Origin of the sequence: Nocardia implantans, assembly GCF_035544775.1 — a bacterium.
GTDB classification, from domain to species: Bacteria; Actinomycetota; Actinomycetes; order Mycobacteriales; family Mycobacteriaceae; genus Nocardia; species Nocardia implantans.
The window spans coordinates 169,608-226,379 of the sequence record NZ_JAYKYQ010000009.1 but is presented as its reverse complement, the minus strand read 5'-3'; the positions used below and the strand labels follow the sequence as shown (position 1 = coordinate 226,379).

53 protein-coding genes (1 of these 53 cut by a window edge) are annotated in these 56,772 nt (G+C 68.8%); 33 read left to right on the top strand and 20 right to left on the bottom strand.

All coding sequences use genetic code 11. From position 1 onward, the window contains the following. Positions 1–217: 217 nt before the first annotated feature. Positions 218–1,129, top strand: a complete 912-nt coding sequence (locus U3653_RS22105; protein ID WP_195081586.1) for a class I SAM-dependent methyltransferase — start codon at positions 218–220, stop codon at positions 1,127–1,129. A 21-nt stretch (positions 1,130–1,150) separates the two neighbouring features. On the opposite strand, the gene U3653_RS22100 is transcribed toward U3653_RS22105, so the two are convergent. Next, entirely contained in the window at positions 1,151–2,389 is a 1,239-nt protein-coding gene (locus tag U3653_RS22100; RefSeq protein WP_195081587.1) for an alkane 1-monooxygenase, read from the bottom strand. Between the two features lie 552 nt (positions 2,390–2,941). Then, on the bottom strand, positions 2,942–4,153 hold the full coding sequence (locus U3653_RS22095) for a lipase family protein (RefSeq protein ID WP_323124305.1): 1,212 nt from the start codon (positions 4,151–4,153) through the stop codon (positions 2,942–2,944). Between the two features lie 280 nt (positions 4,154–4,433). Between U3653_RS22095 and U3653_RS22090 the strand changes: the two genes are divergently transcribed. The 3 genes from U3653_RS22090 (at position 4,434) to U3653_RS22080 (ending at position 6,108) form a co-directional block, all read left to right on the top strand. After that, positions 4,434–4,973, top strand: a complete 540-nt coding sequence (locus U3653_RS22090) for a TetR/AcrR family transcriptional regulator (RefSeq protein WP_323124306.1) — start codon at positions 4,434–4,436, stop codon at positions 4,971–4,973. A 77-nt stretch (positions 4,974–5,050) separates the two neighbouring features. After that, on the top strand, positions 5,051–5,707 hold the full coding sequence (locus tag U3653_RS22085; protein ID WP_195081590.1) for an SRPBCC family protein: 657 nt from the start codon (positions 5,051–5,053) through the stop codon (positions 5,705–5,707). Continuing rightward, on the top strand, positions 5,707–6,108 hold the full coding sequence (locus U3653_RS22080; RefSeq protein WP_195081591.1) for an ArsR/SmtB family transcription factor: 402 nt from the start codon (positions 5,707–5,709) through the stop codon (positions 6,106–6,108). The genes U3653_RS22085 and U3653_RS22080 overlap by 1 nt, the downstream gene beginning before the upstream one ends. A gap of 22 nt (positions 6,109–6,130) precedes the next feature. Here the strand turns inward: U3653_RS22080 and U3653_RS22075 are convergent, their stop codons facing one another. After that, positions 6,131–7,390, bottom strand: a complete 1,260-nt coding sequence (locus U3653_RS22075; protein ID WP_195081592.1) for a KasA/KasB family beta-ketoacyl-ACP synthase — start codon at positions 7,388–7,390, stop codon at positions 6,131–6,133. On the opposite strand from U3653_RS22075, the gene U3653_RS22070 reads away from it, so the two are divergent. From U3653_RS22070 to U3653_RS22055, 4 genes are all read left to right on the top strand, one after another. Next, positions 7,365–7,571 carry a hypothetical protein gene (locus tag U3653_RS22070; protein ID WP_195081593.1) on the top strand — a complete coding sequence of 69 codons (207 nt, stop codon included), beginning with the start codon at positions 7,365–7,367 and terminating at the stop codon, positions 7,569–7,571. The genes U3653_RS22075 and U3653_RS22070 overlap by 26 nt on opposite strands. Before the next feature lie 459 nt (positions 7,572–8,030). After that, complete coding sequence (locus U3653_RS22065) at positions 8,031–9,815, top strand: S8 family peptidase (protein WP_323124307.1); 1,785 nt, start codon at positions 8,031–8,033, stop codon at positions 9,813–9,815. 4 nt (positions 9,816–9,819) lie between these two features. Next, a complete protein-coding gene (locus tag U3653_RS22060) occupies positions 9,820–10,224 on the top strand; it encodes an NYN domain-containing protein (RefSeq protein ID WP_195081594.1) in 405 nt (134 codons plus the stop codon). A 71-nt stretch (positions 10,225–10,295) separates the two neighbouring features. After that, positions 10,296–10,646, top strand: a complete 351-nt coding sequence (locus tag U3653_RS22055; protein WP_195081595.1) for a hypothetical protein — start codon at positions 10,296–10,298, stop codon at positions 10,644–10,646. 62 nt (positions 10,647–10,708) lie between these two features. Here the strand turns inward: U3653_RS22055 and U3653_RS22050 are convergent, their stop codons facing one another. Further along, a complete protein-coding gene (locus U3653_RS22050; RefSeq protein WP_397070996.1) occupies positions 10,709–12,340 on the bottom strand; it encodes an MDR family MFS transporter in 1,632 nt (543 codons plus the stop codon). Then, positions 12,333–12,830, bottom strand: coding sequence for a MarR family winged helix-turn-helix transcriptional regulator (locus U3653_RS22045; protein ID WP_195081596.1), 498 nt, complete (start codon positions 12,828–12,830; stop codon positions 12,333–12,335). The genes U3653_RS22050 and U3653_RS22045 overlap by 8 nt, the downstream gene beginning before the upstream one ends. Before the next feature lie 315 nt (positions 12,831–13,145). Here U3653_RS22045 and U3653_RS22040 point away from each other — a divergent pair, with 315 nt between their 5' ends. The 6 genes from U3653_RS22040 (at position 13,146) to U3653_RS22015 (ending at position 23,004) form a co-directional block, all read left to right on the top strand. Further along, entirely contained in the window at positions 13,146–14,789 is a 1,644-nt protein-coding gene (locus U3653_RS22040; protein WP_323124308.1) for a fatty acyl-AMP ligase, read from the top strand. A 30-nt stretch (positions 14,790–14,819) separates the two neighbouring features. Then, on the top strand, positions 14,820–15,086 hold the full coding sequence (locus U3653_RS22035) for an acyl carrier protein (RefSeq protein ID WP_195081598.1): 267 nt from the start codon (positions 14,820–14,822) through the stop codon (positions 15,084–15,086). Next, entirely contained in the window at positions 15,083–19,378 is a 4,296-nt protein-coding gene (locus U3653_RS22030) for a type I polyketide synthase (RefSeq protein ID WP_195081599.1), read from the top strand. The genes U3653_RS22035 and U3653_RS22030 overlap by 4 nt, the downstream gene beginning before the upstream one ends. Positions 19,379–19,796: 418 nt before the next feature. Next, positions 19,797–21,404, top strand: a complete 1,608-nt coding sequence (locus U3653_RS22025) for a carboxylesterase/lipase family protein (RefSeq protein ID WP_195081600.1) — start codon at positions 19,797–19,799, stop codon at positions 21,402–21,404. A 339-nt stretch (positions 21,405–21,743) separates the two neighbouring features. Continuing rightward, a complete protein-coding gene (locus U3653_RS22020; protein ID WP_195081601.1) occupies positions 21,744–21,995 on the top strand; it encodes a S1 RNA-binding domain-containing protein in 252 nt (83 codons plus the stop codon). 322 nt (positions 21,996–22,317) lie between these two features. Then, a complete protein-coding gene (locus U3653_RS22015) occupies positions 22,318–23,004 on the top strand; it encodes a PAS and ANTAR domain-containing protein (RefSeq protein ID WP_195081602.1) in 687 nt (228 codons plus the stop codon). A 22-nt stretch (positions 23,005–23,026) separates the two neighbouring features. Here the strand turns inward: U3653_RS22015 and U3653_RS22010 are convergent, their stop codons facing one another. Beyond that, entirely contained in the window at positions 23,027–24,103 is a 1,077-nt protein-coding gene (locus U3653_RS22010) for an Rv2629 family ribosome hibernation factor (RefSeq protein ID WP_195081603.1), read from the bottom strand. 732 nt (positions 24,104–24,835) lie between these two features. Here U3653_RS22010 and U3653_RS22005 point away from each other — a divergent pair. Continuing rightward, a complete protein-coding gene (locus U3653_RS22005; RefSeq protein ID WP_157114807.1) occupies positions 24,836–24,994 on the top strand; it encodes a hypothetical protein in 159 nt (52 codons plus the stop codon). 520 nt (positions 24,995–25,514) lie between these two features. Then, positions 25,515–28,235, top strand: a complete 2,721-nt coding sequence (locus U3653_RS22000; RefSeq protein WP_195081604.1) for a hypothetical protein — start codon at positions 25,515–25,517, stop codon at positions 28,233–28,235. Here the strand turns inward: U3653_RS22000 and U3653_RS21995 are convergent. Next, positions 28,214–29,689 carry an MFS transporter gene (locus tag U3653_RS21995; RefSeq protein WP_323124309.1) on the bottom strand — a complete coding sequence of 492 codons (1,476 nt, stop codon included), beginning with the start codon at positions 29,687–29,689 and terminating at the stop codon, positions 28,214–28,216. The two genes, U3653_RS22000 and U3653_RS21995, sit on opposite strands and share 22 nt — an antisense overlap. Positions 29,690–29,804: 115 nt before the next feature. On the opposite strand from U3653_RS21995, the gene U3653_RS21990 reads away from it, so the two are divergent. After that, on the top strand, positions 29,805–30,461 hold the full coding sequence (locus U3653_RS21990; protein ID WP_195081605.1) for an EthD domain-containing protein: 657 nt from the start codon (positions 29,805–29,807) through the stop codon (positions 30,459–30,461). Positions 30,462–30,465: 4 nt separating this feature from the next. Here U3653_RS21990 and U3653_RS21985 read toward each other — a convergent pair whose 3' ends face one another. Then, the gene (locus tag U3653_RS21985) at positions 30,466–31,341 is read right to left on the bottom strand and encodes a LysR family transcriptional regulator (protein WP_195081606.1); all 876 of its coding nucleotides are present in this window, start codon (positions 31,339–31,341) and stop codon (positions 30,466–30,468) included. Between the two features lie 71 nt (positions 31,342–31,412). Here U3653_RS21985 and dapA point away from each other — a divergent pair, with 71 nt between their 5' ends. Both dapA and U3653_RS21975 read left to right on the top strand, forming a co-directional pair. Continuing rightward, entirely contained in the window at positions 31,413–32,348 is a 936-nt protein-coding gene (gene dapA, locus U3653_RS21980; RefSeq protein WP_195081607.1) for a 4-hydroxy-tetrahydrodipicolinate synthase, read from the top strand. Then, a complete protein-coding gene (locus U3653_RS21975; RefSeq protein ID WP_195081608.1) occupies positions 32,345–33,883 on the top strand; it encodes a DHA2 family efflux MFS transporter permease subunit in 1,539 nt (512 codons plus the stop codon). The genes dapA and U3653_RS21975 overlap by 4 nt, the downstream gene beginning before the upstream one ends. A gap of 195 nt (positions 33,884–34,078) precedes the next feature. On the opposite strand, the gene U3653_RS21970 is transcribed toward U3653_RS21975, so the two are convergent. After that, positions 34,079–34,633 carry a TetR/AcrR family transcriptional regulator gene (locus U3653_RS21970; protein WP_195081609.1) on the bottom strand — a complete coding sequence of 185 codons (555 nt, stop codon included), beginning with the start codon at positions 34,631–34,633 and terminating at the stop codon, positions 34,079–34,081. An 84-nt stretch (positions 34,634–34,717) separates the two neighbouring features. Between U3653_RS21970 and U3653_RS21965 the strand changes: the two genes are divergently transcribed. Further along, entirely contained in the window at positions 34,718–35,434 is a 717-nt protein-coding gene (locus U3653_RS21965; RefSeq protein WP_195081610.1) for an SDR family NAD(P)-dependent oxidoreductase, read from the top strand. A 5-nt stretch (positions 35,435–35,439) separates the two neighbouring features. On the opposite strand, the gene U3653_RS21960 is transcribed toward U3653_RS21965, so the two are convergent. Then, complete coding sequence (locus tag U3653_RS21960; RefSeq protein ID WP_195081611.1) at positions 35,440–35,871, bottom strand: type II toxin-antitoxin system Rv0910 family toxin; 432 nt, start codon at positions 35,869–35,871, stop codon at positions 35,440–35,442. 646 nt (positions 35,872–36,517) lie between these two features. Between U3653_RS21960 and U3653_RS21955 the strand changes: the two genes are divergently transcribed. The 10 genes from U3653_RS21955 (at position 36,518) to U3653_RS21910 (ending at position 46,929) form a co-directional block, all read left to right on the top strand. Continuing rightward, the gene (locus tag U3653_RS21955; RefSeq protein ID WP_323124310.1) at positions 36,518–37,870 is read left to right on the top strand and encodes an ATP-binding protein; all 1,353 of its coding nucleotides are present in this window, start codon (positions 36,518–36,520) and stop codon (positions 37,868–37,870) included. Beyond that, positions 37,870–38,295 carry a roadblock/LC7 domain-containing protein gene (locus U3653_RS21950; RefSeq protein WP_039805396.1) on the top strand — a complete coding sequence of 142 codons (426 nt, stop codon included), beginning with the start codon at positions 37,870–37,872 and terminating at the stop codon, positions 38,293–38,295. The genes U3653_RS21955 and U3653_RS21950 overlap by 1 nt, the downstream gene beginning before the upstream one ends. A 73-nt stretch (positions 38,296–38,368) precedes the next feature. Then, the gene (locus tag U3653_RS21945) at positions 38,369–38,719 is read left to right on the top strand and encodes a DUF742 domain-containing protein (RefSeq protein ID WP_039805398.1); all 351 of its coding nucleotides are present in this window, start codon (positions 38,369–38,371) and stop codon (positions 38,717–38,719) included. Beyond that, the gene (locus U3653_RS21940; RefSeq protein ID WP_195081613.1) at positions 38,694–39,299 is read left to right on the top strand and encodes a GTP-binding protein; all 606 of its coding nucleotides are present in this window, start codon (positions 38,694–38,696) and stop codon (positions 39,297–39,299) included. The genes U3653_RS21945 and U3653_RS21940 overlap by 26 nt, the downstream gene beginning before the upstream one ends. After that, positions 39,296–40,567: a cytochrome P450 gene (locus tag U3653_RS21935; protein WP_195081614.1), complete on the top strand. Its 1,272-nt coding sequence runs from the start codon at positions 39,296–39,298 to the stop codon at positions 40,565–40,567. Before U3653_RS21940 ends, U3653_RS21935 begins: the two co-directional genes overlap by 4 nt. Before the next feature lie 13 nt (positions 40,568–40,580). Beyond that, positions 40,581–41,810, top strand: coding sequence for a cytochrome P450 family protein (locus U3653_RS21930; protein ID WP_195081615.1), 1,230 nt, complete (start codon positions 40,581–40,583; stop codon positions 41,808–41,810). Between the two features lie 298 nt (positions 41,811–42,108). Continuing rightward, a complete protein-coding gene (locus U3653_RS21925; RefSeq protein ID WP_397070985.1) occupies positions 42,109–43,401 on the top strand; it encodes a cytochrome P450 in 1,293 nt (430 codons plus the stop codon). Positions 43,402–43,578: 177 nt separating this feature from the next. After that, positions 43,579–44,868 carry a cytochrome P450 gene (locus U3653_RS21920; protein WP_324722438.1) on the top strand — a complete coding sequence of 430 codons (1,290 nt, stop codon included), beginning with the start codon at positions 43,579–43,581 and terminating at the stop codon, positions 44,866–44,868. Positions 44,869–44,878: 10 nt separating this feature from the next. Then, positions 44,879–46,102, top strand: a complete 1,224-nt coding sequence (locus tag U3653_RS21915; RefSeq protein ID WP_195081617.1) for a cytochrome P450 family protein — start codon at positions 44,879–44,881, stop codon at positions 46,100–46,102. Positions 46,103–46,428: 326 nt separating this feature from the next. Next, positions 46,429–46,929, top strand: coding sequence for a flavin reductase family protein (locus U3653_RS21910; RefSeq protein ID WP_195081618.1), 501 nt, complete (start codon positions 46,429–46,431; stop codon positions 46,927–46,929). Positions 46,930–46,961: 32 nt separating this feature from the next. On the opposite strand, the gene U3653_RS21905 is transcribed toward U3653_RS21910, so the two are convergent. The 3 genes from U3653_RS21905 to U3653_RS21895 all read right to left on the bottom strand — a co-directional run bounded on the left by U3653_RS21905 (position 46,962) and on the right by U3653_RS21895 (position 49,188). Beyond that, complete coding sequence (locus U3653_RS21905; RefSeq protein ID WP_195081619.1) at positions 46,962–47,828, bottom strand: TIGR03619 family F420-dependent LLM class oxidoreductase; 867 nt, start codon at positions 47,826–47,828, stop codon at positions 46,962–46,964. Further along, complete coding sequence (locus tag U3653_RS21900; protein ID WP_195081620.1) at positions 47,825–48,199, bottom strand: MerR family transcriptional regulator; 375 nt, start codon at positions 48,197–48,199, stop codon at positions 47,825–47,827. The genes U3653_RS21905 and U3653_RS21900 overlap by 4 nt, the downstream gene beginning before the upstream one ends. Positions 48,200–48,321: 122 nt before the next feature. Then, positions 48,322–49,188, bottom strand: a complete 867-nt coding sequence (locus U3653_RS21895; protein WP_195081621.1) for an alpha/beta fold hydrolase — start codon at positions 49,186–49,188, stop codon at positions 48,322–48,324. 64 nt (positions 49,189–49,252) lie between these two features. On the opposite strand from U3653_RS21895, the gene U3653_RS21890 reads away from it, so the two are divergent. Together U3653_RS21890 and U3653_RS21885 are read left to right on the top strand one after the other, a co-directional pair. Then, complete coding sequence (locus U3653_RS21890; protein WP_323124311.1) at positions 49,253–49,837, top strand: TetR/AcrR family transcriptional regulator; 585 nt, start codon at positions 49,253–49,255, stop codon at positions 49,835–49,837. 186 nt (positions 49,838–50,023) lie between these two features. After that, complete coding sequence (locus U3653_RS21885; protein ID WP_195081622.1) at positions 50,024–50,764, top strand: IPT/TIG domain-containing protein; 741 nt, start codon at positions 50,024–50,026, stop codon at positions 50,762–50,764. Between the two features lie 140 nt (positions 50,765–50,904). On the opposite strand, the gene U3653_RS21880 is transcribed toward U3653_RS21885, so the two are convergent. From U3653_RS21880 to U3653_RS21865, 4 genes are all read right to left on the bottom strand, one after another. Next, the gene (locus tag U3653_RS21880; RefSeq protein ID WP_195081623.1) at positions 50,905–51,966 is read right to left on the bottom strand and encodes an NAD-dependent epimerase/dehydratase family protein; all 1,062 of its coding nucleotides are present in this window, start codon (positions 51,964–51,966) and stop codon (positions 50,905–50,907) included. Between the two features lie 162 nt (positions 51,967–52,128). Next, positions 52,129–52,374: a hypothetical protein gene (locus U3653_RS21875; RefSeq protein ID WP_067809689.1), complete on the bottom strand. Its 246-nt coding sequence runs from the start codon at positions 52,372–52,374 to the stop codon at positions 52,129–52,131. A 43-nt stretch (positions 52,375–52,417) separates the two neighbouring features. Further along, the gene (locus tag U3653_RS21870; protein ID WP_067809656.1) at positions 52,418–52,744 is read right to left on the bottom strand and encodes a plasmid stabilization protein; all 327 of its coding nucleotides are present in this window, start codon (positions 52,742–52,744) and stop codon (positions 52,418–52,420) included. A 129-nt stretch (positions 52,745–52,873) separates the two neighbouring features. Beyond that, entirely contained in the window at positions 52,874–54,037 is a 1,164-nt protein-coding gene (locus tag U3653_RS21865; protein ID WP_195081624.1) for a lipase family protein, read from the bottom strand. Between the two features lie 428 nt (positions 54,038–54,465). Here U3653_RS21865 and U3653_RS21860 point away from each other — a divergent pair, with 428 nt between their 5' ends. Next, the gene (locus U3653_RS21860) at positions 54,466–54,870 is read left to right on the top strand and encodes a hypothetical protein (RefSeq protein ID WP_195081625.1); all 405 of its coding nucleotides are present in this window, start codon (positions 54,466–54,468) and stop codon (positions 54,868–54,870) included. A 5-nt stretch (positions 54,871–54,875) separates the two neighbouring features. Here the strand turns inward: U3653_RS21860 and U3653_RS21855 are convergent, their stop codons facing one another. The 3 genes from U3653_RS21855 to U3653_RS21845 all read right to left on the bottom strand — a co-directional run. Further along, positions 54,876–55,946: a DUF2293 domain-containing protein gene (locus U3653_RS21855; RefSeq protein ID WP_195081626.1), complete on the bottom strand. Its 1,071-nt coding sequence runs from the start codon at positions 55,944–55,946 to the stop codon at positions 54,876–54,878. Between the two features lie 129 nt (positions 55,947–56,075). Continuing rightward, positions 56,076–56,474, bottom strand: a complete 399-nt coding sequence (locus U3653_RS21850) for an NUDIX hydrolase (RefSeq protein ID WP_195081627.1) — start codon at positions 56,472–56,474, stop codon at positions 56,076–56,078. Between the two features lie 52 nt (positions 56,475–56,526). Then, positions 56,527–56,772: the final stretch of a TetR/AcrR family transcriptional regulator gene (locus tag U3653_RS21845; protein WP_195081628.1), read on the bottom strand. 351 nt of this gene lie beyond the right edge of the window; 246 of the gene's 597 nt are visible here — the last part of the coding sequence; its start codon lies beyond the right edge, outside the window; its stop codon occupies positions 56,527–56,529.

Here is a 56,772-nt window from a genome sequence, read left to right as displayed (position 1 = left end):
GTCTTCGGACTCGCTGAGATGCCTGGTTCCCGGGTGCGGCCGGAGGGGGCGAGGTAGCGTGAAGGTGTCGGCCTGGGTCGACCATGTCATCGACGGTGTGGTCGTCTTCGCCGGCAGCGCGTGGTCGGGGCGTCCGCATCGTGGTCGCGTCCGGCCGGGAGCCGCCCGGCGGCTTCCGCTGAACAGCACTGCTGGTTCGTGCGAAAGATCCGCCATCATGAGTGTTCACGCCCCCCTCTATCGCGAGGTGCTCTCCCGGGAAGAGTTGCCGGACGAGTTCTTCGGGCTCTTCCTCGACCCGACTCGTACCTACAGTTGCGCCTTCTGGACCCATCCCGACGACACCCTGGAGAAAGCCCAGACGGCGAAGATCGATCTGGCCTTGGCCAAATGCGATCTGCAACCGGGGATGGCCCTGCTGGACGTGGGTTGCGGCTGGGGCTCCACCATGCTGCGCGCCATGGACACCTACGGAGTGCACACGATCGGGTTGACCCGCAGTCGCAACCAGTACCGGTACGTGCGCGACATGCTCGTCGACCGATTGATCCGCGGCCGCCCCTACGGCGGGGTGCGGGTGCAGGGGTGGGAGGATTTCGACCGGCGAGCCGACCGGATCGTGTGCATCGGAGCGCTGGAGCACCTGCCGGTGGACCGCTACGGGGAGTTCTTCGAGTTCGCCTATCGGATCATGCCCTCCGACGGGGTGCTGCTGTTGCAGACCGTGGTCAGCCACAGCCGCGAACATCTGCGGGCGCACGGTACCCCGATCACCAGCGAGGATTTCGCGTTCCTGCGCTTTCTGCGGGAGACCATCTTCCCCGGCGGGGAGCTTCCGCTGCCGACCGGTCACCACCCCAAAGGGGTCACCGAATACGCCGAGGACGCCGGATTCACCGTCGCCGACGTCCAGGCGCTGGGGCCGCACTACACCACGACGCTGGACTGCTGGGCCGACGCGCTCCACGAGAACCGGGATCGGGCGATCGAAATCGCCGGGCGCGACACCTACAACGCCTACATCCGGTATCTGACCGGTTCCGCCGACTACTTCCGCCGCGGGCATACCGACGTCATGCAGTTCACCTGTCTCAAGCCCGACGCCCGGTACCCGTCCCCGCCGCGCTGAACGGGTACTCGGGCGGCCGGGTCAACGATTGGCCTCGGTGGGGAACAGGTCGTCGTCGCCGGCCGGCGGGCTCATGCCGGAGTCGGCTGTCCATCGCACGTCCGCACGCGGATGCCGGATGGGCAGCGCCAGCTTGCGCCTGCGCGGCTTGAGGTTGATCAGCGTCATGTCGCCGTTGTAGTGGGCCAGGACGCGGGGGTCCATGACCGCGCGCCACAGCGGGGGGATCGCCGCGAGCACGACCATGGTCGCGTAGCCCGCGGGCAGCTGGGGCGCCACTTCGCAGCTGCGCAGGGTCTGGTAGCGACGGCCCGGGTTGGCGTGGTGATCGCTGTGGCGCTGGAGGTGGAACAGGAAGATATTGGTGACCAGGCGGTCGCTGTTCCAGCTGTCGCGGGGTGAGCAGCGGGCGTAACGGCCGTCGGGGCGGCGGTCGCGCAGCAGTCCGTAGTGCTCGACGTAGTTGACGGTTTCCAGCAGGCCCGCGCCGATGAGTGCTTGCAGGGCGAGGTACGGCGTGATGACGGGTCCGAAGACCACGATCAACCCGCCGAACAGCGCCGCGCTCATCGCCCATGCCTGCAGCAGATGGTTGCCCGGGCTGAACCAGCGTTTGCCGTTGCGGGCCAGCCGCGTGCGTTCCAGTGCCAGCGCCGACCGGAATCCGCCCAGCATGGTGCGCGGCAGGAATTGCCACAACGATTCGCCGAACCGGGCGCTGGCCGGGTCGTCGGGCGTGGCCACGCGAACGTGGTGGCCGCGATTGTGCTCGACGAAGAAGTGCCCGTATCCGGACTGCGCGAGCGCGATCTTGGCCAGCCACCGTTCCAGATGTTCGGCGCGGTGGCCGAGCTCGTGCGCGGCGTTGATGCCGATGCCGGAGACGAACCCGAGGGTGACCGCGAGGCCGAGCTTGTCGGCCAGGCTCAGCTCGTGGCTGGCCCACAGGTAGCCGGCGATGAGCAGGCCGATGAATTGCATCGGCAGGAACAGAAAGGTGCACCACCGGTAGTAACGATCGTTGGACAGCGCCTCGTAATCTTCCTCGCGAGGATTGCTGCCGTCGTCGCCGATGACCCAATCCAGCAGGGGGATGACCACCAGCACGATGATGGGGCCGATCCACCAGAACACTTCCAGTCCGGTGTGCGCCACCAGCGTCGAGGGCAGTAGTGCGCAACCGGGGGCGATCAGGCCCAGAATCCAGAGGTAGCGCTTGGGGTCGCGGGCTCGCGTGTGCTCGAAGATCGTCATAGTCATTTCGCCGATCCGTGAGGACGACACTCAACTGACAGTTCCGACTGCGGACAACACCTGAACCATGCGCGCCAATCCAGGATAACTGGAAGTTCGCTGGGTGTTGTAGAACCGCGGAAACCGTTGCCTGAGCGGGCAATCTGCCGCGAGTGAAGGCGGGCCGGGGACGGGGTGGTTCGTGCCGGGTGTCGGAGTATCACCGCTGTGCGCACCTGAATGGCTCAGGTCGGCGGGGGTGAGCCAACTCCGACATTCGAACCTTTCTGTACCGAATTCGACCGAGACCAGGAACGGTGGAGCAGCGCATCTCCCGCGAACACGAATCGGCGTCAGGAGCCGAGGCGGCGGGAGATCGTGGGGGCGGAACTCGCCTGCCGCGTGGCCGCCGGGCCTTCCCTGGCAGGCAGGTCGGCCGCGGCTCGGTCGTGAAACCCAGCCGCGGCCGACCATCGTGCATGGAGTTCACGGCACTGCGAGCGGAACCGCCGCGTGAGGCGCTGTGCCGGGCCTCCGAGTCGGATACCGACGGTATCCGAACGATCGTGCTCGCGCAAATCAGGGCAGCGCCCCGCAGTTGGACGGTGCGGGCTGGTCGGCGAGCCGGTCGGTCATCCACTGCTGCGAGGCGCCCAGTGACGGGAAGAACGTCAGTACGTGGGTGACCCGCAACCCGGTGATGACGCTGGGCAGCTCGGCATTCGCGTTCAGCATCACCGGCGCGCCCCCGCCGCACCATCCGGCGGCCAGTTCGTGGACGGGCACGTACGGCGCGCCCTCGTCGAACTGGTTCGAGGCGATGAGGACGGGCACCGCGGGGGTGAGCGTGCCGACCCGCTGGTCGTTGAACGCCGCCTTCAACACCGGGGATCGATCGATCACCACGTTGAGCGGTTCCCCGCTGGTGGTCCACTGCGAGGTGTTCGGGAATTGCTGGGCAAGTCCGAGCGGCACGGCGCACTTGTCCAGCGATTCGCGCAGGATCGCCTTGCCGGTGTCGTTGAGTTCGGCGTCGAGCACCGGCTGGGTCTCGGGATAATTGGCGGCGATGCCGTTGAGAATCCACGCGAAGGCCGGTCCGAGTGCGGCCCGCCCGTCGTTGAAGGCGATGAAGTATTCGTCGTCCACGACCGGCCCGCCGACGTAGGCGCCCCGCACGTTGAGATCGGGGGCGTAGCTCGGCTGCAGTTCGGCCGCGCCCGCGGAGGCCATACCGCCCTGGGAGTATCCGTACAGGATGACGGGCGAGCCGGGATTGAGGCTGGTGCCCGGCAATTGCAGCGCCGCGCGCGCGGAGTCGAGCAGCGCGTAGGCCTGGGATTTACGGTTGAGATAGTCGTGCACATCCGGTGTGCCCAGACCGTGGTAATCGGTCACCATCACGGCCATGCCGCGGGCCAGCAGTGTGTACAGCGCCAGCACGTCGTATTCGACGATCACGTCGAATGGCGGCTGGTATTGAATGAATTGCGCCAGCAGTTTCGACGGCGCGCACTGATCGCCTTGCCCCTTCGTGCCGACCGCGTAGGCGACCAGCGGCCGGGGGCCGGGGCCGGTCCACGGCTGGGACGGTTCCAGATATGTCCCGGTCACCGCCGTGCGCGCACCGTGGGTATCGCTGCTGGTGTACATGATGCGCGTCGACGTCGCGGGAATCTGCCCGGGCTGCCCGGGGACCGAGATCGCCAGCCGCGACCCTTCGGTGCGGATGATGGAGCCCGGCGCCCCCGCCGGTGCCGGGGGCGGAATGTAGAAAGCGTCGTCGGCCACGGTTTCCGCAGCCGGTTCCGTCCATGCGTGTGGGGCTGCGACCGCCCCACCCCCGGCCACGAGGAGGGTTCCCGTCAAAGCTGTGGCCAGTCTGAGTATTCGGCTCCTCACGATGCGATCCTTCCTGCGATTGGGATACCCCTGGCATCTAGAATCGGATACTGAGAGTATCTGTAAGGGGTGGAGATTGTCCGGGAATAGCGGTGAGTGTCGGCCGCAGGCGGGGGCAGGGCGTTCGCGGCCGACGCGAGCGCAGAGCCAGGCGCGGACCCGAGCCGTTTTGATCGCGACCGCCAAGCGGCTTTTTCTCGAGGACGGTTATCAGGCCACGACCTTGGACAAGGTCGCGAAAGTCGCCGGTTTCACCAAAGGCGCGGTGTATTCGAACTTCCGCACCAAAGACGACTTGTGTCTGGCGGTGCTCGACGAAATTCGCGGTGAGCGAGCCGCGGAGGTCGCCGCGATCGTCGCCGCGCCGACGGCCGCGCAGCGGCTGAAACGGATGACGGAATGGGCCGAGCGGGTGATCGGCGAGCCCAACTGGACGCAGTTGGAATTGGAGTTCGGCGTGCACGCGCGGCGCGACGAGCACCTGCGTGCCGAGTTGGCGAAGCGGCTCGACGGCATCGTGGGCATGGTCGCAGCCGCCCTGCGTGCCACGGACGATGTGGACACCCCGATGCCACAGGCCGAAGCCGCTGTCGCCGTGCTGGCCCTCGGTGTGGGGCTGGGCCTGTTCCGGTCGATCGATCCCGGCATCCCGGTCACGGGAATGATCTCCGCGCTGCGCGCTATCGCGGGGTTGTCCCCGGACGCCTGACCCGGGCGGCGGCGCGTCGGTCTTGCGGTCCCGCCGCGGCGCGCTAATATAACCTGAAACTTATAAAGGAGGATGTCATGGTGCTGCTCACCGATCCCGCCGCCATCGCCGGTCTCGTGACTCGCGAAGTCCGCACCGGATCGCGCGACGGGGTGCCCACCCGGATCGCCGTCGCGCGCCGGGGCTACCCGACCGATCGCGCGGACCTGTGGCACGCGCTCACCGATGCCGAGCGGATTCCGCGCTGGTTCCTGCCGATCAGCGGCGATCTGCGGGTCGGCGGCCGCTATCAGCTGGAAGGCAACGCCAACGGTGTCGTCGAACAGTGCGACGCGCCGGAGCGGTTCGCGGTGACCTGGGAGATGGGACCGCAGATCTCCTGGGTGACAGTGCTGCTCACACCCACCGCGGACGGCACCGAGCTGGAGTTGCGGCACGAGGCGCCGGTCGATCCCGAGTTCTGGACGCAGTACGGTCCGGGGGCGGTGGGCGTCGGTTGGGATCTGGCCCTGATGGGTCTCGGGCTGCACGTGTCCAGCGGAGACGCGGTGGACACGGCCGAGGGGCTCGCCTTCCCGACCACGCCGGAGGGGCTGACGTTCGTCCGGACGGCGGCTCTGGGCTGGGCGGAGGCAGCCGCCGGTGACGGCGACGACCCCGCCGAGGCGAACGCGGCGGCGCAGCGGACCATCGACTTCTATACGGTCACCCCCGAGGACGGCTCTCCCGCCTGATGGATCCGTCCCCGGCGAAGATCTTCGAGGCGCTCGGCGACCCGGTCCGCCGGTTCATCCTCGAACTGGTGGCCGCCGACGAGCAGCAGGCCGGCGCGCTGGTCGCCGCCGTACAACAGCGCACGCCGATCTCGCAGCCCGGCGTCTCCCAGCACCTCAAGGTGCTGCGAGACGCCGGGCTGGTGCGGGTTCGCGCCGAGGGCACGCGACGGATCTATGCCCTCGATCCGGCAGGTGTCGATGCCGCGAGGGCCTGGCTGACCGCGTTGGCGGACCCGCTGCACCAGTTCGCGCAACCGCTCGACGCCCTCGCGACGGAGGTCGCCCGAGGCCAACGAGCGCGCCGCGGGTCCGGCCGAACCGGCGACGCGGATTCCGGCAGGCGAGCACGCCACGCGTGAGTGGCGGGCGCACCCGGGATGCTCAGCAGCGGCCGAAGACGACGGCTGCGTTGTGGCCGCCGAATCCGTAGGAGTTGTTCAGCGCGTACTCGATGTTCTGGGTGCGTGCGCTGCCGTGGACGATGTCGAGGTCGATCTCGGGATCCTGGTTGTCGAGGTTGAGGGTGGGCGGCACCACCCCGTCGCGCACGCTGAGCACGGTCAAAGCTGCTTCGACCGCGCCGACCGCGCCGACGGAATGCCCCAGCGCGGATTTGGGTGCGTAGACCGAGGGATGGTCGCCCACCGCCGCGCGGATCCCTCTTGCTTCGGCCAGGTCGCCGAACGAGGTGGATGTCGCGTGGGCGTTGACGTGGTCGATGTCCTTACCGCTCACGCCCGCCGTTTCCAGCGCACGGCGCATCGCCCGGATGTTGCCCGCACCATCCGGATGCGGCAGAACCATGTGATGACCGTCAGCGGTCAGGCCCGCGCCCATCAGCCGTGCCAGTGGTGTCGCGCCGCGGGCTCGGGCGTGGTCTTCGGATTCGAGTACGAACAGCGCGGCGGCTTCGCCGAAGACGAACCCGTCGCGATCCCGGTCGAACGGACGCGACGCGCGCTCCGGCTCATCGATGCGTGTGCTCAATGCCCGCATCATCGCGAATCCGGCCACCGCCAGCGGGTTGATGCGGCCTTCCACCCCGCCCGCCACCACCATGTCGGCCTCGCCCAAGATGATCGAGCGCCACGCGTGCACCAGCGCCTCGCATCCCGACGCGCACGCCGAGACCGGCGTGACCACGCTGGCACGCGCGCCGAGTTCCAACCCGACCACCGCGGCGGGACCGTTCGGCATGACCATCGGCACCGCGAAGGGCGACACCTTGCGGTAACCCGCTTCCCGTAGTTGATCGTTCGACTCGATCAGCGTGTCGGCGCCGCCGAGGCCGGTGCCGATGCAGACGCCGAGCCGGTCGGGATCGACCTCAGGACGGCCTGCGGTGTCCCAGATCCGGTTACCCATGACGTAGGCGACCTGCTGGATGTAGGACATGCGCCGCTTCTGGAGGCGATCGAGTTCCTCGGTGGGATCGAGTTCGAACTGACCGGCGATGTCGACCGGAACCCGGAAACGCTCGAACTCGGGGTCCTTGACCTTGGCGATCCCGGTCTCCCCGGCGAGCAGTCCTTTCCATGTCGCGTCGGTGTCGGCGCCGACCGCGGTCGACATCTCGACAGCGGTCACGACCACACCCCGGAACCCTCCGTTGCTGGTGGAGAAGTCCGTCAAATCGGACATCGAACTCCTTCTTTCGGTTTGTCGGCTCGGCTGCTTCGGGATCACCGTGGCCATTCCCGATGAAGTTGTCCTGGACGCGGTGATACCGATCGATGTGTTCGGATCCGACCCCAACTACCGGCTCGAGGTGTGCGCGGTCTCGCCGACGGCGCCGACGTCGGTTCCAGAGTTGTCGTTGTGACGGTGGCCGGCCAAGGCTCTATGTCATGCGCAGACTGTGGTGATGCCCGGCTATGTGTCCTACGAAACACTGCCGCCGTGGACCGGTGCTCCGATCGCGTCGCAAGGCCGACCACCGCTGGGCGAGAGAGCGGGGCGGGGTGGGTGGCCTCGGCCCGAACGGCTGAATCGCTGCGCGGCTCTCTTGTCCGGTTCGGGTGTTCATCAGCGCAGCCAGGGCCGCGGACCCGGTCCGGTCGGTGATCGCCCGAGCGAGCCGCCACAAAACTGCCGCTGAGCCTTCCGCGAGTGCGGCGAGCATGAACGCGGCGAACTCGGCGATGCAGGCGCGGTCGAGTCCGCCGAGTTCCACGTGACGAAGAACGCGGGCAGAAGATGCCGCTGAGCAGTTGCGCGCCGTTGCCGACGGCCGCGCAGGCGCCAGGGGAAGACGACGCCGAACAGGAACGCGCCGAAGATCATGGCCGATGTCGATCGGCCGACACGGGCGCGCTGCTCCGTAAATCCGTGTTTCACAGAAGTTTTGGTTCATAGTTGGTGCTCCGGCCCCATGGCGAAGGAGATCTCGATGCCTACCGCGAATTTCGGTACGAAGGACGATCCCGGTTTCGAGCTGGCACAGAGCCCCGATCTGATCGTGGTGCGCACGCGCAGCGGACGCGGGATCCGGCGGCAATCGGGGTCGGTGCGCACGCCGCTGGGCGCCGAACTCGACGACGCGACACTGGTGCAGGCCTACCCGGAGGCGGGGGTGGAGGTCTACCGGCTGCCCGCGGGTTCGAGGTCGGTGCAGCAGCGCAAGCCGGTGCTCGACGCCGCGCCGGAGGTGCGGTTCGCCGGACACGTCCTGGTGGATCCCGGTACCGGGGAGCCCGTGCTCTATACGGAGAACATCTTCGTGAAGTTCGTCGACCGCGTCGATCACGAACATTGCCTCGCCGTGCTGGGCGCGGCGAATCTGACTGTGAAGCAGAGGCTTTCCTACGCCACCAACGCCTATTTCACGGCGGCGCCCGAGGGCACCGGGCAGCAGGTGTTCGACATCGCCAACTCGCTGCTGAATCGCGACGACATCGAGTACTGCCATCCCGAACTGATCCGCAGCAGCGCCAAGAAGACCATCTTTCCCCAGCAGTGGCATCTGAAGAAGACCACCATCGGCGGTGTCACGATCGACGCGCATGCCGCAGTGGAAGCCGCCCACGCCATCACCCGCGGAGCCGGGGTGACGATCGCGATCATCGATGACGGCGTCGACATCGACCATCCCGAATTCGCCGGCGCGGCGAAGATCGTCGCCCCGCGCGATGTCACGGCGAAGACCGGTGATCCGCGCCCGAAGGACACCTTCGGCACCGGACCCGACAACGGTGACAATCACGGCACCGCGTGCGCGGGCGTGGCGTGCGCCAACGGCACCGCCGGGGCGTCCGGAGTGGCGCCGGAAGCCGCTCTGATGCCGATCCGGCTCGCCTCAGGGCTCGGTTCGCAGGCCGAGGCGGACGCTTTCGTGTGGGCAGCCGATCACGGCGCGGACGTCATCTCGTGCAGTTGGGGTCCGGCAGACGGCGCCTGGTTCCAGCCTGGCGATCCGGTGCACAACCGGGTCGTGGCGCTGCCCGCGAGCACCAGATTGGCGATCGAGCACGCCGTCGCCAGCGGCCGCGGCGGCAAGGGCTGCGTGGTGGTGTTCGCGGCGGGCAACGGCAACGAGTCCGTCGACAACGACGGCTACGCGAGTTTCGCCGAGGTCATCGCCGTCGCGGCCTGCAACGACACCGGTAAGCGCAGTGTGTACAGCGATTTCGGGAAAGCGGTCTGGTGCGCGTTCCCCAGCAGCGACATCGGGCACCGCCCCTTCGGGCATCCCGACCCGCTGACGCCTGGGATCTGGACGGTGGATCGGCACGGCGCGGCCGGCTACAACCGCGGCACGACGGCGTCGGGCGATGCGGCGGGCGACTACACCAACGACTTCGGCGGCACGTCCAGCGCCTGCCCGGGCGTGGCCGGGACAGTAGCACTGATGCTGTCGGTGAATCCGGACCTGACCTGCAGCGAGGTGAAGGACCTGCTGAAAGACGCCTGCGACCGGATCGATCCGCAGGACGGCGGCTACGGGGCCGACGGGCACAGCGACAAGTACGGGTACGGCAGGATCAACGCTCTCGCCGCCGTGCGGGCGGCGCGGCCTGCGGCGGCAGAGTCCGCTGCCGGCGCGGTGCTCGCCGGGGGAGGGGACTGAGGCGATGACGGACGGTGCCCAGCTGATCGTGGTGGACGCCGCGAACGTCATCGGGTCACGACCCGACGGATGGTGGCGCGACCGCTCCGGCGCCGCTCGGCGTTTGCTCGAACGGCTGACCGGGCTGGCGGAGCGGCTGGCCGAACGCACCGAGGTGATCGTGGTGCTCGAGGGAGCGGCGAAGGCCGCGGTCGATGCGGAGAATCCGGATGCGGGCGGCCTGCGGGTGGTGCGGGCGGACGGTTCGGGGGACGACGCCATCGTCGATGTGGTGGCCGCGGCTCGCGCACAGGACGGCGGCCGTCCGATCACGGTGGTGACGGCGGACCGAGGACTGCGGGAACGTGTCGCGGCTTTCGGTGCGCAGGTGGTCGGTCCGCGCCGGCTGCTCGACCGCCTCGACTCGTGAGTCGATATCGCCTTGGTGACGCCCGGCGTTTCACCCATCCGTCCAGTCCGTTTTGCTGCAGTCTGAGCGGTATGACCGCCTCCGACGTCGTGGGGATGCCGTTGCTCTACCTGGTCGAGATCTCCGAGCCAGGTTACTTCAACCGGCCGTGGTGGAAGATCGCCAGCACCGGCGAGCCGAGTCAGGTTCGCGCGGCGCTCGCCGAACTGGCCGTCCGGGTCGAGCGGGACGTTCAGCGCGCCGGCGGCGCCGGTCGGTGCTGGTACCGCTACGACGTGCGGTGGTCCGACGGCGCGGTGCTCGAATGTTTCCAGGGCGCGATCAGATCGCTCCTGATTCCCGGCGAGTTGCGCTGCCTGGCCGTCGCGCTGACCTCGGCGACGACCGTCGGTTTGCGCTCTGCCGAGCGTCCGCCGTACTGAACGGCACCCGTGACGCGCGGAAAGCCCCGAGAAGGCTTCGGGGCTCTCCGCGTATCGGCGGCTCAGTCGAGCAGAGCCGGCTGTTTGGCGGCGTTCGCCTCCTTGCCCTCCGCGCGAGCCTCGGCCTGCATCGGGTCGAGTGTGGGGTCGATGTCGATGGTGCGGCGTAGCGGGCGGTTGGGCAGCAGTGCGGTCGCGATGAGCGCGACGATCGTCGCGCCGGCGGCGATGAGGAAGATGCGGCCGGTGGCGTCGCCGTAGGAGGCGCGCACGATGGTGGCGATGGGTGTGGGTAGGGCGTCCAGGTTGAGGTTGCTGCCGCCGGAGGATTTGGGGTGGATGCCGAGTTGGGCGAAGCCTTGGGCGGATAGTTCGCTGACTCGGGTGGCCAGTACGGAGCCGAGGACCGACACGCCGATGGCGCCGCCGAAGGTGCGGAAGAACGCGACGCTGCTGGAGGCGGCGCCGATGTTGTGCACGCTGACGGTGTTCTGTACGGCGAGGACGAGGTTTTGCATCATCATGCCGACGCCGAGGCCGACGATGGTGATGTAGGCGGCGACCAGCCATAGGTTGGTGGCGTGGTCGATGGTGGACAGCAGCGCGAATCCGGCTACCAGCAGCGCGGCGCCGGAGACGACGAAGCTTTTCCATTTGCCGCGGCGGGTGATCAGTTGGCCGGAGCCGACCGAGGCGATCAGCATGCCCGCGACCAGGGGGATGGTGAGCACACCCGCGATGGTCGGGGAGTAGCCGCGTGCGGTTTGGAAGTATTGGCCGAGGAAGGTGGTAGCGCCGAACATGCCGATGCCGACGGCGATGGAGGCGAGGATCGCCAGGCCGGTGGTGCGTTCGGTGACGATCGGCAGGGGGATGATGGGCGACTTGGCGCGGGATTCGACCCACACGGTCGCTGCCAGCAGCAGTACGCCGGCGCCGACGTAGAGCGCTGATTCCCGCGACATCCACGCGTAGTATCCGGCTTTTCCGGCGAAGGACACCCAGATGAGCAGTACGGAGACGCCGGCGGTCAGCAGCGCGGCGCCGAGCCAGTCGATGGACACGCCTTGTTTGCGGTCGGTGGGCAGCCGCAGGGTCCGCTGCAACAGCGCCAGGGCGATCACGGCCAGTGGTACGCAGACGAAGAAGCACCAGCGCCAGCCGAGTGGGCTGTCGACGATGACGCCGCCGAGGATGGGTCCGCCGGACATCGAGACTGCCATGACCGCGCCCATGTAGCCGGAGTAGCGGCCGCGTTCGCGGGGGGCGACGATGGAGCCGATGATCGCCACGACCAGGGCGGTCAATCCGCCCATGCCGATGCCTTGGATGACGCGGGCGGCCAGGAGTACGGGCACGGTGTGGGCGATTCCGGCGATCACCGAGCCGATGACGAAGATGACGATGGCGGATTGGACCAGCAGTTTTTTGTTGAACAGGTCGGCGAATTTGCCCCAGATGGGGGTGGAGGCGGCGTTGGCCAGCAGTGCGGTGGTGATGACCCAGGCGTAGGCGGTTTGCGATCCCTCGAGGTCGCCGATGATGGTCGGCAGTGCGGTGGCGACGATCGTGGTGCTGAGCAGCGCGGTGAACAGGGCCGCGAGCAACCCGGTCATGGCTTCCAGGACCTCGCGGTGGGTCATCGCGTACGGGTCGCGTCGTGTCACCGACTCCGACTCGACTGAACTAGACATCTACTTCCTGACTCTCTTTCGAAACCGGCTGGTGCGCGTGCACCGCGCTGCTCTGCGCGTGTGCGGTCAATGCGTTCCGGAGCATCTGCACGGCGGCACAGGCTTGCTCGGCGTCGTCCTCACTCCAGTCCGTGAGGACGTCCTGCAAGCCGCGCGCCCGCGAGGCGCGGACGCGGTAGAGCAGATCGCGGCCCTCGTCGGTCACCCGGATGAGGGTGGCCCGCCCGTCGGTGGGATCGGCGTGCCTGCTGATGTAGCCCGCGCCGACGAGCTCGGTGACGTGCCTGCTCAGCGCGCTCGGGCTGATGCACAGATCCACGGCGAGGTCGACCTGCCTGCACGAACCTTTGGACTCGAGGGTGCCGAGCACCCCGATGCCGCCCGGGAGCAAGTGCCCTTCCTCCGGGTGTGCCAGCGCGACGCGGATCGCCCGGCCCATCAGATAGAGCTCCTTGATCAGGCTGTGAGCCGTATCGGATGAGACTGCCATGGCCGCTCCAGACGAGATAAGTTGCTTGCGCTATGCAACTATATGGTAATTGCTTGCGCTAAGCAACTAGTGATGGCCGGTGATGCGGCTCACAGGGGTCGGCCACGCATGGAGACGCCCCAGCAGATCGACAGCTATCTACATGGCGGCGCGGCCACCACCACCCCATGGGTGCGTCGATCCCACCCCCTGGGTTTGCTGAGTGGTCCCTGAGGTCCCTGGTCCTGCGGTTGGGTCCAGCGGACAGTAGTAGCCGAACGCCGATGCCGATCGCTACGAAGGAACCACGAGATGCAGCCGACTTTCGTTCACCACATGAGGCGACAGGTTGCCGAATACGGGGACACCAGGTCCTACACCTACCTTCGGGAAACCGGGCTCGGACTCGGCGAGGAGATCCGCACTTACCGTGAGCTGGACCGCGACGCCAGAGCGTTCGCCGCCTGGCTGGCGAGCCGCCCGGAATCGGCGGAGCCGGTCGTGCTTGTCTACCTCGACGGCATGGCGTTCCTGCGGGCCTTCCTCGGCTGTCTGTACGCCGGCGTCGTGGCCGTCCCCGCGCCCGTGCCGCATGACGCGGGCAGTAGCCGGCGAGTAGCGAGTGTGATCGCGGATTCCGGCGCCCGCTTGGTGCTCACTACCGCGCAGTTCCAGCCGATGATCGAAGCCGCTACGCCCGCGCTCGTGGTCGCGACCGACGGGCCGGCCGGTGAGCCCGATGCATGGCGCATGCCCGACATCGACACGGCGACGATCGCATTCCTGCAATACACGTCGGGATCGACCGGCACTCCGAAAGGCGTCGTCGTGACGCACGGCAATCTCATGCACAACGAGGCCGCCATCGCCGCGGGCGGAATGAACGATGCCGGGACCGGCGTCGGTTGGCTTCCGCACTTTCACGACATGGGCTTGATCGGCTTCTTGCTCGGAGCGGTGTACGCAGGCGCGAACCTGGTGTTCATGGCGCCGACCACGTTCCTCAAGCGCCCGGTGCGCTGGCTGCAAGCCATCGACGAATACCGGGCGACCTTCACCGGCGCACCGAATTTCGCCTACGACCTGATCGCGCGGCGAGTGAGCGACGAGCAGGTGGCCGAGCTGGACCTCAGCACTTTGGAGATCGCTCTCAGCGGCGCCGAACCGGTCCGCGAGCGAACCATGGCGGCGGTGCTCGAGCGGTTCGCGCCCGCGGGATGGCGGCCGACGACTTTCCGCCCCGCGTACGGTCTCGCCGAGGTGACGCTGCTCGCCAGCGCGCGGACGGTTCCGTCGGCGCCGGCCTACCTGGACGTCGGGAGCGATACGCGGCTCGTCGGCTGCGGACACGCGGCACGCGGTCTCGATATCCGCATCGTCGACCCGCACCGGCTGCGACAGCTGCCGGAGAACACTGTCGGCGAGATCTGGATACGCGGCGAGAGCGTCGCCGCCGGCTATTGGAATCGCCCGGACGAGACGCGCGAGACCTTCGACGCTCACCTGGGCGCCGAAGGACCTTTCCTGCGCACCGGTGATCTCGGTCTGCTGCGCGCGAACGAACTCTTCGTCGCAGGCCGCCTGAAGGATCTACTGATCATCAACGGCCGCAATGTCTACCCCCAGGACATCGAGGGGCTGGTGCGCGAACTGCATCCGGCATTCGCCGACAGCGCCGGCATCGCCGTGTCCGTCGACGCGGGCGGCCGGGAACGGCTTGTCGTGGTGCAGGGCGTCAAGAAGGCGCGGCGCGGCGACACGACATTCGCCGAGCTGACCGCGGCGATCAAGAACGCCGTCGCCCGCGGATTCGACGTGCCCGCGCCGAACGTGGTTCTCGTCGAGCCGCATGCCGTTCCGCGCACCACCAGCGGGAAGGTGCGGCGCGGTGCGATGCGGGATTTGTTCCTGGCAGATCGCGTCGAGCGCGTCCTGTACCGGGATCTCGAGCCGGCGCTGAGCCGATCCATGACCGCCTGACCGACCGAACGCGCATCGAGGAGCCGAAACATGTTCAGCAGCACCATTACTCGTTCCACCACGATCCAGGATTGGCTCGTGGAGCGCGTGGCGGACTACACCGAACGCGCACCCCACGAGGTGGATCCCGTCGTTCCGCTCGCCGAGCTGGGCCTCGACTCCGTCTCGGCGGTCGGCCTGTGCGGCGAGATCGAGGAGCGCTGGTCGCTCGAGGCCGACCCGACGCTGGTGTTCGAGTACCCCACCATCGCCGACATCGCCGCCTATATCGCGGCCGAATTCGCCCTCGCCGCATGACCGATATCGCCATCGTCGGCCTCGACTGCCGATTCCCCCAAGCACCAGATCCGGCCGCGCTGTGGCGGCTGCTGATCGACGGACGCGACGCGATCTCCGAGGTCCCGGCCAGTCGCTGGAACGCCGCCGACTTCCACGACCCGGCCGGCGCGCCCGGCACGATCAACACCAGCGGCGGCGGCTTCCTCGACGACGCCGACGCGTTCGACGCCGAGTTCTTCGGCATCACGCCGCGCGAAGCCGAGGCGATGGATCCGCAACAGCGATTGCTGCTGCAAGCGACCTGGCGGGCTTTCGAAGACGCCACGCTCGACCCGCGCGGCGAAGCCGGTTCGCGCACCGGGGTGTTCGTCGGCGTGATGGCCAACGAATGGGCCAACCTGCAAATGCGCGACTACGCCGCGATCACGCCGCAACACGGCTCCGGCAACGGCTACTTCATGACCGCCAACCGGCTGTCCTACCAGTTCGACCTGAAAGGACCGAGTGTCGCGGTCGACACGGCCTGCTCCTCGTCGCTGGTCGCGATCCATCTCGCTTGCGGCGCACTGGCTTCCGGCGAGTGCGACCAAGCGGTCGCCGGTGGCGTCAATCTCGTGCTCACCCCCGCCGTCGGCGTCTTCTACACCCAGGCCGGTCTCTCCGCGCCGGACGCCAGGTGCAAGCCCTTCAGCGGCAGCGCCGACGGGATCGTGCGCGGCGAGGGCGTCGCGGTGCTCGTGCTGCGGCGGCTGGCCGACGCGCAGGCGGCGGGCCTGCCGATCTACGCGGTGATCAAGGGCAGCGCGGTCAATTCCGACGGTCGCAGCAACGGCATCACGGCGCCGAACCGGTGGGCGCAGCAGCAGGTGATCGGGGAGGCGTGCGAACGCGCCGGAGTGCGGCCCGAGCAGGTGGACTTCCTCGAAGCGCACGGCACCGGGACGGTGCTCGGCGACATGATCGAGGTCAAGGCGCTGGGGCACCTGCACGGGCGCAATCGGTCGCGGCCGTGCGGCATCGGTTCCATCAAGGGCAATCTCGGCCACACCGAGGGCGCGGCGGGCGTCGCAGGCCTGATCAAGGCCGCCCTCAGCCTGTGGCACGGCGTCGTTCCGCCGTCGCGGTTCGCCGAGCAGGAGAATCCGCGACTGGGGATGAGCAAGCAGGGTCTGCGCCTGCTCACCGACCCGATGCCGCTGGCGGGTCCCGGCTACGGCGGAGTCAGCAGTTTCGGCCTCGGTGGCACGAACGCCCATGTCGTGCTGGGCAGTGCCCCTGCCGCCGAAGCCTCCGGTGCGCCCGGTGGGGGAGTGCTCACCGTGTCGGCGAACGACGAAAAAGGCCTGCGGCGCAACGCGGATCGCTTGGCCGATGCTTTGGCTGCCCTCCCGCCGGACCGGTTCGCGCAGGTCTGCTGGACGAGCAATCGGGTCAAGTCGTCCGGTCGAGCCCGGCTCGCCATCGCCGCGGCCGATCGCGACGCCGCGATCGCGCTGCTGCGCGAGGGTGCGGAAACCGGGACGGTGCGACCGATCGGCGTCGGCTGGATGTGCACCGGCCAGGGCTCGCAATTCGCGGGCATGGCCCGTGCGCTGGACGCGGCGAGCCCGCTGTTCCGGCGTGCGCTCGAACTCGTCGATCGGGCCATGGCGGCGCATCTCGGCCGCTCGGTGCGCGAGCTGCTGCTCGACGAGCACGCCGACATCGACCGCACCGACCTGGCGCAACCGGCGATCTTCGCGATGGAGTACGCCTTGGCCGATTCCCTCGCCCGCGCCGGTGTCCGTCCGGCCTGGGTGATCGGGCACAGCATCGGCGAGTTCGCGGCCGCGGCGGTGGCAGGCGTGTTCGATCTGGACGACGCCTGCCGTCTGGTCGTCGCCCGGGGCGAGCTGATGCGGCAGTTGCCGGACGGCGGTGCGATGCTCGCCGTGCGGGCGGACGCGGCCGACATCGCCGGAATGCTCGCCGGACGGACGGACATCGCGATCGCCGCCGTCAACGGCCCGAAGGAACTCGTGCTGTCCGGTGCCGCCCGGACGATCACCCGGGTGCGGGAGGCGCTCGCGGCGCGCGGAGTGGCGATCAAGCCGCTCACCGTGTCGCACGCCTTCCACAGCCCGCTGATGGAACCCATGATCGAGCGATTCGCGGCGGTCGCGCGCGAATGCACGTACCGGAAGCCGGTACTGCCGCTCTACTCGACCGTGCGCGGACGCCTGCTCGACGCGAACGAGACGATGGACGCCGCCTACTGGACCGAACACATCCGCGCCACGGTGCGCTTCGGCGAGGCGGTCGAGGCCGCGCTCGGAGCCGAGCCGAGCCATGTGATCGAGATCGGACCGCGCCGCGTTCTGGCCGCTCTGGTGAGCCGGATCCGTCCGGATCTGGCGCCGCGCTGCCTGGCGCCGAGCCCGGGCCCCGGCGCGACCGGCGGCGAACTCGCGGGCGTCGTCGCCGCGCTGTACCGCGATGGACTCGACCCCGACTGGGACGAGCTCTACGAACCCGAGCAGCGCGTCCGCCGCAGACTGCCCGGCTACGAATTCCGCACCGACCAGCGGTTCTGGGTCGAACCGTGCACCGCCCCACCGCAATCCACGCGAACCGAGGAAACCTCCATGGAGCAGTTGATCGCACACTTCCGCGAACAGAACGCCGTATTGGCGAGTCTCGTCGGCGCTCCGGCCGCCGCGCGCGCCGCGCAGCGAGCGGATGCCGGGTGGGCGGCGGAGCGGACGGTCACGCCGCAACGGACCCCGACCGGGGTGAGCGAAGCCAATCCGCCGGTCGCACCGGACGCGGTCGCGGCTGTCGTTCGCGCGGAATTCGCCAGGGTCAGCGGGTTCCCGCTGGAGCGGCTGCGCGACGGCCAATCCCTCGGCGACGACCTCGGTTTCGATTCGCTCATGCTGACCGACCTGATCGCCGCGCTGGTGCGCGAACTCCCCGCGGCGACCATCGACCCGACCCGGTTCACGCCGACGACCACCCTCGGCGACGTCATCGCTCACGTCACGGCATCCGCGGGTGCGCCCGGTCGGCCCCAGCCTCCCGTGGCCGCCGAGTCGGCATGCCCCCGGCCCACGGTGGTCGAGCCGGAGTACCGGATCTCGGATTTCGCCGAGGTCAAGTCGGTCACCGACCGGGTCGCCCGCGTCGCGGCGCTCGGCCTGTCCAACCCCTACTTCTTGATCAACGACGGCGTCACGCGGGACACCTCGGTCATCGACGGCGCACCGGTGATCAACTTCTCCAGCTACAACTACCTCGGGTTGTCCGGCCATCCCGCGGTCGTCGCCGCCGTGCAGGACGCGGTGGCGCGCTACGGCAGCTCGTGCTCGGCCAGCCGGATCCTCTCCGGCGAGAAGCCGGTGCACCGTGAACTCGAGGCCGAGCTCGCGGGGCTGCTCGGCACCGAGGACGCCATCGCGCTGGTCGGCGGCCACTCCACGAATGTCACGATCATCGGTCACCTGGCCGGACCGCAGGACCTGGTGATCCACGACAGCATCGCGCACGACAGCATCGTGCAGGGCTGCAAGCTCTCCGGCGCGACCCGTCGTCCGTTCCCGCACAACGACCACGCCGCCCTCGACGCACTGCTCACCGAGATCCGCCACCGGTACCGGCGGGTGCTGATCCTGATCGAAGGCGTCTACAGCCAGGACGGCGACATCCCCGACCTGCCCGCGATCATCGCGGTCAAGAAGAAGCACAAGGCGCTGCTGATGATCGACGAGGCGCACAGCGTCGGCGTGCTCGGCGCGGGCGGCGGCGGGATCGGCGAACACTTCGGCGTCGATCGCGCCGATGTCGAATTGTGGTCCGGGACGATGTCGAAGGCGCTCGCCGGATGCGGCGGGTACGTCGCGGGCAGCGCCGAGCTGATCCGATTCCTGAAATACACCACGCCCGGGTTCGTCTACAGCGTCGGTATGACGCCGATGAACGCCGCCGCATCGGCCGCGGCGATCCGGCAGCTGCGATCCGACGGCGAGCCGCTGGAGCGCCTACGCCACAATTCCCGGCTGTTCCTGCGACTGGCCCGGGAAGCGGGGATCGACACCGGCGCCAGCCACGACACGCCCATCGTCCCCTGCATCGTGGGCGATTCGCTGAGGACGCTGAAGCTGTCGAACGCACTGCTGCGCCGCGGGATCAACGTCAATCCGATCCTGTACCCGGCTGTCCCGGAGGACCTGGCGCGTTTGCGGTTCTTCGTCACCGCGTGCCATACCGAAGACCAGATCCGCGACACGATCAAGATCCTCGCCGAGGAACTCGCCTTGCTCGCCGAAAGCTGACGCGCGCCCGTCGCCGGGCCGGACTCGCACGGACGGTGGCAACCGGTCCCGGTGAGCGGAACGTCTGCGTCGTGTACCGCTCCGCGCACCGGACCGCTGTAGCATCAGCCGCGGTGCCATTGCCCCGGCTCGAGTGGGTACGGGCGAGTTTCGGTGCGCCGGGCGGACGATGAGGGCGGGCACGATGTCCGCTGCCGCGGGTGCGGATTCGACCGTCGAGTGGGTCGGCGGACGACGTAGGCGTGTGACCACCAGGTGAAGGTTCCAGCGGCGATTCGGCTCCTGCCGCGCGCGACCGGTCGACTCCGATCCGCGAGCGCACCGGGACGCCGAGCCGATCGATGCCGGCTACCGCGGTGGACGAGGCCGCCTGCCTCGCCGCCGACCGTAGCGCTCGCATCGGAGGTAGTGGACAGCCATGATTCGCTCGATCGCGCGAACCGCGACCGCTCTGACGGTCGCCGCCGGTCTGTGGTTCGCCTGCGCTCCGGCGCCCGTGGTCGCGGGGGCACCGCCGCAGGTGTTCGTGACCGGCGGCGCGATCTCCGGCCGCGCCGTCGATGGCATCGCCGAATACTTCGGTATCCCGTTCGCGGCGCCCACCGAGGGCGAAGCGCGGTTCGCGCCGCCGCGCCCCGTATCACCGTGGCCGGGTGTGCGCCCTGCGCGCGACCACGGGCCGCAGTGTCCGCAGACGGGATACCTGCCCGGCATTCCATCGCTCGCACCCACCGGCGAGGACTGCCTGAGCATCGACATATACGCGCCGGACGGCGCCCGCGACCGGCCGCTGCCCGTCATGGTGTTCTTCCACGGTGGCGGCTATCTCGACGGCTCCAACAGCGAATACGACGGACCGACGCGGATGGTCGCCGACGGCGACGTCATCGTAGCCATCCCGAACTACCGCCTCGGACCGTTCGGCTTCCTGGCCCTGCCCGAACTGGCGGCCGAATCCGGCGGCGCCGTCGGAACGGTCGCCATCCAGGACCAGCAAGCCGCTCTGCGCTGGCTGCGCGCCAACGCGCACGTCTTCGGCGGCGATCCGGACAACGTCACGATCTTCGGCGAGTCGGCCGGCGCCGTGAGCGTCTGCACCCACTTCGCCGCACCCGGCTCCGACGACCTGTTCGCCAAGGCGATCATCCAGAGCGGCCCCTGCGCGCAAGCGCCACTGGCGCCCGGCGATCGCGCCGACGCGTTCGCGCGTTCGCAGCGGTACGCGGAGAGTGTCGGCTGCGGCGACGCGGCGACCCGGCTGGCCTGCCTGCGCGCACTGCCCGTGGCGAAGCTCCTGGACTCGCCGATGGCCCGAGCCGAAGGTAAGGATCCCATCTGGTTTCCCGCCGTCGACGGCGTCGTCATCACGCGGACGCTCGACGCGGGCTTGATGGGGGATGTCAGGAAAGCGCCGATTCTCACGGGGACCACGAGCGCGGAAGGCGGGCTGATGGTCGCCGAAACCGACTATGCCCGCGGCCGCATTCCGGACGCGGCGAGCTATGAACGCTTCGTGCGCCAATCCTTCGGCGCCGACGCCGACCGAGTCCTGGCCCGGTACCCGGTCGACCGATTCCCCTCACCGGCAGCCGCCCAGATCACGGTGATCACCGACAGCGGGCTCGCCTGTCCCACGCTGTCCACCAGCCGGACGGCGCGCGACGCCGGGCATCCGCTGTGGCAGTACGAGTTCGATCAGGCGCCGCTCGGTGCCGCCAATCCGGTGCTGCCCGGAGCCTTTCACTCCGCCGAGCTGTACTACCTGTTCACCAGATTCATGGGCATCCCGGTTCCCTGGACCGGCGCCTCCGCCGCTTTCGCCGCGCAGATGCAGCGCTGGTGGACCACCTTCGCCCACACCGGTGACCCGAACGCGCCGGGCTCACCCGAATGGCAGGCCTGGCCGACGTCGACCGGGTACGACCCCGATGGCTCTGCGCTGCTCATGCGGGCGACCGGCAGCGCCATGACCGACGATTTCGCCGCCAGGCACGACTGCGCGTTCTGGGCGGAGATCGACCGCTGATCCAGCGCGAGACGGGCGACGACCTGCCGGTTCCCCGGCGCCGAATCCCGCCGCCCACCTGCCCATATCGCGGTCGCGGCAGGTAGTGGGTTCATGCCAATCGCGTCGACCGTCGCGAAAATCGCCTGTCTGCAAAGCTTTTCACTGTTCCCCCGCTCTCGATCTTGCCGCATCGCGTCGCGCTGGGTTATGGTCGTCGCCATGACTGCCGGGTCGGCGACACGCCGCGCACAGAACGGTTACCCGGCCGCGCTGTGATCATCCGGCGGGCCAGGGGCCCGCCCGCCTTCTCCGCGAATCCCATGTCACTACAGGGACGCTGGAAGGAGGTGAGAACACATGTCCCATTCCGAATCGTCGCAGCGCGGATGGCCGGAGTTCGTCGCGGCACACGCTCGGGGCGGAGTGCTGGAGGCCACCGTCGTGCAGATCGTGCCGTTCGGCGCGTTCCTGGAGGTCGCTCCGGGAATCCACGGATTGCTGCACCGCACCGAGTGGTCTGCCGAACCGCAGGTCGGCTCCACTCTGACGGTGCGCATCCTCGATATCGATACCGAGAAGCAGCGGGTCGCCTTGGCGCACGCTGAGTAGATGCTCGGCACGGGCGTGCCGGGGCAGACTCCACCTGCCCCGGCACGATCCCAAGACTATCCCGCCGCGGCGGAGCGCTCGCGGCGGATCGGACCGGCCGCCTGCGGGAATTGCTCGCCATGCCGATCCGGCGGGCCGCTCGCGCGGCGGGACCCGCGATTCGCGGCCTGGAATCGCTTTCCACGGCGCCGGGTAGCCGCGGCACACGGGCCGGATCGGGTGCGAGCCGGAATAAGATGAGGATGTCACCGCGTGCGGGGCCTCCCGCTTCGATCGCCGCGATCCACGGTGCGACGCCGCAGGTAGGGAGCATACTGACGCCATGAACGAATCGGGCGACCGAATCGTGGACACGGCCGAAGGCGCGGTAGCCCGAGTGGTCGGTGCCGGGACGCCACAGGCCACCGGAAGTTTCCGGTTCTGGTTCGCCGATCAGCGGTGGGAATGGTCGGACGAGGTCGCCGCGATGCACGGCTACGAGCCCGACGCGGTGACGCCGACCACCGAGTTGCTGCTCGCGCACAAGCACCCGGAGGACCGGGATCATGTCGCGGAGGCCATCGAGAAATCGGTGCGCAACGCCGAGCCGTTCTGCAGCCGTCATCGCATCATCGACACCGCGGGCACCACGCACCACGTGCTCGTGCTCGGCGACACCATGACCGACAAGAACGGCACGGTGGTCGGCACCGCGGGATACTACGTCGACCTGACCGCCACCATCGCCGAGGAACGTCAGGATCTGCTCGACGACACGCTGCCGCGCCTGGTCGAAGCGCGCGCGCGGATCGAGCAGGCCAAAGGCGTGTTGATGCGGGTCTACCGGATCAACGCCGACCAGGCCTTCCACGTTCTGCAGTGGCGTTCGCAGGAGACCAATGTCAAGCTGCGCGACCTGGCCGCCCAGCTGATCGCCGAAATCGACCGTTTGCCTGCGGCTCCGCCGGGGGTGCAGACCGCTTTCGACCACATGCTGCTCACCTTGCACGAGCGCGTTCCGAAGTCGTGACGGGTGGTCGGCGCGCCTCGTCCTATCGGCCGCTCAGCACCGCCCCGACCCCGTCGCGCAGGGCTGCCACGGCCTCGACCAGGACGATGTCGGCCCCGGTTGCCACAGCGGCCACCGGAAGGGCCTCGTCGGCGCGGCGCATCTCACCGGCCGAGCCGTTGGTGGCCGGGCCGATCAGAGGATTCGGCGCGGACCCGGCCAGCACCAAGCGATCGCCCAGCGCCGCGCGATCGAGCAGTAGCCACTCCACGGCCGCGGCGCGCAACGCGTTCGTGGTGGCCGCGAGCCCGGCCACCGCCGAGCCGTCCGGGCGCTCGATCTCCGCGGCGAAGCGGTCGAGGACCCGGCGACGGCGTCGCGCCGCCACCCGGTGCAGGATCTCGCGGACTTCCGCGTCGAGCGCCGTGGGGTCCGAACCCGGTGCGAGCGTTCCGGATTCGGCGTCGACGACCTCCCGGCCCTTCGCGTCGAACACCGCCCGCAGTTCGGCTCGGGCCAGCGCTTCCCCGGCGAGCACGACGACTTCCGCGTGCACGATGTCGGCCAGCCGGTCCACTTCGCCCGCGAACTCGCGGACGTTGCGTCGGGTCGTGTCCTCGATCCGTCGCCGGATCGTGCGGTGCGACCAGTCGTCGTGGCGGGGCTCGGCCACCGGATGGCCCGCGCTGCGCAGGGCCTGCCGCTCTTCGCTGCCGTGGCCGTCGAGCGTGTACAGCTCCGAGCCCACCCGGCCGACGAGGGCGACGACATGCGGCACTTTCTCCGCCTGGGCTTCGATCAGCGGCAGCAGGTAGGGCAGGGGAGACACCCGGACGGTTTCGGTGGCGGGCGGGCTCGGCAGACGTTCGTCGGCGAGCACCTCGGTCTCGTCCGCGATGAGCAGCCTGCCGCACCGCCCGCGCGCCGGTGGATGCCGTTCGATCGCCTGGGCGAGCAGCCGCCGGATGCGCGGCCGGGCTCCACTGCGGTCCAGTTCGGCGTCGATCGAGCGCCAGCGCAGCTCGGTGCCGCGCGCCGCGTCCTCGGTGTCGTGGGAACTGTCGAAGCAGACCGAGGCGAAGGGCCCGTGCTTTCGGATTATGCGGCGGAGGTCGGCCATCGGCATCACCTGGCTTCCCCGGCCGCGCGTGCCCGCGCCGAGGGTTGCGGGCACGCGTCGGCGCAGTCCCGGTCCGTCGGCGTCCGCGCCCGGACGACGTCGTCGTGTGTGCCGACGGCTTCGGTTCGGTGAACCACAGTCGGCGGGTACCCGGGCGGGTCGAGCCGAATCAGCGGACGCGGGCGCTTCGGCGCTGTGTTCCGCGTGGGGTTGGGGCTGTCACACGGATTGGCTGCAAAGGATTTACGAAGCCTCCGCGTGGTCGGCGGCGCGGGCGCCATCCGCGACACCGGCCGGGCCACCGCTCGCTGTGGTGCCGCATGCGGGGCCGAGCGCACGGGGCGGAAGCCGCTGGGGCGAGCGCGTCCACAGCCGCCGCGAGCGAGGAGCAGGGCGGGTGTGTTTCACCACCCGGCGCTTTTTCGGTTTCGTGTAAGAAACCCGGCCGAAACCGCCATTTCCACTGTTCAGCGCCGGAAAATGTAAACAAGCGACCGCTTGGTGTCCGGATCGTAAACCGAAAAGAGCGGTTTGTTACACCTCGGCTGTGGTAAATGTTGGATGTATCGGGCCGACAGCGCGGTCGGCCGATAAAAAGGGGCGAGGAACCCGCGCTGCTCGACGTTCAGCCGATTCGACGCGCTCTGTCGCGAAGCCACCGGCACGCACGAACACGAGGGCTCTCCGCAAGCATGTGTACGGCATCGTGCACCAGCGCAGAGGAACGTCATCGTGATCGAGAAACCCGAAGCGCCCGTCGCGGACGACGAAGAACGAGATCGGATCGTCTGGCCCGACCCGAGCCCGCTGAGCGGCTGGTGGGCCGAAGTCATGGCGCATCGCCGGATCACCCGGCCGCACGCCTCGACCGCCGACCCGCGGCACAACTGACGAGCCGCAGGTTCGCCGCATTCCGCCGCCGCGCGGCAGGCCGGCCATCGCAGGCAGGCCGTCGGCGTCTCGGCGCCTGCCCGTAATCACCGGCGGTGAGCTGTTATAAGACTCGCGCCCGGAATACTTTTTTCGTAAGCGTTTCCGCTACCGGGCCGAACACGTCGCGCGGACGCGGTGGCGACGAAAGTCGTCCAAGGCGTAAACACGCGGCGAGCGAGTTCACCGAGAATTCGGTGCGTTCACGCGACATTCACATTTCGCGGCGTGCGCGATCGAGGACCGGCTTCGAGTTCCCGGGATGTGACGACTCGCCCTATCCATGACCGCTCCGCGAATTCAGGGCAGGCCGGGCTTGCCATCCGCATGATCGCCGCGCCGCTGCGCCGGTGCCTGTTCGCAGGCCAAGAGCTCTGAGCGGCATGTCTTTTGGCGTCTGCTTCAATGGGTGTTCACCTTTCGCGGAGGACACGGGGGCGTCATGTCCGGCACCAGAGCTGTCTCCTTTCGGGGAGTCGATGTGCTCGAAGATCTGCTTCGCTGGTTGGTGCGACGGCCGCCGCGCGGCGAGCGGATGCTGCCGATGGTGGGTCTGTGCGGCGATGTCACCAACGTCGAGGCATGCCTGGAGATGTTCGGCGCCGCGCTCGCAGGCGCGGTGCACGTGGCTGTCGACGTCGACGCCCTCGACCCGTTGCCCGAGGGCAGTTCGCTGGTCGAGGACACCACGCCGGGGCTCACCGCGTTGCGCAGGCTGCTCTACAACCTCTGCAAGGGTCTGTCGGCCGACCGCTTCGGGCGATTGCGCCCGTTGCCCTTCCGGCGCTACCGGTTGGCCGAATGGTTGATGGCCCGCAAGCTCAGCTCCGACAACGAACTCGACGAGCTGGCGTCGCTGCTGCGCAGGGATTTCGGCCGATGGGGTGAGGAGTTGCTCGGCGAAGCCGAGGCCACGGTGGGCGTGGTGCAGCGCTTCGCGCTCGGACTGCTGCGCATCGTGCTGCCCACGGCGGTGTTCCGGGCGCGCACCGGCGGTCGCATTCCAGGCGTGGGGCGGGAGTTCCGCTGGTTCATGCGCCAGCAGTATCTGGCGCCGGAACAGTCCAGTCAGTTCGTCGGATTCGCGCACCGTCTCACCGAGGGCGCCCGCCGCCACGAACACGCCGAGCACTTGGCCAAGCTGCTGGTGCACGCTTTCCTCGAAGACCTGCGCGTCGCGTATCACCGGCGCTGGTGGGGCATCGGCGCGGCCCGGCGCACCACCTATCCGGTCGTGATCCTGCGCGCGCTCGACGGCGAAGCCGGGCAACGGCTGCTGGATCTGATCAACGACGTCCGCAACGAGACCGGCAAGGACGATCCGCTGCTGGTGGTGGCGGGCACGCGGACGCCGCCGCCCGGCGTCACCGCGCGACCGGCCTACCGGGTGCGGCGGTTGTACGAGATCTGGGTGGACGAGTTGCCCGTGGCGCGGCAGCGGCAACGCCCGCGCGCTTGGCAGCTGTGGTTCGCAGTACCGGCGACCGGCCCGAACGACGACGAGCCGGATCCGTTCCGCCGCATCCGGCCGCCCGCGCCGCCGTGGTGGGCGCGCCGGGCGTTGTCGGCGACCGCGGTGTTCCTGGTGGTCGTGCTGGCCGTGGCGGCGGCCGGATTCGCGACCTGGCGACCGTGGCGCGCGGGCACAACCGCGTGCGGCACGAGCGTGGCGGACCGATGGGTGCGCGTGGTTTCCGTCGCGGACGGCAATTGCGTCGGATTCAGCGCCTACGACCCCGACGACCCCGCTGCCGGGGGCCGCGGCTTCCTGTTCGCGAGCGACGAACCGGGCAGCCGTCGTCTGGTGGAAGTCCAGCGGCGGGTGTACAAGCAGAATCTGCTCGCCGAACAATTGGCCGCGCGGCAGCCGACCCGGCCGCTGTTCACGCTGGTCTATTTCGGCCAGCTCACCGGCGTTCCCGGCGACTACCCGGCGCAGAGCGAGGACATCGAGGGCTTGGCGCTGGCGCAGTACAGTGCGCTGGAATCGGTCGCCCCCGACGACGCCGTCACGCCCGACACGGTCCCGCTGATCCGGCTGCTGCTGGCGAACACCGGTCCGGCCAACCTGCAGGGGCCGCAGGTCGTCGAGCTGCTGACGCCGCTGATCCGCGCCGAGCCCGGCGTCGTCGGTGCCATCGGCCTCGATCAGAGCCGCACCGCGACGCTGAGCATGATCAACGCGCTGACCGGCCTCGGCCTTCCGATGGTGGCGCCGAGCCTGTCGGCCGACGAGATGGTGCGATCCTCGCCGCTGTACTTCCAGATCGCCCCGCCGAACCACGCGATCGCCGACATGATCGAGCAGTACCTGAACTCCGTGCCCGGGTTGGCCGGGCGCGGCGTGCGGATCTACCACCGCCCCGACCCGACCGACCTCTACACCGAGAACATGGCCGAGGACCTGCACATCCTGGGTCGCAGCGGGCGCGACATCTGGGAGGGTTCCTGGGATCTGCGCGAGGCCTTCGCCGCGCAGGGCCACGGCGACGCGTGCGACGAGGTCCTGTTCTTCGCCGGACGCGACTCGGAATTCCCCGACTTCCTGCAGAGCCTGAACAAGGCGTGCGGCGACAAGCGGGTGCTGTTGATCGCCGACGACTCGGTCAACCGGTTCATGGCCAGCGCGGATCGCCGCAGGGCGGCCAACAGCGCTCGCCCGCTGGTCTACGTGGCCAAGGCGAGCCTGGTGACCTGCCGGAACAAGGGCCAGGGATTGCGCAGCCGCGTCGAGTTCTACAACCTCGCCACGACCGTCGATCCGGACATCCCCAGCTGGAATGCCTGCGCCGAGACGGACAAACCGCTAGGCGAGCGCGTGCAGTTGCACCCACTGGGGGAGCGGGTGGCGCTGACCTACGACGCGGTCGGATTGTTCGTGCGCGCCGTGCAAGCGCTCGCCCCGACCGCCTCCGGCGTGTGGACCGAGCCGATCCCGATCAGCGCGGCGGCGGTGTGGGCGGCGCTGCGCGACCTGCCGCGGCAGCCGGTGATCGAATCCAGCAGCGGCGTATTGGACTTCTCGGTCAGCGAGGGCGCCCATGTGGGCCGGGTGGCGCACGAGAAGTGGGTCGGCCTGCTGAGTGTGGACCAGATCTGGGATCCGTCGGCCGACACCGAGCCCGTGATGATCTACGGCTGCGGCCGGGCCACCGCGAACGACGATCCGCGGTGTCGTCCCTATCCGCTCGGCGGCGGCTGAGCGGCTTCGGCGCGCGCCCGCTCCGGCGTCGCGCTCAGCGGCTCGGCCAAGTCCTCCAGTGACCGCCCTTCTGCGCGCACTCCGTAGGTCAGTTCCACCAGACCGGCCGCGAACATGGCGAGCGCGCCGATGGTGAACGCCAGGGCGGTCTTTCCCGGCTCGCCGTCCGCGGTCAGCCCGGCGAACACCAACGGTCCCGCGACGCCGCCCGCGACGGTCCCGATCGCGTAGAAGAAGGCGATCGCCATGGCGCGGGTCTCCATCGGAAAGATCTCGCTGACGGTCAGATACGCCGCGCTGGCGCCGCACGACGCCACGAACAGCACTGCGGTCCAGCAGGCGGTGAGCGTGGTCGCGGTCAGGTGGCCCGCCGCGAAAAGCCATGCCGTGCCGAGCAACAGCACGGCCGAACCGAGATAGCTGCCCGCGATCATCGGCTTGCGCCCGATCGTGTCGAACAGCTTGCTTAGCAGGAGCGGACCGAGGAAGTTGCCGAAACACAGGACCGCGAAGTAGTAGCCGACCCGGTCGTCCGGAACGCCGAACGATCTGGACAGGATGAGCGCGTAGTTGAACGTGATGGCGTTGTAGAGGAACGCTTGCCCGATGAACAGCGACAACCCGAGCACCGCACGCCGTGGATAGCGCCGCACCAGCACCGCCGCGATCTCCCGGAAGGAGATGCTGCGCCGCTGCCGGATCCGGATTCGCTGATCGGAGACGTCGGCGAGCGCCGCGCGCGTGTCGTCCCGCACGCGCGTTTCGATGGCGGTGACCGTGCGTTCCGCGTCGTCCTCGTGACCGTGGATGAACTGCCATCGCGGGCTCTCCGGCACATGCCTGCGCACCAGCAGGATGATCAGGCCGAACACGGCGCCGAGCGCGAAGGTCAAGCGCCAGCCCACATTCGGCGGGAACAGCGCCGTGTTCAGCGCGACGATGGAAAGCAGCGCGCCGCCGACCGCGCCGAGCCAATAGGTGCCGTTGATGACGATATCGATGCGTCCGCGGTACTGCTTGGGGATCAGCTCGTCGATCGCGGAGTTGATCGCCGCGTATTCGCCGCCGATGCCGAAGCCGGTGAGGAAGCGGAACAGCACGAACCACCACATCGAGAACGACAGCGCCGTCATGGCCGTCGCGAAGAGGTAGACCGCGAGCGTGATCAAGAAGAGTTTCTTGCGGCCGAATCTGTCGGTCAGCCAACCGAAGAAGAGGGCGCCCGCGCCTGCGCCCGCCACGTACATCGCCGCCGCGACACCGGAAACCTGTGCGGCGGTGATGGTCAGGCCGCTGTCCGGTTCCGACAGCCTGGCGGCCACGCTGCCGACGACGGTCACTTCCAGCCCGTCGAGGATCCACACGGACCCGAGTCCGATCACGATCATCCAATGCCACCGCGACCAGGGCAGACGATCCAGCCTGGCCGGGATGTCGGTCGATATGGTCCGCACGGATCACCCACCTTCGCCGAGTCTGACGGTCGGATACCCCGAGCCCCGGCGGCCAACCGTGCCGGTGGGCTAGGCTCGGACCTGAGTGAAACGTGTTCTAGAAAGTGACCTGCCGATGAAAAGCGTCTTCGCGCTGTGGGGTGTTGGCGACCTGCTCGCGGCGGACTTCGCGCCGCTGTCGGCCGTGGCCGCCGCGGTGCAGGCGAACATCTCCGACGCGGCGGTCGAGACGGCCATGCTGCGCATCACCACGTTCGACGCGCCCGTGCAGGCCGTCGTCAGCGTCTGGTGGGCGGATGCGCCGCGGGAAGAGGTCGCGGTGCGGGTGCTGGGCAGCGTCGCCGAAAAGGTGGAAGGGTGGCACGTCGAAGAGGCGACGCCGATTCCGCCGCCGGTCACCGCCGCGCTCGAGCGTGCCCCCGGCCTGTCGAACATCGCCTTCCTGCGCAAGCCGGACGAGTTGTCGCGGGCCGAGTGGCTGGACCGCTGGCGCAACCACCACACCGCCGTCGCCATCGAGACCCAGGCGACCTTCGGCTACGTGCAGAACGTCGTGACCGGACCCGCGACGGCCGCCGCGCCGGACATCGCCGGCATCGTGGAGGAGCTGTTCCCTCTCGAGGCGCTCACCGATCCGCACGCCTTCTACGGCAGCGGCGGTGACGGGGCGGAACTCACCCGCCGCATCCAGCGGCTGATGAGCAGCGTCGCGACCTTCGGCGGTGATCGCAACCTGGACGTGGTGCCCACCAGCCGGTACCGGTTGCGCTGAGGGGTCAGTGGCCGCAGCGTCCCGCCGATTCGCGCAGCGCGTGGCGTGCGGCGCGCACGGCCGGATGCTCGCCCGCGCCGCGCCGGTAGGCGAGGTGCGTGCGCCGTCGCATCGGCAGCGCACCGAGCGTGACGCCCGGCGGACAATCCCGCGTCCCGAATTCCGGGACCAGCGCGACGCCCTGACCCGCGGCCACCAGCGCGAGGACCGTGCCGAAATCGTCGGCGTGATGCCGGATCCGGGGCGTGAATCCCGCCGCCTCGCAGGCGCGCACGGTCATCGTGTGGCACAGCGTGCCTGGAGTGCTTGCGATCCAGGGGCTTTCGCGGTGTGCCGCGAGCGGCTGCGCGGTACGCGCGGCCAGATGGACGATCTCCTCGAACAGCGGCTCGCTGTCCAAGGCGGGATCGGCGGGGACCGGCGCGTAGTCGTATTCCTGGATCAGCGCGACGTCCAGGGTCTCGGCACGCAGCGCGTCGGGCGCCAGCGCCGGATCCAGCTCCGTCACGCGCAATTCCAGCCGGGGATGCGCACTGCTCAGCGCGACGAGCGCGGGGGAGAGGATGGTCCGCACCGCGGTGGGAAACGCGCCGATGCGCAGGATTCCGGTGAGTTCGGCGCGGATCGCGGCGAGTTCGGCGGTGGCCTGCTCGAGCTGAGCGAGTATCCGTTCGGTGTGCTCGACGAGGGCGACGGCCGCCGGGGTCAGCGTCACCCGCCTGCCGGTTCGCGTCAACAGGGGCACGCCCGCTTCGCGTTCCAGCGCGGCGAGTTGCTGGGAGACCGCCGAGGGGGTGTATGCCAGGGCATCGGCGACCGCGGCGATGGTTTCGCGGTGCGCCAGTTCCCGCAGCAGGCGGAGCCGTCGGACGTCGAGCATAAGTCGAGCTTATGGTCTGCGTCAGAAATGTGAACTGGATCTGATGGTTTCCAGCGCCCAGGCTGATCGTCATGACGCTCGCAGGTCTCTTCGTTCCCCTGGTCAGCCCGTTCACGGCCGACGGCGCACTCGCCGCCGACGCGCTCGAGCGGCTCGCGCACGAGGTGCTCGACGACGGCGCGACCGGCATCGTCGCGCTCGGTACCACCGGGGAACCGGCCACCCTGACCGCCGCCGAGCGTGCGGAGGTGATCGCCGTCTGCGCGCGTGTGTGCCGCGAACGCGACGCGCCGCTGATCGTCGGCGCCGGATCGAACGCGACGGCCGCTTCCGTGGCGGCCCTCGCCGGTCTCGATCCGGGCAGCACCGCGGCGCTGACCGTGGTCCCGTATTACACGCGCCCCTCCGAGGCGGGCGTGCTCGCGCATTTCCGCGCCCTCGCGGCCGCCTCTCCGGTGCCGCTGATCGTCTACCACATCCCCTACCGGACCGGGCTTCCCCTGAGCGCCGACGCCCTCTTGGCGCTGGCCGATCTGCCCGGCGTCATCGGCCTGAAGCATGCCGTCGGCGCCGTCGACGACGCCACGGTCGCGCTGATGGCCGCCCGGCCCGCCGACTTCGCCGTGCTGGCCGGTGACGACCTGTTCGCCGCGCCGCTGCTGGCCCTCGGCGCGTCCGGCGCGATCGCGGCATCGGCCGCGGTGGGCACCTCCTCGTTCGCGGCGATGGTCGAGGCGTGGCGCTGCGGTCCGGTCGACGCGGCGCGGTCGCTCGGGCACCGGCTGGCGGTATTGTCGGCCGCGCTGTTCGCCGAACCCAATCCCGTGGTGATCAAAGCGGTGCTCGCGGCGCAGGGCCGTATTCCGAGCCCTGCGGTACGGTTGCCCTTGCTGCCCGCGAGCGAGGCCGCGACGCGGGCCGCGTTGTCCGCGCTGGCGGAATTTCCGGCATCGGGAACCCGTAATCACTGGTATTGCGGCCGCGAAGGTGCCACGCTTAAGCGGTGACACAACCTCCGGATACCCAGGCGGCTGGGCCCGACCCGGCGACCGACAAACTCGACGCGGCCGTTTTCAAGGTCGCGGGCGTCGTGGTGCTCGGCGCGATCATGTCGATTCTCGACATCACCGTCGTCAGCGTCGCGATACCGACCTTCCAGCGCGAGTTCGACACGAGCTACGCCATCGCGGCGTGGACGATGACCGGGTACACGCTGGCGCTGGCCACCGTGATCCCGCTGACCGGATGGGCGGCCGACCGCTTCGGCACCAAGCGGCTGTACATCATGGCGCTGACCTTCTTCGTACTCGGCTCCCTGCTGTGCAGCACGGCGTGGAACATCGAGTCGCTGATCGCCTTCCGCGTGATCCAGGGCCTCGGCGGCGGCATGCTGATGCCGCTGGGCATGACGATCATGACCCACGCGGCCGGTCCGCAGCGGGTCGGCCGGGTGATGGCGGTGCTCGGCGTGCCGATGCTGCTCGGCCCGATCGGCGGACCGATCCTGGGTGGCTGGCTGATCGAGAACTTCAGCTGGCACTGGATCTTCCTGATCAACCTGCCGATCGGCGTGATCGCCCTGACGCTGGCGTTCATCGTGCTGCCCGGCGACAAACCGGAGCCGTCGGAGTCGTTCGACTTCATCGGCATGCTGCTGGCCTCGCCCGGCCTGGCGCTGTTCCTGTTCGGCGTCTCCTCCATCCCGGAGCAGGGCACGGTACTCGCGGCGCGGGTGCTGATCCCGGCCGCCATCGGCGCACTGCTGATGGCCGCGTTCGTGTTCCACGCGCTGCGCACCGAGCACCCGCTGATCGATCTGCACCTGTTCCGCAACCGCGCGCTCACCTTCGCGGTGCTCACGATGGTGTTGTTCGCCGTGGCGTTCTTCGGAGCGGGTCTGCTGCTGCCGACCTATCTGCAACAGGTGCGCGGTGAGTCGGCGCTGCAAGCCGGTCTGCTGATCGCGCCGCAGGGCATCGGCGCGATGCTCAGCATGCCGATCGCGGGCCGCTTCGTGGACAAGATCGGCCCTGGCAAGATCGTCATGATCGGCATCACGCTGATCTCGATCGGGACGGCCTACTTCGTCCAACTCGACGCGGACAGCTCGTATCTCCCCATGATCGGCGCCCTGTTCGTGATGGGCCTCGGCATGGGCTGCACCATGATGCCGATCATGACCGCGGCGATCCAGACCCTGACCCACCAGCAGGTGGCGCGCGGGTCGACGCTGATGAACATCGTCAACCAGACCGCTGGCTCCATCGGCACGGCGACGATGTCGGTGGTGCTGACCAACCTGCTGAACAACCAGCCGCTGGCCCGCCCGGCGATCGCGGCGAACTTCGATCCGAATCTGGCGGGCCAGCTTCCGCCCGGAGCCGTCGAAACCGGTTTGCAGCAGGCCGCGGAAGCCTTCAGCCACACCTACGTGGTCGCGCTGGTGCTGATCGTGCTCACCTTGATCCCGGCGTCGTTCCTGCCGCGCACGAAGCCGAAGAACCCGCAGGCGGCCGACCCGGCGACGGTGGTGCACGCCTAGGGGTACCGGCCCCGGGGTCGCCTGCCGATCCCGGGGCCGGTACCGCGACAGGGGCCGGGCGTATCGCCGCGGCCCCTATTTTCTTGCGGCGGGACCGAAGCGGTCCTCGGTGCCGTGCGTCGTGCTTGTTGCTCGCGTGCGGATGCCTTCGCTTCGCGTAGGCGGGCATGGCCGAGTCGCCGAGCGGAATGTAGTTCAGCGATCGCTGCGAAGCCCGTCGAAGACAATCTCCAGGCCGCGCCGCCACGACGGCGAGCCGGTGGTCTCGCCGAGCAGCGACAGCGCCCACACCAAGTTGACGACATCCTCGTCGGTCGCGTCGGCACGCAATGCGCCGGCCTCCCGGACGCGCGCGAGCACCGCCGACAGGTGCGACATCCCGCGCTGACAGGCCTGCGCCAGCTGAGCCGCCGCTGGATGATCCCCGGTGAACGCCTCGAGCAGCCCGCGATCGGCGGTGAGCCTGCCGAGCAGGTCTTCCACGAATCCGGTGAACGCCGTCCACGCGTCGGGTTCGGCCGCCGCGCGGGCGGCGATCTCGTCCACCGCGGCCAGCCGGGGCGGCAGAAGGGCATCGATCAGGGTGTCGCGGGTGGGGAAATGGTTGTACAGCGTCCCGATGCTGACGCCTGCGCGCCGCGCGATCTCCTCCAGCGAGCCGTCGAGGCCCTGTTCGGTGAACACCTCGGCCGCTGCCCGCAGCAGATTGTCGCGATTGCGAGCGGCGTCCCGGCGCAGCGGTTTGGTCACGCGATCATCCTACCGAACCTGAGGGCTGCCTCGATTTTCGTGCTACGGTGATAAATCGAGGGGGGCCTCAAGTAAGGAGAACCCATGGTGGATCAGGGAACAGCGGTAATCGTCGGTGTCGGGCCCGGCCTCGGGATGTCGATGGCCCGGCGCTTCGGACGGGAAGGTTTCCGCGTCGCGCTGATCTCGCGCAGCGACGCACGGCACGCCGCGTACGTCGCGGACTTGGCCGAGCGCGGGATCGACGCCACCGCCCACGTCGCGGACGTCACCGACCGGTCGCGGCTCGGCGCGGTACTCGGCGACATCCACGGGGCGGGGCCGATCGGAATGCTCTATTACGGACCGGGGCCGACGCAGCAGCCCGTGCCGATCACCGACATCGACGCGGTAACGGCGCGATCGGCGTTCGAGTGGGTGTGGCCCGCGGTCGACGTGGTGAGCGACGTGCTGCCGGGCATGCTCGATCGTGGGAAGGGAGCGTTGTTCTTCGCGGGCGGGCTTTCCAGCGTTCGTCCCATGCCCATGCTCGGCCACCTCGCCCTCGCGGCCGCCGCGCTGCGGAATTACGCGCTCACTCTCAACGCGGCGCTGGCCGAACGCGGGCTCTACGCGGGCACGCTCACCATCGGCGGCCTCGTCGAGCGCGGGGACATCCACGCGATGGTCTCCGCCGACCCGGCGCGCTTCGGCAGCACGGAAGGCCACACTCTCGATCCGGACGACTTGGCCGAGACCGCGTGGGGCATGTACCGCGCCCGCGACCGTGCCGAAGCGATCTTCGACGTCTTCGGTGGGTGACGAGGTCAGCCGTACAGGGCGATGAAGCGGTCCAGGGAACGTTCGATATCGCCCTTGACGGCGCGGGCCACACCGGATCCGATCGGCCCGAACAGCGGTGCGCCGCCGAGCTCGATGTCAACGGTGACCTCCGAACCGGAGCCCTTCGGGGCGACGAGCAGCTGCAATCCCAGTTTGGTTCCGCCCTTGCCCGCGCCGGTCAGTTGCAGGCGGCGCGGCGGCTCGGCGGCGCGCACGGTCCAGGTGACCCGGTTGCGCAGGCCCTTCACCGAGGCGATGCCGACCAGTTGAGTGCCGACGGTCAGTTCGGCGGGAACCTCGCCGCGCCACGCTTCGTGCATGGTCAGCCATTTGTCGAGTTCGGCGAGGTTGGAGGTGTGCGTCCAGGCCTGCTCGGGCGAGATCGGAACGTCGACCGAGACCTTCAGCTTTGCCATGGGCGCATGGTATCCGGCCCCGGTGGCCCGGTTCGTCGCGAGGGCGGCCGAGCCCGGCGGTCGCCCGGGCGCCGAGGTGGACGCAACTTTGCGAACCCGAATTCGAACAGCCGCCAATACATTTGTTGATGCGTCAGCGAACGCGCATTCTCGCTGTTCGGCCGCGGATGCGGTCGGTGTCCCTGTCTTCGCGCAGCCACGGCCTCCCCGGTGCCCGTCCGGCGCGCGGGCCCGTACGCAGGACGAATGGTGCGCGGGTTGCACGACAGCCCAACATTATTGCCCGGCTATGTCGCGATCCGCGGCACCTATCGTCCCAGTTCCGGGAATCCGGAAAGTGTCGATGGGATCGGCAGAGACTTCGTTGGAATGCTGCTAATGTGCGAATGGTCGGGTTCTGGTTACCGTTCGGATACGATCCGGGCGGTCGGCGATTGACGTGTAATCGCCTGTCCTGCGGGCACTGTGCGGTAGGCGCTCTCGGTGAGCGCCGGTGCCGTCGCGGGTTCCGGTACTCCGACGCGGACTCCACCGACCGGTCCGTTCATGGTCGGCAGGCGAGGGAAGGCGAGCGAAGCAGGATGGCAGTGGGCCGATTCCTCGAGACCAGTCAACGACGAAAGAACTGATGAATCAAGATATCGCCGTGGTGCTTTCATGGATCCTCGCCGCCGCTTTGGTGATCGCCGTAGCGGGGGCGTTGTACGCAGTGCAGTATGCCAGGGCTCAGCGGGCCAAGGTCGAGGCTCTGGCCAGGGAACAGCGCGCGACCGAGGACACGCTCGAGCGGTTCGCCGCCACCACGTTACCCGCGGTGGCCGATTCGATCCGCCGGTTCGAGTCGCAGGTGCCTCCGGTCGAAGTGCAGGCAGGCATGGAGAATTCGCGGCTCGCGCAGATCCTGCGGTGGATCTCCGAGCGGTACGCCGACGACCTGAGCCTGATGCGCTCGGAGACCAGGGACCTGACCAACAACGAGGCGCAGCAGGCGATCAAGGCGGCGGAGGAGGCCGCGCGCAACGAGGTCGCCGCCGCGTCGCGCCAGGCGACCAGCGCCGCGGTCCGCTCCTTCGGCACCTCCGTGGTCAGTCTCGGCGCCGACGTCAGCCAGGTGGTGAGCGCCGCGCTGCGCGAGCACCGCGACGACGCGGTGTACGAAACCCTCACCCGCATCGACCACACCGTGCAGCAGATGATCCGTCAGGCGCAGTCCTACGTGATCGTCTGTGGTGGTCTGCCCGGCCGCCGCTGGCCCGCGCAGACGCTGACCGACGTGGTCGGCGGAGCCATCGGCCGCGTCAGGGAGTACCTGCGGGTGCGGCCCAACCAGCTCGACCGTGTCGTGATCAGCCGCGCGGTGGAACCGCTCGTGCACACGCTGGCGACCTTGCTGGACAACGCGTTGCGGTATTCGCCGCCGACTTCCTATGTGGACGTCAACTTCCAGGAGGGCCACCACGGCGTCACCGTCATCATCGATGACGCGGGCGTGCGGATGAACGCCGAGCAGATGGAGGAGGCCCGCCAGGTGCTCGCGCACGAGCGGCCCGTCGACATCCACCAGCTCGGCCCGTCGCCGAAGGTCGGCTTCCCGGGCATCGCCGCGCTGGCTCGCCGCTACGGTTTCACCGTCTACATCGACGGCCCGAACGTCTACGGCGGCATGCGCGCGATGGTCTACATCCCGGAGTCGCTGCTGGTCGCCCCGCAGAACGTCCAGGAGGTCGCGCCCGTGACCGAGGCAAAACCGGAGCCGGTCACGGTTCCCGCGCAGGACGCGCCGAGCGAACAGCCCGGCGAGAACGAGCCGTCGCTGTCGGTGAGCGAGATCACCAGCGGCGGGCTACCCAAGCGGCGACGCAGAACGGTCGCGCTCGCCCCGGTCGGGCCGCGCACCGAACCCGGCCTCGCGCGCCCAGAGGTCGCCGCAGCTTGGCATACCGGCTCCAAGAGCGGCCGTGCCGCCGCATCTGATGACACGGAAGGGATGACATCCTGATGGCCACACCCGTGACCGACAGCAGCAACAAACTGGGCTGGCTACTCGAAGATCTCAGCATCACGGGTGTGCGGTTCTCGGTGTTGCTGTCCGACGACGGCCTGCGGATCGCGCACTCCACGGGGATCGCCCGCGACGAGGCGGAACGCTTCGCCGCCGCGGCCTCCGGCCTGCGTTCGCTCGGTAAGGCGCTCGGCGAATTCTGCGGTGACGCCACCAACGGCGTGCGGCAGAACATGACCGAGTACGACCAGGGGATGATCCTCATCACCGCCGCGGGCGAGGGCGCGCTGCTCGGCGTCGCCACCACCAACGACATCGACGTGGGCCTCGTCGCCCACCGGATGAACGAGCTGGCGGGCCGGGTCGGACGCGAGCTCGGCAGTCAGCCGCGCAGGCGCGTAGACGGCAGCGAAATGCCATGATCGAGCGCAGCGAGCGAGTCAGAGGTACTGCGCCGCTGGGCAGCACGGAGCCGAGCGAGAGCGAGGTGCCGTCATGAGCAAGCCGCGGCGCGATCCGGACCTGGTCCGGGCTTATGTGCGCACCGGAGGGCGTACGCGCCCCACTCGCGAGCTGGACCTGGTCACTTTGGTCCTGACCGCCAAAGATCCACTCCCCGGCGCGTCGCCCGATGCGCGCCGGGTCATGGCCCTGTGCAGCCGTCGGGGTGCGCTGTCGATCGCGGAGATCGCGGCGTACCTCGACCTTCCGCCGTCCGTCGTGAAGATCGTCGCGTCCGATCTCATGGACGGCGGACACCTGGTCACACCCACCCCGGCCGAGTCCCTGCCGGAGATCGCTCTGCTGGAGGAGGTACTCAATGGGCTCCGTGCTCTCGCCGTCTGATCGCGCCGTCGATTACGTGCCGGAGACCGTGACCCGCTCGGTGAAACTGCTGGTGGCCGGCAACTTCGGTGTCGGCAAAACCACGTTCGTGAGCAGCGTCTCGGAGATCAAACCGCTGCGCACCGAGGAGACCATCACCGAAGCCAGCGTCGGCGTCGACGACATGGCGGGGCTGCCCGGCAAGTCGCAGACCACGGTCGCGATGGACTTCGGCCGCATCACCCTCAGTCCCAAACTGGCGCTCTACCTGTTCGGCACTCCGGGCCAGCAGCGGTTCGTCCCCCTGTGGGAGGAACTTGCCCGCGGTGCGCTCGGCGCGCTGGTGCTGGTGGACACCCGCCGCATCGAGAAGTCCGACGAGGTGCTCTCGGTGCTGGAGGAACGCGGCGTGCCGTATTCGGTGGCCGTCAACCAATTCGAAGGCGCGAGGCACTATCCGCTCGACGAAGTGCGCGATGCCCTCGACCTGGAACCCGGCACCCCCCTGACGTCGCTGGACGCCAGGGACCGCGGCACCTGCCTGCGTTCGCTGATCACGCTTGTCGAATTCTTGTTCCACCGTTTGGAGTCGCGCATTTGACCACGCCACAGTCCTCGAACAACCTCGCGCACCTATCCAGCGGCGCCTGCCCGGTCGCACACGGATCGCCGATCGACACCGACGGTCCCAGAATCCCGCTCTACACCGACGGATTCGCGGCCGACCCCCACGGGATCTACCGGGAAATGCGCAGGCGCCATGGTTCGTTGGTCCCGATCGAACTCTCGCCGGGGGTGCCCGCCACCCTGGTGATCGGCTATCAGGAAGCCGTGCGGATCCTCAACGATCCCGAGCACTTCCCCGCCGATCCGCGCGTCTGGCAGAAGAACATCCCCGAGGACTCGCCCATCCGTCCGATGATGGAGTGGTACCCGAACGCGCTGCGCAACAGCGGCGCGGCGCACGCCCGCTACCGGAGTGCGTACGTCGCGAGCATCGACGCCATCGACCTGCACGAGGTGCACTCGATGGTGGAGCGCATCGCCATTCCGCTGATCAACAGCTTCTGCACCACCGGATCCGCCGATCTGGTCACGCAATACGCGTTCCCGCTCGTGTTCGAGGTGCTCAACCGGATCGTCGGCTGTTCAGCGGAACTGGGACAGCGGGTGGCCACCGGCATGGCGATGCTGTTCGACACCGTCGAGGCGGCCAAGGGCATGCAGATGCTCTCCGAGGCGTTGATGGAGCTGATCCAGCAGCGCCGCGCGGAGCCGGGCGACGATGTGACCTCCCGGTTGGTCCATCACTCGTCCGGTCTCAACGACGAAGAACTGCTGTACAACCTGATCAGCCTCTACGGCGCCGGCATCGAGCCGCAGCAGAACCTGATCACCAACACCCTGCTGCTGATGCTCACCGACGACCGTTTCGGCGGCGACATGCTCGGCGGCGCCCTGTCGACGCGGGACGCGCTGGACGAGGTGTTGTTCAACGACCCGCCGATGGCGAACTTCTGCATCACCTACCCGCGCCAGCCCATCCTGATCGACAACGTCTGGTTGCCCGCGCACCAGCCGGTGCTGGTCAGCCTGGCCGCGTGCAACAACGATCCGGCGATCCGCGGCGGTGACCGCACCGGCAACCGCTCGCATCTGGCGTGGGCGGTCGGACCGCACGCCTGCCCCGCGAAGTCCGTCGCGTCCGTGGTCGTCCAAGAAGCCATCGACCAACTCCTCGATGCGCTACCGGAAATGCAGCTGGCCGTGCCCGCGGACGACGTGGTCTGGCGGCCCGGCCCCTTCCACCGGGCGTTGGCGGCCCTGCCGGTCGTCTTCCCCGAGTCCCCTCCGTTGAACATGGTGTAAGGAGAAGCGTCCGATGTCGCAAGAGCCGATAGTCTTGGATCTGACCGGTTCCGATATCCAAGGCGAGGCGGCGCGGCTGCGCGAGCGTGGGCCGGTGGCCCTGGTGGAACTGCCCGGCGGGGTGCCGGCGTGGTCGATCACCGATGCCGTCGTGCTCAAGAGCCTTCTGGCCGACCCGCGCGTGTCGAAAGATCCCAGGCAGCACTGGGCCGCGTTCATGAACGGCGAGATCACCGAGGAATGGCCGCTGCTCCCGTGGGTGGCGGTCGACAATATGTTCACCGCCTACGGCGCCGAGCATCGGCGGCTGCGCAAGCTGGTCGCCCCCGCGTTCACGCACCGTCGCACGGTGGCGCTTCGACCGCGCATCGAAGCGATCACCGCCGAGTTGCTCGACGGGCTGGCGGCGACCCCGCGCGGTACCGCCGTCGATCTGCGTGAGGGCTATGCCTATCCGGTGCCGATCCAGGTCATCACCGAGTTGATGGGCGTGCCCGAGCATCTCGGCCCCGGCGTGCGGAAATGCGTCGACGGGTTCTTCGACACGTCGTTCGGGCCGGAGCAGGCCCAGGCCAACTACCTGGAGATGTACCGGCTCATCAGCGAGCTCGTGGCCTACCGGCGGGAGACCCCCGGCGACGACATCACCAGCGTGCTGATCGCCAGCCGCGACGAGGAGGACGGCTCGCAGCTGACCGAGAAGGAACTCGTCGACACCCTGATGCTGGTCATCAACGCCGGGCACGAGACCACGGTGAACCTGCTCGATCAGGCCATCTTCGCGCTGCTCACCCGCCAGGATCAGCGTGCCGACGTGGTCTCCGGCCGGATCCCCTGGTCGGACGTGGTGGAGGAATCGCTGCGTTTCGAGGCGCCGGTCGCGCACCTGCCGCTGCGCTACGCGGTGGAGGACATCGACATCGCCGACGTCCGCATCCCCAAGGGCGAAGCCATCCTGGCCTCCTATGTGGCGGCCAACCGGGATCCGAAGGTGCACGGTACGAACGCCGACGAGTTCGATCCCCGCCGGACGGTCAAGGATCACCTGGCCTTCGGTTACGGGGCGCATCACTGCCTGGGCGCGCCACTGGCCCGGCTGGAAGCCGAGATCGCTCTGCCCGCCATCTTCCGGCGCTTCCCGGACATGCGCCTCGCGGTCGATCCGTCGGAGCTGGGCACCGTGCTCAGCTTCATCTCCAACGGCCATTCCGAGCTGCCGGTGTTCCTGGAGGCCACGGAGTAGCAGGCCGCGAGGACATCTCGAGCACATCCCGGCATGGGTGCTCGCCGCTGCCGTGCCGGGTTGGACCGCCCGCGTATCCCTCGCGGATACGCGGGTACAGGTGTTTCCACCGCGCGGGGGCCACGCGGAACCTGCCCCATCGCGTCGCTGCTAAGTACGAGATATGCTCTGCCGCAGTGGAATTCGATCAATCACTGGAATTCGCTACGCTCGCACGGCGGATTCGGTTCCCGAGACCCGGGGCCGCGTGTCGTCCGGCAACCCTGCTCGTCGAACGTTCCGACTTTGGAGTCACGTTTTGACCCACCCACAGTCCTCGACATCGTCCTCCCTCGGCGGCTGCCCGATCCCGCACGGGTCCCCGGTCGGCGCCGACGGCCCGCGGATAGCGCTCTACACGGACGATTTCGCGGCGGATCCACACCATGTCTATCGAGAAGCACGCGCGCGGTACGGTTCGCTGGTGCCGGTGGAACTGTCACCGGGCGTGCCCGCGACGCTGGTGATCGGTTATCACACCGCGTTGCGCATCCTGAACGATCCCGATCATTTCCCCTCCGATTCGCGGACCTGGCAGCAGACCGTGCCCAGCGACTGCCCGGTCCTGCCCCTGCTCGAGTGGCGTCCGGCCGCGATCCGCAACTCCGGCCAAGAGCATGCCAGGTACCGGCAGGCCACGGTCGCGGGCATCGAGGAGATCGACCAGTTCGCGCTGCACAACACCGTGGAGCAGATCGCCGTTCCGCTGATCAACTCCTTCTGCGGGGACGGCTCGGCGGACCTGATCGCGCAGTACGCCTTCCCGCTGGCGTTCGCGGTGATCAACGCGATGCTCGGCTGCCCGCCGGACATCGGGCAGCGGGCCGCGATGGGACTGGCGGCGATGTTCGAAGGCGTTGACGCCGAGCAGGGCAACGCGATGTTCAACGACGCGATGTCGGACCTGGTGGCGCTCAAGCGATCTCATCCCGGCGACGACATCGTCTCCCGGATCGTGCGCCACCCCGTCGACTTCGACGACGAGGAGATGGTCCAGCAGGTGCTGATGCTCTACGGCGCGGGCATCGAGCCGCAGCAGAACCTGATCGTCAACACGCTGCGGCTGATGCTCACCGACCAGCGGTTCGCCGGCGGCATCCTCGGCGGCAGCCTGTCGACGCGGGACGCGCTGGACGAGGTGCTGTTCACCGACCCGCCGCTGTCGAACTACTGCGTCACCTTCCCGCGGCAGCCGATGCTCGTCGACGGCGTCTGGCTGCCCGCCCACCAGCCGGTGGTGATCAGCATGGCCGGATGCAACAACGATCCGGCCATCAACACCGGCGCCTACACCGACAACCGCGCTCATCTGGCCTGGAGCGTCGGGCCGCACACCTGTCCGGCTCGGTCGGTGGCCTATCTGATCGCCCAGGACGCCATCGATCAGCTGCTCGACGCGTTGCCCGAGCTGCGGCTGGCCGTCCCCGCCGAGGAGCTGAGCTGGCGGCCCGGTCCGTTCCATCGGTCGCTGACCGCACTGCCGGTGCTCTTCCCGGCATCCCCGCCCCTGCCGGGCTATGCGTCGCAGCCGGAGGGCAGCGCGGCGAGGTAGCCGCGCTCTGCTCCGGCGAGCCGACATCGCCGCGTTCCGATCCGGAAGGAGGTTGCCGCTCAGAGGTCGTCGTGCACACAGCTGATGAGGGTGTGCGCCGGCCTGTCACCGATCCCACGCATCACGCCGGCCTACGCCGTCGCGGCGCGCCAGCGCCCGGTCGATCGCGTTCGTCGCATGTTCGTTCCTCTGGAGTTTCGTCTTTTGACCACGCCACACTTCCCGCCGTCCACTTCCGCGAACGGGTGCCCCGTCGCGCACGGCTCGCCGATCGACACCAGCGGCCCCCGCTACCCGCTGTATTCGCAGGAATACGCCCAAGATCCGCACGGGGCATACCGTGAAATGCGCCGCAGGTACGGTTCCCTCGTCCCGGTCGAGCTGTCGCCCGGCGTGCCCGCCACCTTGGTGATCGGCTACCACACCGCGCTGCGCATCCTGAACGATCCCGATCATTTTCCGGCCGATCCGCGGATCTGGCAGAAGGACATCCCGGGCGAGTGCCCGGTCCTGCCGATGCTGGAGTGGCGGAAGAACGCGCTGCGCAGTTCGGGCCTCGAGCATCTGCGCTACCGGCAGGCGAATGTCGCCAGCATCGCCGGGGTCGATCTGCACGCGCTGCACGGAACGGTCGAGCAGATCGCCGTCCCGCTGATCAACGCCTTCTGCGAGGACGGCGCGGCGGATCTGATCAGCCAGTACGCGTTTCCGCTCAGCTTCGCTGTGCTCAACGCCATGATCGGCTGCCCGCCCGACATCGGCCAGCAGGTCGCGACCGGTATGGCCGCCATCTTCGAAGGCGTCAACGCGGACAAGGGCAACGCGATGCTCAGCGACGCGCTGTTCGAACTGGTGCAGCTCAAGCGCAAGGAATCCGGCGACGACATCACCTCCCGGCTGCTGCGGCACGAAGCCGGGCTGGACGACGTCGAGATGATCCATCAGCTCATCACCCTCTACGGCGCGGGCATCGAACCGATGCAGAACCTGATCGTCAACACGGTGCTGCTGATGCTCACCGACGAACGTTTCGCGGGGGATTTCCTCGGCGGGAGCCTTTCCACCCGCGACGCCCTCGACGAGGTGCTGTTCAACGATCCGCCGATGGCCAACTACTGCGTCAGCTTTCCGCGCCAGCCCATCCTCATCGATGACGTCTGGCTACCCGCGCACCAGCCGGTATTGATCAGCATGGCCGGATGCAACAACGATCCGGCGATCGGCGTCGGGCAGCGCACCGACAGCCGTGCCCATCTGGCCTGGAGCGTCGGCCCGCACGCCTGCCCCGCCCGGTCGGCCGCGTACCTGGTGGTGCAGGACGCGATCGATCAGATTCTCGACGCGCTGCCCGAGATGCGGTTGGCCGTGCAACCCGATCAATTGAGCTGGCGGCCAGGGCCGTTCCACCGTGCGCTGGTGTCGCTGCCGGTCGTCTTCCCCGAATCCCCTCCGCTGACCGTCTTCTAAGGAGTCCCCGATGACCACACAGCCCCTGGTCCTAGACCCGACGGGCGCCGACATCCAGGGCGAGTCCGCCCGCATTCGCGCGCGCGGGCCGGTGACGCTCGTCGAATTGCCTGGCGGCGTGCGTGCGTGGTCGGTCACCGACGCCGACGTGCTCAAGCGGTTGCTGGCCGATCCCAGGGTGTCGAAGGACGCCAAGCAGCACTGGCCCGCGTTGATCAACGGCGACATACCGCAGGACTGGCCGCTGCTGCCGTGGGTCGCCGTGAACAACATGTTCACCGCCTACGGCGCCGATCACCGCAGGCTGCGCAAACTCGTCGCGCCCGCCTTCACGCACCGCCGCACCCAGGCGATGCGACCGCTGGTCGAACAGATCACCGCGGACCTGCTCGACGCGCTCGCGGCGACACCGGCGGGCGAGGCGGTAGATCTCAGGGAAGGTTTCGCCTACCCGCTGCCGATCCAGGTCATCAGCGCGCTGATGGGCGTTCCCGAAGCCCTCAACGCGGGTCTGCGCACCTGCGTCGACGGCATCTTCGACACGTCGCTCGGACCCGAGGAGTCCCAGGCGAACTATATGGAGATGTACCGGATCCTGGGCGAGCTCGTCGCGTACCGGCGGGAGACGCCCGGCGACGACATGACCAGCCTGCTGATCTCGCACCGGGACGAAGAGGACGGCTCGCAGCTGACCGAGCAGGAGCTGATCGATACGCTGCTGCTCGTGATCAGCGCCGGGCACGAGACCACGGTGAACCTGATCGATCAGGCCGTCTTCGCGCTGCTGACCCACCCCGACCAGCGTGCCGAGATTTCCGAGGGCCGTGCGGCCTGGACCGATCTGATCGAGGAGGCGCTGCGGTACGAGTCGCCGGTGGCGCACCTGCCGCTGCGCTTCGCCGCCGACGACATCGAGATCGCCGGTCTGCGCATCACCAAGGGTGAACCGATTCTCGCCTCCTACGCCGGGGCCAACCGCGATCCGAATCTGCACGGTCCCACCGCGAGCGAGTTCGACGTGCGGCGAGCGAGCAAGGAACATCTGGCCTTCGGCTACGGAGCGCACCACTGCCTGGGTGCGCCGCTGGCCCGGCTGGAGGCCGAAGTCGCACTGCCCGCCCTCTTCCAGCGGTTCCCGAACCTGCGCTTGGCGGCCGATCCCGCCGAACTGGGCACCGTGTCCAGCTTCATCTCCAACGGGCACGCCAGGCTGCCGGTGTACCTGGCGGACTAGCGGCCCGATCCGCGCCTCCGGTAGCGGCCGGAGGCGCGGATCCGCGCGATGCCTCGATCGTGCCGGATGCGCTCGCAATGTGGCGACCGCCACCATGCGTTTTCGGTGTCGGCGCGGAAGTCGTTGTGGTGGACTATCATCCACGGCAACGTAGATCGGAAAGAGCCGATCTACCGGCCGTCGCTCGGGCGCCCCACCCTTGCCGGCATCAGCGTCTCAGACGCCTTGCCGCCACGGTTGTAGGGTGAGCGCTGCTCGTCCCGGCATGTTTGCGCGACGATCGCGCGGGCATCCGGGGAAGACGTCGTATCACGCTGGGAGGACCGATGGCTACCGAAGACCGGACCGCAGTGTTCGACGCGGTGGTCGCGGCGGCGGACTATCCCGTGCTGCTGGTCACCGTGCAGGCGGCCGGCCGGCGCGCCGGTTGTCTCGTCGGCTTCGCCACACAGGTCAGCATCGAGCCGCGCCGGTTCCTGGTCGGCCTGTCCAAGAAGAACTACACCTACCGGGTCGCGCAGCACGCCGACCGGCTCGCGGTGCATTTGCTGGGCAGCGAACAACTGTCCCTCGCGCGGCTTTTCGGCGGTGAGACCGGCGACGACATCGACAAGTTCGTGCATTGCGACTGGCACGCGGGCCCCGGCGGCATCCCGGTGCTCAGCACGGTGCCCAGCTGGTTCGTCGCTCGCATCCGCGACCGGTACGACCTCGGCGATCACGTCGGAATGCTGCTGGAGCCCGAGGACGCGGCGGTGTTGCGGCCCGCCGCGGAAACAATGCACTATCACTCGGTCGCGGATCTGGTTGCGGGACATACCGTCTGAGTAGGTTAGGGGCCGCCCCCTCGGCGTGAACGCTACTTCAGTGCGTTCGCAAGATCGAATCGCGCGGCGAAGGCGGACAACTCGTCGCGGGCGCGCTGCGGGTCACCCGTGCTCGCGCTCACCACGATGCGCGTGACACCCTGATCGGCCAGTCCCTGGACCCGCTCCACCGGCATGTCGATCGATCCCCACCGCGTGTATTCGAACGCGCCGGGATCGCGGCCCGCCGCGCTCGTCGCGGCGCGGGCTGTCTCCAGCTGGGCAGCGCGTTCGGCCGGCGCGAGCATCCCGCCCGGGCAGTAACCGTCGCCGCGGGATCCCGCGCGCCGCGCCGCGGCGCGGCTCGATCCGCCGACATGGATCGGCAACGGCTCGCCGCCCACGGGTTTCGGGTAGCTGCACAGGTTCTCGAACCGGAAGAACTCGCCGTCGAAGCTCACCCCCTCCGCGTCACCGGACCACAGCAGCCGCAGCACGTCGATGGCCTCGTCGGCGCGACGGCCGCGGGAGGCGAAATCGACGCCGACGGCTCGCGCCTCACCGGGGAGGGTGCCGAGCCCGACCGTGAGCAGGCGCATGCGGCCCTTGGACAGCACGTCGATCGTCGCCAGGCGCTTGGCCAGCACCACCGGATGGTGATAGGGCAGCAGCAGCACCGCCGTGCCGAGCAGGATCCGCTCGGTGGCGGCGGCCACGAAACCGAGCGCGTCGAGCGGATCGGCGAACGGCACCGTCGGCGTGATCTCCATCGGCCCGACCGTCGCCCCCGGGTACAACGCGATGTGCTCGGGCAGGTAGATCGCTTCGAATCCGCAGCGCTCGGCATGCTGGGCGTAGCCGATCAACCGGTCCGGGTTGACGCCGAAGAAGGGGGTGCTGTAGCTGACCGCGAACTTCACCTCGGCTCATCGATCCGGTCGAACTCGCAGGCCGCCGCGAGCCGCGCGCGCAGATGGGTCCGTACGTGCTCCAGCCGCGTCAGGTAGGAATCGACCTCGGCCAGCTTGCGCCGCAACGTGGACACCGAATCGGGGCAGACGTCCCCGGAGCCGTTGCCCGCCCGCAGGCAGGCGACGAACGGGCGGATGTCGTCGAGATCGAAGCCCGCACCGAGCAGTTCGCGAATCTGCGCCACGATCAGCACCTCCCCGTCGTCGTAGGAGCGGTACCCGTTGGCGGCGCGGCGCGGCCGCACCAACCCGTGCTCCTCGTAATAACGCAGGGCGCGCGTGCTGGTGCCCGCCCGCTGCGCCAGTTCGCCGATGCGCATCCGTCCTCCTTCGCCTCCGCTACCGCGACGCTAAACCTTCTCGTCGGCGTCAAGGCAAGCCGCCGCGCTGCCTGCCGGGGGGAGAGCTCATGCGCTGGTGGCACGTCGGCATTCGTGCGGCGCTAGCGTGGCGCAGGCCTGTCGCGCCCAGACGCGGTGGTGTCGAGCAGGAACGCCGACATCGCCTCGGCCACCGCGGCGGGCTGATCGAGCATGGACAGCACGTACGCGTCGTCGATCTCGACCAGCCGCGCCGCGGGAATGAGGTCCGCGAGCCGACGGCCGTGCTCGCGCGGCATCACCTTGCCCGCCGACGACCACAGGATCAGCGCGTCTCCCCGGAAGTTGCGCAGTGCTTCGGTGTTGGCGATCAATTCCTCCCGGGGGAACCCGGACCTGGTGTAGGCGAGCAGGTCCCGGCGGATTCTGGCGTCGCGCAGCCCCGGCTCGGTCCAGCCGCGCACCAGCGCGTCGGGCAACGGTCGCCGCGCCATCCAGCCGAACAGCAATGGCGATCGGCGCAGCCACCGAATGCGCAACTGCCGCAGGGCGAGTGAGATGCCGCCCGGCAGATAGGCGGCGACGGTGGCCATCTTGCCGGGCAGGCCGGGCGGGAAGTTGTCGAACGCCTCGCACGGCAGCACGATGAGCCTGCCGACGCGTTCGTCCAACCCGTAGGCGGTGAGGAACAGCGCACCGCCCCAATCGCTGTGCACGAGCGTGACCTCGTGCAGATCCAGCGCGGCGAGGAAGTCGGCGATCAGGTGATTCAAACCGCGCAAGCTCAGGTCGACGCCGGGACGCAGTGGCAGGGGATGGGCGCCGAGCGGCAGGTCCGGCAGCACGTACCGGAATCCGTCGGGCAAGGCGTCGAGCACCTCGTCCCAGACCGTGTGGTTCATCAGCAGGCCGTGCAGCAGGACCACCGGGGGCCCCTCGCCGCGCTCGACATAGTGCACCCGGCCCGCGGGCAGTTCGATCTCAGGCATGTCCGCCTCCGTTCGAGCGATCGCTCTAGAGTATTTGCTCTAGTCTGGGAGGGTGACCGAGAAGATGTCAACCAGCACCCGGGAACGCCTCGTCACCGCGATGGCCGAGCTGATGCGGACGCAGGGCTACGCGGGCACCAGCGTCAAGCAGCTCACCGTCGCCGCTCGGGCCCCGATGGGCTCGCTCTATCACCACTTTCCCGAGGGCAAACCGCAGGTCGCCGCCGCGGCGCTGCGCACGTCCGGCGCCGCGTACATCCAGTTGCTCCCGCTGCTGCTCGACGCCGACGACGACCTGCGCGAAGCGATACCAGCGGCCTTCGCCGCGGCCGCCGAACAGATCGAGCAGACCGGCTGGATCAACATGTGCCCGGTCGGCACCGTCGCTGGTGAGGTCGCCGACAGCGAACCCGCGCTGCGCGAGGTCGCCGCCGAAGTCATCGCCTCCTGGATCGGCGACGGCACCGACTACTTCGTCCGTCGCGGCCTGTCCGCCACGGACGCCCGCGAACTCATCCTCGCCGTTCTCACCAGCCTCGAGGGTGCGTTCGTCCTCAGCCGCACACTGCGTTCGACGGAACCGCTGCGCGCGGCGGGCCGGTCGGTGCGCGCCCGCATCGAACAGATGCTGGCCGGGGTGCGCCACTAGTGCTTCCCGGATTCATTCGCCGGTCGAGCCGTACGGAAACGGACGAAATCGGACCAGAACAGACCAAAACGGATCGCGATATATATTGCCGGGCAACGTTTCCGGAGCGTTAATGGTTACAGCCGGGCTTCCTGAAGGTCGAGCACCCCCGGTACAGGAAATCAACGCTGAAAAGGGGGCAGAGTCATGCCTACTGTAACTTCTGTATCTCCGACCACCGGCCCGGCTTCGGGAGGAAATAGCGTGGTCATCACCGGAACCGGATTCACGGCGCAGCCGACCACCGTGCGATTCGGCGGCACGGCAACGACTTTCACACTGGATTCCACTACGCAGATCACCGCGATCGCTCCGCCCGGAACCGGGACGGTACAGGTCACCGTCGCCAACGCGGACGGAACCAGTAATGGTGTTCCCTACACCTATGTCGTTCCTGTTCCCGCGGTGGCATCGGTCATTCCGAATTTCGGGCCCGCGAGCGGTGGAACACTGGTTTCGATCGTCGGTACCGGATTCACCGGAGTTACTTCCGTCAACTTCGGCGCCACACCGGCCACGTTCTTCGTCGCGATTTCCAGCACGCTGATAATCGCCATCGCCCCGCCGGGAACGGGCACCGTTCCGGTCACCGTCACCAATTCGGCCGGGACGAGTCCGGGCGTGCCGTTCACGTATGTGTCCGTTCCCACGCTGGTATCGATCACACCGAATACGGGTCCGGTGACGGGCGGCACCGCGGTCACGATTTCCGGCAGCGGGTTCACCGGCGCCACCGGTGTGTTCTTCGGTTTCCTTCCGGCGGTGTCGTTCACGGTGAATTCCGATACGCAGATCACCGCGATCACCCCGGTGGGGCTGGGTCCGGTACCGGTCACCGTCACCGGACCGGGTGGTATCGCCACCGGCGTCTTCTTCACCTACGTCTGACACAGCCGCAGGTCCGGGCTCGGGATACGAGTCATCCGAATCCGAAGGGGCCGTTCATGACGGTGGACGGTCCCTTCGGCCGGCCCGTGCGCGGATCGTCGGATTCGTGGCGATCGGTCGCGCCGCGCCCGGCCGAGAGGTCAGCCGACGCCGACTTCTCGGCCACCGACTCCGGAGGCGAACTCCTTCCAGCGCCAGGGTCCGCCCGCGTCCGCGGCCAGCGGCGGGGTGTCATCGCCCGCGCCCGCGCGCAACCCGGAGAGCAGGTGGCGCAGAGCGTCGACGGCGGTGAACCGCGGCGTCCAGCCCAGCTCGGCCCGTGCGCGGCCGGTGTCCATGATCGGCAGATGCAGCACCCCGTCCAGCAGGTCAGGGGTCGCGGGCAGCGTGCGAGCGTGCCAGCCCATCGCGAGCGCGGCGCGCGCCAGCGAGGGCGGCACGGACACCACCCTGGCGTCGAAGACCTCGGCCAGCCGGGAGCGATCGATCACCGGTTCGGCGGCCAGGTTGAACGGTCCGCGGGCGTCGGTCGCGATGGCGAGGGCATAGGCGCGGCCGACGTCGGCGCTGTGCACCGCCTGGAAGCGCAGACCACGGGGAATCGGCAGAATCGGCGGGAGGCCGGGCCGGATCAGGCGATTCGGCAGCAGCGGTCCGGCGAACAGACGACGCTGCTGGCTGGCGGTGTGCCTGCGGAAGATGAACGCCGGGCGCATGCGAACCACGCGGCGATCCGGATTCTCGGCCTCGAACCGGTCCAGCAGCCGTTCGACGTAGGCCTTCTCCCGCATGTACGCGGCAGGCGGCCAGCCATCGGTCGGCCAGCTCTCCGGCACCGGCTCGTCGCTCTGGCACGGGGAGTAGGCCCCGACCGAGGAGGCGTAGACCAACGCGGGTACCTGGGCCGCGGCGACCGCGCGCAGCACGCGTTCGGTGCCGCCGACGTTCGCGCGCCAGGTGACCATGGGCTGATGGGTGGGCTGGAACAACCAGGCCAGGTGCACGACCACGTCGGCTCCGTGGAAGTGGGCTTCCAGGTCGTCGGTGCGCACATCCGCGCGCACCCACTCCACGCCCGCGCGAGGTTTGCCCGGCACGCGCCGGGCGATCCCCACGATCGAACCGACTCCCGCTTCCGCCGACAGTGTCTCCAGCACGCTCGTTCCGACGTTTCCGGTGGCACCGACCACGACGACGCGCATATCCGCTCCTTGGCTCGGCGACGAGGTTCGTGAGCGACTTACCCAGGATCGCCGCGACGACACCGGCCACCGGATTTCTCCCGGCTCGGCCGCGCGGAACCTGCGCACAGCGCGGCGGGCCGGAGCCCATTCGGCTCCGGCCCGCAGGCTCATCGGAAAACGTCACATATTCGATTGCGCGAGACGGTTGGCCAGGAGTTCCTTACCCATCCGGCCGCCCTTGCGGCTGTCGGCCTGCGCCTTGCGGAAGAACTCCACCAGCTCGGTGTCCCCGGCACGTTCCGCGTCCTGGATGAACGTGTCCAGACGCAGCGCGTTCTCGAGGGACGCCTCGACGAACCAGATCAGGTTGTAGTCCTTGTCCCTGGTGCCGGTGATGGTGCCCGTTTCTTCCTGCTGCTTGGTCATCTCCACTCCTTTCGCTTCTTCGTCGCCGAGCTGCGCGCCGGGCTCAGTCCCGTCCGAGCGCGTGCGCCAGCTCCTTCTTCGTCATCTTCGAGCGGCCTTCGACATTGCGCTTCTTGGCCTCGTTGTACAGCTGGTCCCGCGTCGGGCCCTGGGCGCCGCTGTGCGAACGCTGCCCGCCGCGCTGCTGCGGAGACTTGTCGTCGGTCGACGTCTTGCTCGCGGTCTTGGACTGCCCGGACTGCGCACGGTTCTTGTTGACCGTGCGTGCGGCCATCTCCTTCGCGCGTCCGGTGCTCGCGCCCCGGGATTTCGCCGAATCCTTGATGTGCTCGTACTGGCGTTCCTGCTTGTCGGTCCAAGCCTTCGGCATGTCATCACCTCCTGTATCTGCGGTCTACCCCGGGAATCTGCGCGCAATCCGGATCGGGCCCGGCTCGCGCGCCGGGCCCGTCACCCGCGACCACCGCCCCGGAGGCGGCGAACCGACGGCAGGCTCGCGTCAGCAGGTGCTGGGCGCGGGCTCGCCGCGCACCCGGCTCTGCAGCCACGGCAGCACCGAGGGCGCGCCGAGGACCGCCGCGGTCAGATGCTCCGCGTCGGGCACGCGCAGTGTCTGCACGGGCACCCCGGCCGAGCACCAATGGCGGTTGGTGTTGTCGATGGCATCGATCGGAATCAGCGGGTCGCTCGGCGAATGCCATTCGAAGATCGGTGTTTGCGGGGCGTTCGGGTAGAGCTCCACGCTGTTCTCCTCGACCACCGACCACGCGCCGGGCGTGGTGTCGAAGACCGACGCGGAGGTCACGTAGTCGCGCGCGTTGCCGTTCATGCCCGCGGCGAGAATTTCGTTGGTGCAGCTGTTGGCCATCTCGTCGCGCAGCGCGAGGCCGCGCTCGTTGAGCGACTGGCTGGTCGGCACGCGGTCCGGGTATTCCCGTTCCAGCCCGATCGCCGTCGCCATGGCCAGGCCGAACGCCGGATGCGGTTCGAATCCCAGCGCCTTGGCCATCGTCACCAGGTTCATCGGGGCGCCGCCGATGGCCGCGCCCGCGAGCCGCAGTTCCGGCGCGTAGGTCGGCTGCAGCGCGGCCGCCCATGCCGTGGCGAGGCCACCGCCGGAGTAACCGGTCAGCGCGATCGGGCTGTTCTGCAGGCCGAGTTCGGGGAGCCGCTTCGCCGCGCGGATTCCGTCCAGCGTGATCTGGCCGCCCAGACGTCCGGCGCCGAGCGCGAACTGCGGACCGAGATGATCCGGCAGCGCGATACTCCAGCCCTGCGCCAGCAGGACGTTCAACATCCCTGTCGAAGCCGACAGGTTCAGATCGTTGGAGTAGAGCAGGTGCGATACCGCGCAGTGCGTGCCGAGCGAGTTGATGAAGTGCTGATACGACAGCAGCGGCATGTCGGGACGATGGCCCAGCGGGGTGAGGATCGTCGTCGTCGCCGAGATCGGCGCGCCATGCGAGTTCGTGGACCGGAACTCGACGAGCCGGACGGTGGTGCCGGGGAAGAGCGCGAGCGGGGGCAGCATCCGCGTGTCGAGCACATCGCCGGGCTGGTGTGCGCCCACGTCCGCCGGGGCGGCGTAGAACGGGTCCGGGTCGGGATACGGATACAGCGGTTCCGCGGCCGCCGCCGTCCCGATCAGGAGAGTGAGTGCCATTCCGCCGCACGCGCCGATGGCGCGGACGGAACCGATGGTTTTTCTGCCGAGGAATCGAAGAAACGGACGAGTCACGACCTTGACCTCCAGGGGTAGTTCGCCGTATTCGCCGAACAGTGGTCTGCCTCAAAGTGCCTTCGTCGGCAAACTATCAGCAACATGCCGGGCTGAGTCATGAATGCGCGAAAAACCTTTTGGCATCAGTTAAAACTGAGGGTTTTCATCGCGCTCGCGCAATGTATCGTGATGGCTGGCAACCAACCCGCACAGCTCTTCGTCCGCGGCGGAGCCCGCACACCCGCGCCGGACCCGTTCGTTTGTCACTTCGCGATGAAAAGCATGCCTACCAGGGGTTGCGGTGCGGGGCGAGCACGGCTTGGCTGGATCACATACACAGCGACGAGGCGCAGGGCGAGGAAGGAGCGGTCATGTCCAAGACAGCCACCGAGAAGGTCCGCCAGTCCGGTTCCGAAGCACCGGAGACGGCACGTTCCGCGCCGTCCACCGAGACCGGATCGCCGGCCGGCTCCGACGCCGCGACCACCGAGCGCGGCGGGTTGCGCGTCCCGATCCCGACGCTCGGGATGCGGATGGCGCGAGTGCCGCTGCTACCAGGGCCGCGCACCGTGGCCACCGGAGTCTCCTCGGCCACCACGGCGGTGCGCGACCGGGTGCCGGACCGTGAGTCGTTGCTCTATTTCGGCGGGCTCGGCGCGGCGGCGGTCACCGGATTGGTGTCGTGGCCGGTCGCCGGAGCGATCGGCGTGGGCGTCTGGGTGGCCGAGCACGCCCGCCGCTCGCCCGCGGCGGCGGGAGACGGGGCCGAAGGATGACCTGATCACGGCGACTCGGGAACGGCAACGATATTGCAACGTCTTCCGTCGCGCCAGCTGTCGAGGACGCGGTCGACGGTGGGCCGGATACGGGTTCTGGCCTCCGGGCGAGGGACGCCGGTCATGAGCAGGTTGTCGTAATCGGTGTCGCGGTGGCGGATGGAGGCTATGACGGCCAGGGTGAGGGCTTCGGGGGACAGGAGTTTGGCGGCGGCGGTGCGGCCTACGCGGCCGCTGCCCCGGGCGGCGGCGTGTTCGGCGATCTCGGCGGCACGGTCGGCGGGGCAGCCGGGGAACAGCCGCCGGATCTCGGCGGACATGCGGGCGCGGTATTCGTCGTCCTCCACGGCGCGGCGGACGCGGTCGCGATCGCGGCGGCGCGCGCGGGCCTCTTCGTCGGCGAGGCATTGCTGTTCCGCGCGGGCGAGGGCGGCCTCTTCCACGAGGATGCCCAGCCGCTCGTAGCGCTTGCGCCGCCGGTTGAAGCGGACCACCACGGCGGCGAGGGTGCTCTTCTTCTTGGCTCGCCGGCTCAGCGCCGCGTTCCCGGCGGGCAGGAACTCCAGATGGTCGAGGTCCGAGCAGGTAAGACATAGAGGACCGGCCGCGGAGGTGATCAGATACGGGCCGGTCTCGGCGCATTCGGCGCACGTCCACGACTCCGCGGCCTCGATCACGGTGAGATCAGGGGCGCGGTTCTGGCGTTGGACGACCTGTTCGCGCCGCGCCGGGCTGAGGTCCGCCGAGAGCCAGTGCACTCGGAACACCTCGTCTTCGCCGTGGTCGACGAAACGCAGCGCCTCGCGATCGCGCCCACCCGACAGATACGCCGCGGTGCTCGCGCTGAGCCCGTGTTCGCGGGCCCACTCGCCCAGTAGGTCCGCCGCCTCCCGTAACCGCCGCCCATCGACTGCCGTGAGCTGCTCCAGCGACCGCACCTGCCCTTGCCGCCAGCGATCGACCTGACCGGACCGCACCCAGCCCAGCACGGTGAACACATCGACCGCCGACACGTACTTGCGTTGCACGAGCGACGCTTCCGCAGCTTCGACTACTCGCCGCTTCAGCTTGGACACGGGTTCGCACCTTAGCGCACGCCGGGGAATCCACTCGAAAGCCGAAGAGCCGGAACAAGCGGCAACCGCGCTCGGTCCGGAAATCACCGAGCAGGTGGGCCGGCGCGCAACGGCGGGCTCGCACGCCGCCTACCAGTCGACCGCGCCGAGTTCGTGCAGTCGGCGGAAGACCATCATCGAGCCGGGGGCCACGTGATCCATGGCGGCGTACTCGCTCACCGTGAAGTAGCGCAACTCGGCGATCTCGCTGGTGGGACGCGGCTCGCCGTCGAGTTCCGCGGTGAAGCAGGTCATGTGCAACCGGGTGCCGGGGGAGTGCCCGTACGCCTCCGCCTGGAACACCCCGAGTTCGTCGTAGGCGACGACGCCGACGCCGAGTTCTTCGCGCACCTCGCGGTGCAGCGCCGCTTCGGGTGTCTCGCCGGGGTCGATCTTGCCGCCTGCCATGTAGAAGACGTCCTTGCCCACCGAGCGCGCCTGCAGCAGGCGGCGATCCCGGACGTGGGCCAGCGCGGCGGTGCGAATCACCGGCCCACTGTACTGAGCGGCGCGAACCCGACGCCAACCGGAATCGGGCGGCTCAGCGCTCCGGCACGGCGCGGTGCAGCAGTTCGCCGATGCGCCGGTGGATCTGCGCGGTGTCGTCGCCGTCGGCGACGAATTCCAGGAACAGCGCCGCACCGGCCGCCAGCGCGATGACGGCCCTGGCGTCCAGCTCGGACCGCGCACGCGATTCGGTGTCGCCCGCGGCGAACAGCGCGGCGGCCGGGGTGCTGAATCCCGCCCACAGCCGGTCGCGCAATTGCCGATCGCGGTCGAGTGCGGT

Bases quoted from the DNA above. Each gene is read 5' to 3' on its own strand.
- U3653_RS22015 (WP_195081602.1), top strand. From the start codon at position 22,318: ATGAACGAATCGGGCGACCGAATCGTGGACACGGCCGAAGGCGCGGTA.
- U3653_RS22060 (WP_195081594.1), top strand. From the start codon at position 9,820: ATGACGGACGGTGCCCAGCTGATCGTGGTGGACGCCGCGAACGTCATC.
- U3653_RS22025 (WP_195081600.1), top strand. From the start codon at position 19,797: ATGATTCGCTCGATCGCGCGAACCGCGACCGCTCTGACGGTCGCCGCC.
- U3653_RS21910 (WP_195081618.1), top strand. From the start codon at position 46,429: ATGGCTACCGAAGACCGGACCGCAGTGTTCGACGCGGTGGTCGCGGCG.
- U3653_RS22050 (WP_397070996.1), bottom strand. From the start codon at position 12,340: ATGTCTAGTTCAGTCGAGTCGGAGTCGGTGACACGACGCGACCCGTAC.
- U3653_RS22030 (WP_195081599.1), top strand. From the start codon at position 15,083: ATGACCGATATCGCCATCGTCGGCCTCGACTGCCGATTCCCCCAAGCA.
- U3653_RS21940 (WP_195081613.1), top strand. From the start codon at position 38,694: ATGGGCTCCGTGCTCTCGCCGTCTGATCGCGCCGTCGATTACGTGCCG.
- U3653_RS21885 (WP_195081622.1), top strand. From the start codon at position 50,024: ATGCCTACTGTAACTTCTGTATCTCCGACCACCGGCCCGGCTTCGGGA.
- U3653_RS22100 (WP_195081587.1), bottom strand. From the start codon at position 2,389: ATGACTATGACGATCTTCGAGCACACGCGAGCCCGCGACCCCAAGCGC.
- dapA (WP_195081607.1), top strand. From the start codon at position 31,413: ATGACGCTCGCAGGTCTCTTCGTTCCCCTGGTCAGCCCGTTCACGGCC.
- U3653_RS21950 (WP_039805396.1), top strand. From the start codon at position 37,870: ATGGCCACACCCGTGACCGACAGCAGCAACAAACTGGGCTGGCTACTC.
- U3653_RS21865 (WP_195081624.1), bottom strand. From the start codon at position 54,037: ATGGCACTCACTCTCCTGATCGGGACGGCGGCGGCCGCGGAACCGCTG.
- U3653_RS21895 (WP_195081621.1), bottom strand. From the start codon at position 49,188: ATGCCTGAGATCGAACTGCCCGCGGGCCGGGTGCACTATGTCGAGCGC.
- U3653_RS21900 (WP_195081620.1), bottom strand. From the start codon at position 48,199: ATGCGCATCGGCGAACTGGCGCAGCGGGCGGGCACCAGCACGCGCGCC.
- U3653_RS22105 (WP_195081586.1), top strand. From the start codon at position 218: ATGAGTGTTCACGCCCCCCTCTATCGCGAGGTGCTCTCCCGGGAAGAG.
- U3653_RS22045 (WP_195081596.1), bottom strand. From the start codon at position 12,830: ATGGCAGTCTCATCCGATACGGCTCACAGCCTGATCAAGGAGCTCTAT.
- U3653_RS22040 (WP_323124308.1), top strand. From the start codon at position 13,146: ATGAGGCGACAGGTTGCCGAATACGGGGACACCAGGTCCTACACCTAC.
- U3653_RS21880 (WP_195081623.1), bottom strand. From the start codon at position 51,966: ATGCGCGTCGTCGTGGTCGGTGCCACCGGAAACGTCGGAACGAGCGTG.
- U3653_RS21960 (WP_195081611.1), bottom strand. From the start codon at position 35,871: ATGGCAAAGCTGAAGGTCTCGGTCGACGTTCCGATCTCGCCCGAGCAG.
- U3653_RS21990 (WP_195081605.1), top strand. From the start codon at position 29,805: ATGAAAAGCGTCTTCGCGCTGTGGGGTGTTGGCGACCTGCTCGCGGCG.
- U3653_RS21875 (WP_067809689.1), bottom strand. From the start codon at position 52,374: ATGACCAAGCAGCAGGAAGAAACGGGCACCATCACCGGCACCAGGGAC.
- U3653_RS22020 (WP_195081601.1), top strand. From the start codon at position 21,744: ATGTCCCATTCCGAATCGTCGCAGCGCGGATGGCCGGAGTTCGTCGCG.
- U3653_RS21920 (WP_324722438.1), top strand. From the start codon at position 43,579: ATGTTCGTTCCTCTGGAGTTTCGTCTTTTGACCACGCCACACTTCCCG.
- U3653_RS22035 (WP_195081598.1), top strand. From the start codon at position 14,820: ATGTTCAGCAGCACCATTACTCGTTCCACCACGATCCAGGATTGGCTC.
- U3653_RS21915 (WP_195081617.1), top strand. From the start codon at position 44,879: ATGACCACACAGCCCCTGGTCCTAGACCCGACGGGCGCCGACATCCAG.
- U3653_RS21930 (WP_195081615.1), top strand. From the start codon at position 40,581: ATGTCGCAAGAGCCGATAGTCTTGGATCTGACCGGTTCCGATATCCAA.
- U3653_RS22065 (WP_323124307.1), top strand. From the start codon at position 8,031: ATGGCCGATGTCGATCGGCCGACACGGGCGCGCTGCTCCGTAAATCCG.
- U3653_RS22055 (WP_195081595.1), top strand. From the start codon at position 10,296: ATGACCGCCTCCGACGTCGTGGGGATGCCGTTGCTCTACCTGGTCGAG.
- U3653_RS21965 (WP_195081610.1), top strand. From the start codon at position 34,718: ATGGTGGATCAGGGAACAGCGGTAATCGTCGGTGTCGGGCCCGGCCTC.
- U3653_RS22010 (WP_195081603.1), bottom strand. From the start codon at position 24,103: ATGGCCGACCTCCGCCGCATAATCCGAAAGCACGGGCCCTTCGCCTCG.
- U3653_RS21985 (WP_195081606.1), bottom strand. From the start codon at position 31,341: ATGCTCGACGTCCGACGGCTCCGCCTGCTGCGGGAACTGGCGCACCGC.
- U3653_RS21945 (WP_039805398.1), top strand. From the start codon at position 38,369: ATGAGCAAGCCGCGGCGCGATCCGGACCTGGTCCGGGCTTATGTGCGC.
- U3653_RS21890 (WP_323124311.1), top strand. From the start codon at position 49,253: ATGTCAACCAGCACCCGGGAACGCCTCGTCACCGCGATGGCCGAGCTG.
- U3653_RS22085 (WP_195081590.1), top strand. From the start codon at position 5,051: ATGGTGCTGCTCACCGATCCCGCCGCCATCGCCGGTCTCGTGACTCGC.
- U3653_RS22075 (WP_195081592.1), bottom strand. From the start codon at position 7,390: ATGTCCGATTTGACGGACTTCTCCACCAGCAACGGAGGGTTCCGGGGT.
- U3653_RS21860 (WP_195081625.1), top strand. From the start codon at position 54,466: ATGTCCAAGACAGCCACCGAGAAGGTCCGCCAGTCCGGTTCCGAAGCA.
- U3653_RS22080 (WP_195081591.1), top strand. From the start codon at position 5,707: ATGGATCCGTCCCCGGCGAAGATCTTCGAGGCGCTCGGCGACCCGGTC.
- U3653_RS21870 (WP_067809656.1), bottom strand. From the start codon at position 52,744: ATGCCGAAGGCTTGGACCGACAAGCAGGAACGCCAGTACGAGCACATC.